The organism is Bradyrhizobium sp. BRP56, from assembly GCF_020194035.1.
Classification (GTDB): domain Bacteria; phylum Pseudomonadota; class Alphaproteobacteria; order Rhizobiales; family Xanthobacteraceae; genus Bradyrhizobium; species Bradyrhizobium australafricanum.
Genome location: NZ_JADYVV010000038.1, coordinates 1 through 57,671, shown reverse-complemented (window position 1 = coordinate 57,671; position 57,671 = coordinate 1). Strand labels below are relative to the sequence as shown.

Genomic DNA, 57,671 nt, shown 5'->3' with positions numbered 1-57,671 from the left:
TTGCCGAGGATACGCTCCAGCGCGAGCGCCACCGGCCGCGCCGCAAGGTCCGCCTGGCCGCCGGCCGGAAACGGCACGATCATCGTGATGTTGCGGTTGGGATAGGCGCCTTGCGCAAACGCGGAGTTGGCGAGCGCAGTCTGCGCAAGCGGCAATGCGGCGACGGCGCGCAGGAGTTCGCGGCGATTCATCGAGAGTTTCTCCCCAGTCATCTTTCTTGGCGATCGCAACCGATCGCGATGCCGCGGTCAGAGCCGCGGTTGGTCGCATGGTGCAGGAGCGGAGCGCTGATCTCAAGCGTCCCGCGCGTCGCATCTGACGCCGACTGACCGATGGGGAAGATCGAGCCTGGTCGGGCCGAGTGCACGCTGAGATTCGATCGAATAACGACGGCGCTGTGCTCCCTCTCCCCGTTCTTACGGGGAGAGGGTTGGGGTGAGGGGCTGCCTCCGCGTAAACGGCGACAGTTGGACTTGTGGAGGCTCCCCCTCACCCGGAACGCATCTAACGATGCGTCATAGCCGAAGCTCCGCTTCGGCGTTCTTGAGAACGGCCGCCAAAGGCGGCCTATACCTCTCCCCGCACGCGGGGCGAGGTAAAGCTGAATCCGCTGCGCGATGTGATGTAAGTCATCTTGCTCTAGCGCTTGCGCGCCGCCTTGCGGCTCTTTCCGACCGACCGCTTGCTGGCCGCGCCGCGCTTGGTCGCGGTCTTCTTGCTGGCCGCCGCGCGGCGAACCGGAACGGCTGCGGCCGGCTGCTTGCGCGCCGGCGCCTTCTTCGGCGCCTTCCTGGCCGTTTCCCTCGCAGCTTTCCTGGCGGCCTTCTTCGCTGCTTGCGGACGCGCGCGTCGCGCGGTTGTCGTGGTGCGGCGCCGCGTGCTGCTTCCTCCGATCGGAACGAGGTGGTCGTCGGCATCCAGTGTGAGCTGCTGGAGCGGAAACGCCGGCAGGAAGCTCGGGTCGTTGTAGAGCTTGCTCAAACTGTCCTGATCGAACTTGCCGCCCTGCCCGCGATCCTCGCCCGCGCCGGCGCGCCAGGCCGCTTCCCAGACCCGGGCCAGGGTCTTGGCACCGTCCTGCATGCAGGCCGCGGTGGCATCCTTCAGCTTCGACCACAGCGCCTCGACCTGGCCGCTGCCCATGTGGGAGTTGAACAGGTTGACGATGGTCATCGGCGGCAGCCGCTTCACGGTCCGCTGCATCAGCGCGACCACGGCAACCGCGGCGTCGCGGCCGGTCGGGGTGCCGCCCGGGACGATCTCCGCGACGTCGCTGGTCCTGGCGTCAGGGATCATCTTGATGAGATCCTTGCCGTGGCGGCCGATCATCGTGGTCTCGTACACGCTGTGCACCTTGGCATGCGCCTTGTCGTTCGGATCGAGGCCATGGTGGAATTGCGAGATATGCAGCGGCTGGCAGGCATCGCCGATGTAATGTGCGACGATGCCCGCGGCGCAGACGAATTCCAACTTCTTGTTGGCGGCGGCATACTCGACCATCTCGTCAAAAATCTGCCAGACCCGGAACGGCAATGCACCGCGCCGGTCCTCGCCGATCCCTTCGTAATAGTCGTTCCAGACCTTCGGATCGACGTTGCGCGTCGACTCCGCGCAAAGATCGAGCAGCGTCTTCCCGTCCCTGCCGGGCTTGTCCATGTCGGCGAAATGGTTGCTTTCGTCGGTGTGCCGGGTGAAGCGCCACACCAGGTCGGCGACATCGGCCAGCGGCGAGAATGTGCCTCGCTGATGCGGCTTGAGGTCGACGAGCAGCTTGTCGTCGAGGCCGATATTGTCGGAATTGGCGTCCATCATGGTGGCGAGCTTGGGCAACTTCGCATCGATCAGACCGGTCGCGTAGGCGCCGATCTTGACGTGGCCCCATTCGCCCCAATACTCGGTGTGACCGGCGTTCCAGTCGCCGATCAACTCGACATCGAGTTCGCGGCACAGCGTCGCCATGCAGATGCCGAGCGCAACCTGCATCGGGACCTTGCCGCTCGATCCGAACAATTCCTGGCCGCCCCATTCGAGCGCCAGGGGACTGAGGATCCGCGCGCCGCTGGCGTTCTTCTTGGCGTCCGGATCGTCGACAAACCAGACCGTGCCGGAGTCGCCCGGATAATTGTTGAGCGGCGTGTCGCCGTCGCGCGGGCCGATCACGAAATCGCTGACATATTCCACGCCGCCGACGGTCTTGTAGCGATAGAACAGGCCGAGGATCTTGCCCTTCATCAATCCGCTGGTCGCACCGAACGCGATCAGCGGCTGGTTGATGATGTCGAGACGGAAGGTGCCGACATTGAGGTCGACGACGTCGCCGACCTGGCCGACGCCGTAAACCTGTGCGGTCCAGCCCTTGACGTCATCGACGCGGATCAGGCCGGCATCGAGATTGGCCACCACGCGCGAGCCGGGCCAGCCGGGATAGACCTCGCTAAAGGCGCGCTTGCCGAGTTGCAGCGCATCGCTGACGCCGAGGCGGCGGTCGGTGTTCTTGAAGCCGGCGAAGATCTCGCGACCGGCGGCGCCGACCACGTGACGGTTGGAGAGCGCAAACACCGTCTCGCCATTGGTGACGAGACAGCCGATCGAGCCGCGGTGGATTTTGCCCTGGATCATGGTCTGCACCGGAAAGCCGCCGCCGACCAGATCGCTCTTGAACACCGGCGGATCGACGGTGCCGGGGCTGCCGTCGTTCGGATCGACCTTGACGACGCAGGTGGGCACGACGCGACCATCCGGCAGATAGAGGAACGGAGGCACCAGCTGGTCCTGCTTCTCGGGGTGGTTCTTCAGCTCGGAGCGCTTCATCCAGTCGCGGACGAAGACGAGGATGCAGGGCCACGACCAGTCCTTGACCGACGAATTGAACAGCGTGCGCGGTCCGAGTGCCTGCGGCTTGGAGTGCGCCTTTCTTTCCGTCGCGTTGCGGTCGTTGTCCCGGATCAGATAGCGGCCGATCGCCGTGGCGTAGACCGATTGCAGATGGGCCAGATGCACGTGATAGGCCTCGCGGGCATCGAGCAGATCCTTCACCGACAATGACGTGAAGTCATGCTTGGTCAGATCAATCATCTGGTTCCTCCGAAAATGCGCTTTGCGGCAACACCGGTGCAGGACGCAGAAATAGACGATCGCGGCAGCCCTCGATCGTGGGTTAGTTCACATAAGCAATACAATTTAAAAGGGATGACACGAATGTGACGGGGCGGGTCGGATGTCCCTCCACCGGTCGCGTGCGGATTTCTATTTCCGCTGCGCGCGCCCTTTGGCGAAATGCTTCGCCAGGAAATCCGCCAGCACCTCGACGCGCGCGGGCCGCGGGCCGCCGGGCGGGGTGACGAGATGCACGGCGCCCTCGGGCTGCTTCCAGCCTTTCAGGATCACCTCGACCTCGCCGCGCGCGATCGCGTCGCCGACGATGAAGTCGGGCAGATCGGCGATGCCGAGACCGGCGAGCAGCGCGGGCATCACAGCCTCGCCATTATTGACCCGGAGCTGGCCGGCGGGACGCACGCTCGCCTGCTCGCCCGACGCGTTGGTGTAGTGCCAGACGCCCTGAGTCGAGAGATAGGCGTAGCCGAAGCATTTGTGCTCGGCGAGATGCATCGGATGGGTCGGCCGGCCGTGGCGCTTCAGATAGGACGGCGCGGCCACCGTGTAGCGCGGCATGCCACACAGCCGCCGCGCGATCAGTGAGGAATCCGGCAGCCGCGCGATGCGCAGGCCAGCATCAAAGCCCTCGCCGATCAGGTCGACCGTGGCATCGCTCAAGTGCAGGTCGATCGAAACCTCCGGATAGGCCTCCATGAATTCCGGCAGCAGCGGCGCCACCGTCTTGATGCCGAAGCTCATCGGCACCGCGAGCCGCACCAGGCCGCGCGGCGTGGTCGATTGCGCCAGCGCCTCGTTCTCGGCGGCCTCGCCGTCGGCGAGCAGCCGCGCGGCGCGCTCCGACAATTTCTGGCCGGCATCGGTCAGCGCCAGCCGCCGCGAGGTGCGGTTGAACAGCCGGGCACCGAGGCGCTCCTCCAGCCGGCTGACCGCCTTGGACACCGTCGCCTTGGACAGCGAGAGCTCGGTCGCGGCCGCCGCAAACGACCGTAATTCCACGACTTTTGCGAAGATCGCGAGCGCCTCGAAGTCCGGCAGTTTCGACATGGGCCGCTGTCCTGATTGCTCAATACTGGAAACAATGAGTTTCAATAGTTTCTATTTCTATACCAAAGCCGGAGGCATATCCAAGTGCCATCCAAATTCAACCGATGGAGAAATCCAATGACAAAGAAGCTCTCAGGCAAGGTTGCCCTCGTCACCGGCGGTTCGCGCGGCATCGGCGCGGCCAGCGCTCGTGCACTCGCCGCGGAAGGTGCGAGCGTCGCGATCAGCTACGTCGCCTCTCCCGAGAAAGCCGAGGCCGTGGTCGCCGAATTGAAGGGCAAGGGCGTCAACGCCCGCGCCTACAAGGCCGACCAGGCCTCGTCATCCGATGTCGATCAGCTGGTGAAGACCGTCGCCGAGGATTTTGGCCGGCTCGACATCCTGGTCAACAACGCCGGTGTCGCATCGGGCGGCGCGGTCGACGATCCCAAGGCCGACACCGCGACGCTCGCTCGCCAGGAGGCGATCAACATCGACGGCGTGATCACCGCGATCCGCGCCGCCTCGAAGCTGATGGGTGAAGGCGGCCGCATCGTCACCGTCGGCTCCATGCTGGCGGACCGCGCCTCGTTCCCGGGCCTTGCCGACTACGTCGCCACCAAGGCGGCCGTCGTCGGCTACACCAAGGGCGCGGCGCGCGACCTCGGACCGCGCGGCATCACGGTGAATGTGGTGCAGCCGGGCTCGATCGACACCGACATGAACCCGAAGGACGGTGGCGAGTTTGCCGAGACGCAACGCCTGCAGCATGCGCTGCAGCGCTTCGGCCGCCCGGAGGAAGTCGCAGCAGGCGTCGTGTTCCTGGCAAGCCCGGAAGCCTCGTTCGTGACCGGCACCGTGCTCAACGTCGACGGCGGCTTCGGCGCCTGATCGCAAAATTTTCTGGAGACGCCGGGCGCGGTGTGCCCGGCCCGCTCCTCAACATCGACATCAAGGGGAATGACCATGATCGAACTCAGACCATTCGCAAAGCTCGGCGGCGCCGACCACGGCTGGCTGAAGGCCAAGCACCACTTCTCGTTCGCGAGCTACTACGATCCCGACAATGTCAGCCACGGCGCGCTGCGCGTCTGGAACGACGACGAGATCGCGCCCAACTCCGGCTTCCCGGCGCATCCGCACGCCAACATGGAGATCATCACCTATGTTCGCGAAGGCGCAATCACGCACCAGGACTCGCTCGGCAACAAGGGACGCACCGAAGCCGGCGACGTGCAGGTGATGAGCGCCGGCAGCGGCATCCGTCACTCCGAGTACAATCTGGAGCCGGCGAAGACCAAGATCTTCCAGATCTGGATCGAGCCGACGACGAAGGGCGGCCACCCGACCTGGGGCTCGAAGCCGTTCCCGAAGGCGGACCGCTCCGGCAAGCTCGTCACCATCGCCTCGGGTATCGACGGCGACGACGACGCGCTGCCGATCCGTGCCGATGCGCGGGTGCTCGCCACCACGCTGAAGGCCGGCGAGAGCGCGGAATACGAGGCCGACAAGGCCCGTCACCTCTATCTGGTGCCGGCGGCCGGCAGCATCGAGGTCAACGGCGTGCGCGTCAATGCCCGCGACGGCGCCGCGATCCGCGACGAGGCCAAGCTGAAGATCACCGCGCTCGAGGATGCCGAGCTCGTGCTCGTCGACGCGGCGTAAGTACCACATCCACACTTCGGCATGCCCGGGTTTGACCCGGGCATCCATCGGGCTTCGCAAGAGTTCTTCGTTTGATGGATTGCCGGGTCAAGCCCGGCAATGACGGGGTTCCTTAACTTCACCCTACTGCCAAACCACAAGGAGGCCATCATGGCCAAGGTTCTCGTTCTCTATTACTCCGCCTACGGTCACATCGAAGCGATGGCGAATGCCGTGGCGGAAGGCGCGCGCGAAGCCGGCGTCACCGTCGACATCAAGCGCGTCCCCGAGCTGGTGCCGGCCGAAGTCGCCAAGGCCTCGTACTACAAGCTCGACCAGGCCGCGCCGATCGCCAAGATCGACGATCTCGCCAACTACGATGCGATCATCGTCGGCACCGGCACCCGGTTCGGCCGCATGGCCTCGCAGATGGCCAACTTCCTCGACCAGGCCGGCGGCCTCTGGGCCAAGGGCGCGCTGCACGGCAAGGTCGGCGGCGCCTTCACCTCGAGCGCGACCCAGCATGGCGGCCAGGAGACCACGCTGTTCTCGATCATCACCAACCTCCTGCATTTCGGCATGACGGTGGTCGGCCTGAACTACGGCTTTGCCGGACAGATGAAGCTCGACGAGGTCACCGGCGGCGCGCCCTACGGCGCAACCACGATCACCGGCGGCGACGGCAGCCGCCGGCCGAGCGAGAACGAACTCGCCGGCGCCCGCTATCAGGGCCGCGCGATCGCGGAGACCGCGAGGAAACTTCACGGCTGATGCGACGGGGGCGGCATTCTCGTTCGCGATTGCCGCCCCTGCCTAAGTCGCGACGTCGTTCCCGGACAACGGCGCAAGAGCGATCGCTCCTCGAACGCCAAGAGACGCCGAGAGACGCCAAGAAAGGCCGATAATCGACGTAATAGGCGTCCATGCCCAAAATAGCCTGACAATTGGCCGCGAATTGAGCTCTTGAGCGGCGACAAGCCACGTGTCATCGTGCCCGTCAATATCCAGGCCGGAGCAACATGACGGTTCCCTGTCGCGTCCTAATGATCTATCCGAAGTTCGTTCAGGACTCCTTCTGGAACTATACGGAAGCTTGTGAACTCGTCGATGCGAAGTATCCGGCGGCGCCGCTCGGACTGATCACCGTTGCCGCCATGCTGCCGAAGCATTGGGATATTCGCCTCATCAACCGTAACACCGAGCCCTTGACGGACGCCGATCTCGACTCGGCCGATCTTGTCATGATCGGCGGCATGCTCAACCAGCAGCCTGATTTTCTCCACCTGATCGATCTCGCACACCGGCACGGCAAGCCGGTATGTGTCGGCGGACCTGACGTCTCCTCCAGCCCGCATCTTTACGCCGACGCGGACTTCCAGGTGATCGGTGAGGCAGAGCAAATCATTCAGCAATTTGTCGCCGCCTGGGAAAGCGGAGAGCGCAAGGGCGTGTTCGTCGCCGAGAAATTCAAGATCGACGTCACGCTAAGCCCGATGCCCCGCTATGACCTGATCAATTTCGACCACTATCTCTTCATTGGCGTGCAATATTCACGTGGCTGCCCGTTCACCTGCGAGTTCTGCGATATTATCGAGCTGTATGGTCGTGTGCCGCGCACCAAGACCCCCGATCAAATTCTCGCTGAGTTGCAAGCGCTCTACGATCACGGTTATCGCGGACATGTCGATTTCGTCGACGACAACTTCATCGGGAACAAGAAAAACCTCCGCATCCTGCTGCCGCAGCTCAAAGCCTGGCTGGAGGAGCGAGACTATCCGTTCGAGTTTTCGACGGAAGCCTCGATCAATATCGCTGACGACAGCGAGCTGTTGCAGGCGATGAAGGACGCGAACTTCTTCGGGATTTTCGTCGGCATTGAGAGCCCGGATCCGGAGACCCTCGTGCAGATGAAGAAGAAGCAGAACACCCGGCGCGACATCGCCGAATGCATTCACAAGATCTATGGCTACGGCATGTTCGTCACCGCGGGTTTCATCGTCGGGTTCGATACCGAGAAAGCCTCGATGGGGCACGCGATGATCGACTTCATCGAGGAGGCGAGCATTCCAGTCTGCATGGTTGGACTGCTCTATGCACTGCCGGGCACACAGCTGACGCGGCGGCTGGCGAAGGAAGGCCGCCTGCACGAAGGCCACGATCTCATGAAAGTCGAGCAGGCGGGCGACCAATGCACGCTCGGCTGCAATTTCGACACCATACGTCCGCTGCGTGACATCCTTGAGGACTACAAGGCCGTGATCGGGCACGTGTTCGACCCGACGGCCTATGCAGGACGGCTGTCGCGGCTCGCCGCCATGCTCGACCGGTCCGACCGGCGCCGCGACCTGCCGGATGGCGACATACGCAAGAGGCTTGGCGGCATCGAGGGCGTGCACACGATCATGCGTGCCCTGCCGGAGGTCCGCGAACCGTTCTGGAAGACCTTCGTCGAGGTCGCCAAGTCCAATCCGGGCGCGCTTCGCTACATCGTGATGCTGATGGCGCTGTATTTGCATTTCGGGCCATTCTCGAAACACGTGATCCGTGAGATTGACCGCCGGATTGCCGCCCTCGACGATATGCCGCCGGTGAGGACCACGGAGCTTGGGCCGCGAACTAACCTACGTGCGGTTTGACGGCAAAGCGCGTTCGTGCGCTTCGCCGACCAGAGCACGTCGCGCGGAACGAGAGGATCGGTTCCCCAAGGTCATCGCGACCAATTCGTAATAGCCGAAACACTGTACGTCGCGCAGCCCAGAGGTTTTGTCATGACCGACACACAGAAGACCCGCTGGCCGGAACTGCCGACCGCGGCGTGGCGCGACAGCTGTGCCACGCTCCAGCTATTCACCCAGATCGCCGGCAAGATGCGGCTGGCGAAGTCGCCCTGGCTCAATCACTCCTGGCACGTCACGCTCTATGTCACGGCGCGCGGGCTGACGACCTCGCCGATCCCCGACGGCGATCGCACGTTCCAGATCGACTTCGATTTCATCGATCACGTGCTCCGCATCTCGACCAGCGACGGCACCGAACGGCAATTCGCGCTGGCCGGTCAATCGGTCGCAAGCTTCTACGCGGCGGTCATGAGCAATCTGAAGGACCTCGGCATCGACGTCGCCATTGACGAGACACCGAACGAAGTCGCCGATCCGATCCGCTTTTCGCAGGATACGCAGCATGCGTCGTACGACGCGGATGCCGTGCGCCGGTTTCACCAGATCCTTGTGAACTGCGATCGCGTGTTCAAGCAATTCCGGACCGGCTTTCTCGGCAAGGCGAGCCCGGTGCATTTCTTCTGGGGCAGCTTCGATCTCGCGGTGACGCGGTTTTCCGGCAGAACCGCGCCGCGGCATCCCGGCGGCGTGCCCCATTTGCCCGACGAGGTGGCACACGAGGCTTATTCGCACGAGGTCAGCAGCGCCGGCTTCTGGCCGGGCGGCGGCGCGATCGATTATCCCGCGTTCTATTCCTACGCCTATCCGGAACCCGCGGGCTATCGCAGCGCGCCGGTACGGCCCGATGCTGCGTTCTTCAGCGAGGCGCTTGGCGAATTCATCCTGCCCTACGACGCCGTGCGGACGGCTGCGGACCCCGACAAGGCGCTGCTCGAATTCCTGCAATCGAGCTATGAGGCCGCGGCCATCAACGCGAACTGGGACCGTGCTGCGCTGGAATGCGCACCGGGCCAGCCGGGCGTGGTCCGAGGGGTCTAGCGGCGCGCTGTGCCGGCGGCTCAATCCTCTTCGCGCGACGGCGTCGCCTTGCCGAGCGCCTGCTTCAGCCGCGCGGAGAATTTCGGATAGTGACGCAGCGCCAGCACGGCGCGGTCGCGACCAAGCGCTTTGCGATTCTCGTGGATAGTCGGCGAAGGCGCATAAGTTAAATTTTCGTGTTACGCCTTTACCGCATCGTTGCATCGCCGAGCTATCTTTCGGACGACGCCCCGCAACCCCGGCCGGCTCGAACACTACAGGCAGTATATTCGTGAGCGCCCCGCAACCCGTCACGATCCCGCGACAACCATCGCACGCTGATCGGTCATGACGCGGCCATCGATCCTTGCCCTCGCGGTCAGCGCGTCGATTCTGCTGTCGGTCGCCGCGCGGGCCTGTCCCGCCTTGATCGACGGCGTCCCGGCCGAACGGCTCAAGGCGCTGTCACGCGGCGTCAATGCCGACGGCTGGATCGCCGATCCGCGGTCGGCGCCGCCCCGCGCCCTGTTGCTTGAACTGCGCAAGGCCGGCATGACCCACATCCGGCTGCCGATGCCCGCCGACTTCGTCATGCCGCGCTTCGCCGCGAAAGCCGAGATCGACGGCCGCCTGCGCACCATCGATGCGGCGCTCAAGACCCTGCTCGCGCTCGGCTATGCGGTGTCGATCGACCTGCATTCCGGCGAGCGCTTCAACGCGCTGCACAAGGACGATCCCACCAGTGCGATGATCGAAATGAAACGCGCCTGGACCGAGCTCGCACGGGTCATGCAGCGCTATCCGTCCGACCGTGTGTTTGCGGAACTGTTGAACGAGCCGGATGTCGAGGCCGCGCAATGGCAGGGCGAAGTCCGGGAGCTGGCCGGCCTCATTCGCGGCCTGCTGCCGCAGACCACGCTGGTCACCGGGCCGGTCAACTGGCAGCGCGCGGATTCGCTGCCGGATTTCATTCCGCTCGACGATCCGAACGTCGTCTATGCCATCCACTTCTACGATCCGATGGTGTTCACCCATCAGGCCCATTGGGATCCGGGTGAGCCGCTGCATGATGTCACCGGATTGCCCTATCCGGTCCGCGCCGACGATCCCGGGGTTCAGCAGCTGCGGGATCAGCTCACCGCGCTGGACAAGCGCAAGGCGCTCGCGATGGTGGACCGCGCCATTCCCGACCGCGGCATCGACAAATGGCTCGAACCGGCGGCCGCCTGGCAACGGCAATATTCGCGGCCGATCATCATCAATGAATTCGGTGTGCTCAAGGCCGGAGCGCCGCGCGACAGCCGGCTGCGCTGGCTCGCCGGCGTGACGGCCTACGCCCGGCAACAATGCTGGGGCTGGACCCATTGGGAGCTGTCGCAAGGCTTCGGCCTCGCCGACCCGGTCACCGGCAAGGTCGACCGCGAGGCGCTGAGGGCCCTGCTCGGGACCCGCTGACCCATCTGGTTAACCGGTTATTACACAATGCGCGGCTAGATCGACGATGCGGTGTGGCACGCCCACACGTCCGGTCACATTAGGTCAGAGCCTGTGCGAGCAGAGATAGCCCCGCGGCCGCTGTTGGCCGGCGATCTGATTCCTGCACTCGGCATCGCCGTGGCATCGATCGCATTCGCACCGATCATGCAGGCGGCAAACGCCGGGCTCGCGATCGTCGTCGAAAGTCTGATCGGCTGCGCCATCGTGCTCGCGGTGCCGGCCTACGCGCCGTCGATCGCCATCTTCATCATCTTCTTCCAGAACCTCTTCGTCTCGATCCTGTCGTCCTACATGACGACCGAGCAGGAGATGGATTTCGTCAAGGGCTACAATTTCCTGGTCATCGCGGTGATGTGGCTGGTCACGCTGGCGCTCTACGCGCTGCACGAGCGCAAACACTCCGCCGAGATCGACCGGATCATGAAATGGGGGTTGATCACGCTCGCAACCGTAACGGCGTATTTCCTGCTCGGCGCCACGCAGGATTCGCACGCGGCCCTCGTCTATCTGCGCAACATTGCGCTGCCGCTGTTTCTGTTTCAGCTATCGCTGCTGACGGCCGCAACCTTCGAGATCCGCATCACGCCGCTCCTGGTGACGGTTGCCGCGCTGCTGATCGTCTGCGGATATGTCGAACTGCTGTTCCGCGATTTCTGGCTCTCCATCACCAACGGCTACACGTTCTGGCATTTCGACGAGCTGAAGGCGACCCGCTCCGGATCCTGGGAAGCCGAGATGCGCGCAACCGGCAGGGTGCCGGTGGATCTGATCGATCGCTTCCGTTTCAGCTTTCTCAACAGCCCGTTGTTCGAGGACCTCGGCCTCTCGTCGTTGTTGCGCATCTTCGGACCGAATATGAGCCCGATCAGCTTCGGTTACGGGATCGCCTTCTCCATCCTGTTCCTGTTCGCGGTCGGATATCGCTGGCTGGCGCTGGCTGCGATTCCGCTGCTGATTTGCTGTAGCGTGAAGGGCGCGCTCATCCTGGTCATCTTCGTCGCCCTGGGCTGGACGGCAACCTGGCTGCTCGGCGCAACCGTCACCCTTGCCGTCGCGCTGGTCGGGCTCGTGCTGTACGCCATCGCCGCGATCTATATCGGACTCCAGATCGGCGACTTCCACGTGATCGGCTTCATGGGCGGATGGGACGGCTTTCGGCAGAATCCGATCGGCCGCGGACTTGGCGTCGGCGGCAATCTCTCCGAAGGCTACTTCTCGATCGATTGGAACGCCGCGCAGGCGGCCGGCACGATGGACGGCGCGGTAGAGAGCGCTGTCGGCGTGTTGCTGTACCAGATGGGGATCGGCTCACTGGTGCCGCTTGGCTACTTCCTGGCGATGGCGCTGAAGGCCTGGCGCCTCTACGCCTCGTCGGGAATCCTCAGCCAGGGGCTCGCCGCTTTCGGCACGATGGTCGTTCTGGTGAACGGCATCTTCCAGGAAGAGGCGCTGTTTGCGCCGCCGGCACTCGGGCTGTTGCTGTGCCTGACCGGGCTCGTGATCGGCCATCATCTGCGCACGCAAGGCGACGATCGGAAGGTCTCTGCGACCGTCAGTGCTCCTCAATGAGGAGGGGCCTCGTCGCAGTGCGACCGAGGCCCCGCTCAACCTGCGCCGTCAGAGCGGCTTGATCTGCACCTTGCGGAACTTGACCACGCCCGAACCATACTGGAGCGCGATATAGCCGTTGGCGTGCTTGGAATCCTGGGCGTCGACGGTCTTCTGGCCGTTCAGCGTCACGACGAAATGCGGCCCCTGCGCCGTGATCTCGTAGACGTTCCATTTGCCGGCCGCCTTCGGCATCGGATCGACCTTGCCGACGTCGACAATCGCGCCGGTGCCGTAGGTCGGGTCCGGCCGCTTGTCGAAGATGTTGACCTCGTAGCAGACCTTGGAGTCGATCACCTTGTTGCTTTCGCAGCGGATGAAGATGCCGCTGTTGGCATCCTCGTCGGTCCAGAACTCCGCCCTGATCTGGAAATCCTTGTATTGGTTTTTGCTGACGAGATAGGAGAGATCCTTGCCGTCGAGCTTGTCGGCGACCAGCGCGCCGTCCTTCATCGCCCAATTGGCCTTGCCGACCTCGTCCCAGTCACCCTTCTTGGAGCTGTCGAGCAGCGTGACCCAGCCGTCGTCCCCCGAGGCGGCGGTGGAAAATTGCAGCGCGGCCGCACCGATCACAAATCCCGCCGCCAGTATCGACAGATGCTTCTTCAAGGTTATCCTCCCGTCTTTTGGTTGGCGCGCAACCTATCATCGTCTGCGGCGGCGTAAATGCTTTTTCATATTGCAACTGCGTTGTGTCACGGATCGTTGCCGCAATCCTGAGATCAGACATGCACGGCGGCGTCTTGCCGGGCGGAAGCGAGGACGACTAGCATCGCGCGACGTACGGGCGCGGCAGTCGCCCGAGTAATCCGATCTGGGAGCATACCGATGACGGCGTCGAACCGACCTTGGCGATATCTGATGATGCCGTTGGCTTTTGCCGCGACGCTGAGCGTCAGCTCCGCAGCCGAGCTCAATCCGGCTGCCGTGACCTACAAGCTGCCGGATCAGATTCCCTGGAGCCCGGTCGATGCGCGCGGCGCGCAGAATGCGGTCGTGGTCGGCGATCCCGCGAAGCCCGGCTTCTACATGGTCTACACCAAATGGACCAAGGGCAATCACTTCAGCCGTCCGCATTTCCATCCCAACGACCGCTACATCGTGGTGCTCAAGGGCACCTGGTGGGTGGGCTCGGGTCCGAAATTCGATCCCGATCACGGCACCGTGGCGATGCCGGCCGGCAGCTTCGTCACCCATTTCGGCAAGCAGGTGCACTGGGACGGCGCCAAGGACGAGGACGCCGTGCTGCTGATCATGGGCGAAGGCCCGGCCACCGCGACCGAGGTCGAACAGAAGTAGCCGGAACCGGCTAGCAACCTTTGCATCCAGACGGCGTTTCATCCCCTCATCATCATGACGAGGAAATGACGCATGGCAAACGCCGCTGATATTCGGGAACATATGGATGTGATCTCGTCGGACAAGAAAACGGTCGGCAAGGTCGACCACATGGAAGGCACCGACCAGATCAAGCTGACCAAGCAAAGCTCGCCTGACGGTCAGCACCATCACTTCATTCCGCTGTCCTGGGTCGACCATGTCGACCAGCACGTCCACCTCAACAAATCGGGCTCCGACGTGACGGCGCATTGGCAGCACGGCCGTCAATAGCCGCGTTGCGCGGGGTGGGAGCGATGCTATCATCCCGGCCCAAGGAAGGGCCTTCGATGCATCCCGCCGCCAAGCTGCAATTTGCCCGCATCGTCGACGAGTTCGCGCGCTGGCGCGTCATTCCGGAACCGGAACGGCCGCCCGCGCCGGCCTGGTGGTGGGGGCCGGCATTCGAGATGCGCGATGCCGCCGAACCGCTGCCATCCGCCTGGAGCCGCCAGCTCCGCCTGCCCGACGGCGCGAGTTTTGCGGAAGCTGCCCTTGTGTTGCGCCAGACCTTGGCCGGCCAGGACATCCTGCCGTGGCCCTATGATTTCTCGCGCAAGGTCGCATCAACCGATTCCGATGTTCGCGACCTGCCCGTGCAGCCGTCAGACGACAGCGCGTTTCCGCCCTAGATCCGGCCCGGCCTCGCTGGTCGCCTCGCCATCCAGCGACGGCTGCAACGGCGGCGACGCCTCTGCCTGCGACGGCTTCAACAATTCGGCGAGATCGCGCGGCGGCAGCGGCCGGCTGAACAGGAAGCCCTGCATCTCGTCGCAGGCATGGGCGCGCAGGAATTCCTGCTGCTCGGAGGTCTCGACGCCCTCGGCGACGATGGTCATGCCAAGCGCCTTGCCCATCGAGATGATCGCCTGCGCGATCGCGACGTCCTCGGAATCATTGGGCAGGTCGCGCACGAAAGAGCGGTCGATCTTGATGGTGTCGATCGGGAACTGCTTCATCAGCGACATCGATGAATAGCCGGTGCCGAAATCGTCGATCGCCAGCCGAATGCCGCGATTCTGGATCGCGTCGAGCACGCGCACCGCACGCGTCACGTTGCGCATCACCATGCTCTCGGTGACCTCGAGCTGGAGCAACGCCGGCGACATGCCGCTCTCCTCCAGCGCCGCGTCGATGTCGTCGAGCAAGTTCGGATCGCCGAACTGCCGCGGTGAAAGGTTGACCGCCATCGTCACGGCCCTGAGGCCGCGGCGCTGCCACGCCATGTTCTGCCCGCAGGCTTCCTTCAGCACCCAGCGGCCGATCGGCACGATCAGGCCGGTTTCCTCGGCAAGCGGAATGAACTGCCCCGGCGATACCTTGCCAAGCTCGGGATGGGTCCAGCGCAGCAGCGCCTCGACACCGCTGATCTGCCCGCTCGCCATATCCACCTTGGGCTGATAGTCGAGCGAGAATTGCTTGCGCTCCAGCGCGCGGCGCAATGCGCTCTCCATCGTCAGGCGCTCGATCGACTGCGCCCTGATCTCGTTGGAGAAGAAGCGGAAGCCGTTCTTGCCGTCTTCCTTGGCGAGATACATCGCCATGTCGGCATTCTTGGTCAGCGTCTGCACGTCCGAGCCATCGGCCGGATACATCGCGATGCCGATCGAGGCCGTGGTGTGGCACTCATGCCCACTGAGCTGCAGCGGCTGGCTGAGCGAAACCAGAAGATTGCCGGCAATGCGCTCGACGTCGTCGCGTTCGGCGGTTTCCTCGAGGATGACCACGAACTCGTCGCCGCCGAGCCGCGCCACCACGTCGCTCGCGCGCAACGATCCACGCAGCCGATCGGCGATCGCCACCAGCAGCATGTCGCCTGCGTCGTGGCCGAGCGAATCGTTGATCACCTTGAAGCGGTCGAGATCGATGAACAGCACCGCGAGCTGCCGGCGATGGCGATCCGCCGCCGAGATCGCGTGATGCAGCATCTCGTTGAACGTCTCGCGGTTGGGCAGATTGGTCAGGCTGTCGTGCGAGGCAAGATATTCGATGCGCTCGTCGGCCTTGTGTTTCTCATCGGCGCGATCGAAGCTCTCGAGCGCGAACGCCAGATTGTCGGCAAGGCGCTGCAGCAATTCGGCGAACTCCGGCGTGAACGTGTCCTTGTCGATCGCGACGAAGATCATGACCCCGACCACCTGCCCGCTGACAACAAGCGGAAACGAGGCGCTGGACTGCGTTCCATCGAGCCGCGCGCGCTCATGGAAAGCGGCGGTCTCGGGATCGGCAAAATAGTCGTTGATGATGCACGCCTTGCCGGAGCGGAACGCCCGACCGCAGGCGCCGCGCCCCTCGGGGTGCGCCTCGCTGGTCGAGAGCGTCACCTGGCGCGCGCCCTCCGCCGCCGGCCCCGCAATCGCGACGATCCGCAGATAGTCGCTTCCGGTCTGCGCCAGCGCGATCGTAGTCGAGGTGAACTTGCCGCCGGTCGCCGCCGCCGCGCAGACCAGTCGATACAATTCTGCGCGGGACTTCGCCCGCATGATCGCCTCATTGGTCGCGCTCAGCGCCGCGAACATCCGCGACAGCCGCTCCTTCTGCTCGTCGTCCCGCGCCTTCTCGTCGGCGCGATCGAAATTGGCAAGCGCGAACGACACGTTCTCGGCAAGCCGCTGCAACAGCGCCATCATCTCCGGGCTGAAGGTGCCGAACTCGCTGGAGAGAAACACTAGCGCGCCGATCGCCTCGCCGTTCTTGAGCAGCGGCAGGGCTGCGCCCGATTTGCTGCCGCTGTCGCGCACGGCCGGATAGACGTGCGATTCGGGGCCGAAATCGCTGAGATAGTCGTTGCTGATGCAGGGCCTGCGCGTGCGGATCGCAACGCCGGTCAGCGTCTGTCCCTCCGGACGCGTCGCGTCGGCCGACAGCTGAACCTCTCGGGCCCGCACCCGGTCGGGGCCCGAGGCGGCCACATTGTCCAGGAAGACCTCGCCCGGGCGCACCAGCCTGATCGTGGCCGAGACGAACTGGCCGCCGACCGCCGCGGCATCGCAGACCAGATCGAACAGTTCGCTGCGGGATTTCGCCCGCATGATCGCCTCGTTGGTCGCGCTCAGCGCCGCGAACATCCGCCGCAGCCGCTCCTTCTGCTCCTCGGTCCGCGCCTTCTCGTCGGCACGGTCGAAGCTGCCGAGCGCATAGGAGACGTTGTCGGCGAGCCGCTGCAGCAGCTCGGCGAATTCAGCCGAGAAGGTGTTGCGCTTGGCGGAGATGAACAGCATCACGCCGACCGGCTCGTCGTCGACGATCAACGGGAACGCCGCGCCCGATCGCGCATCCTCGCGGTCGATGACGTCCCGGAACGGATTGTTGGCGACGTCGCCCAGAAAATCGTTGTTGATGCAGGCGCGCCGCGAGCGGAACGCCCGGCCGCAGACGCCGCGCCCTTCGGGGCGAGCCTCGCTGCGCGAGACGTTGAGGCGGCGCGCATTTGCCGCGGTAGGCCCCGCGACCGCCATCATCTCCAGGAAATCGTCGCCGGGCTTCGCGATCAGGATGCTGGTGGAGTTGAACCCGCCGCCATGCGCCGCCGCCGCGCAGACCAGCTCGAACATCTCGAGCCGCGACCTCGCGCGCATGATCGCCTCGTTGGTCGCGCTCAGCGCCGCGAACATCCGCGACAGCCGCTCGCGCTCGGCGTCGGCCTTGGCCTTTTCGGTGGCACGGCCGAAATTGTCGAGCGCGACCGAGACATTCTCGGCGATCCCCGCGAGCAGCGCGATGATCTCCTGGTCACGCGCCCAGGAATTGCCGGTGAAGAAGATCAGGACGCCGACGCTCTTGCCGAACCGGGTGAGCGGCAGCGCCACGCAGGCCATCAGGCCGCTGCCGCCGATCGGCATATGCGACGGGCTCATCGATATCGGGATGTCGTGCTCGACGCAGGGCCGCTGGGTCCGGAACGCCTCGCCGCAAATCCCCTTGCCGTAGACGTTGTCCGGATCGGTCGAGAAGCGCGTCTGGGTGATCAGGTCGAGCGCCTCGCCGGTGCCGGCGACAGGCTCGAACCAGTGCGTGTCGGGTTCGGCCAGCAGCACCACCGTGGCGAAGGACTTTCCGCTGAAAACCGCGGCATCGCAGACCCGCTGATAGAGATCATGCTCGGTCTTGGCGCGAAGGATCGCCTCGTTGGTTGCGCTGATCGCGCCGAACATGCGGTTGAGCCGGCGCATGGCCCGCTCGCCGCTCTTGCGCGAGGCTTCGTGGTCGAAATTATCGAGCGCGAAGGACACGTTCGCGGCCATGCGCTCCAGCAGCGAAACGGCCTCGTCGCTGAGCGAATTGATCTCGCGCCGCGTCACCATGAAGACGCCGACGCTGCGCCGGTTGCAAACCAGCGGCACCGCGGCGGCCGCCCCGACGCCGGCCGCTGCCGCGCCGCTGCGCCAGGCCGCAGAAACAGCGTCGTTGACATAGTCGTTGCGGACGCAGGCCTTCTGGTCGCGGAACGCGCGGCCGGCCACGCCTTCGCCCTCCGGGGTGTTGGCGATCGCGGAAATGGTGATGCTGCGTAGTCGCGCGACATCGTCGCCGTAGCCAGCCGCGAACCTCAAGAGACCGGTATCCGGCTCCAGCAAAAACACGGTCGCGGCCAGGAAGCTCCCGCTCGAGAACGCGGCTTCGCAGACCTTGCCGTACAATTCTTCTGGTGATTTCGCGTACAGGATCGCTTCGTTGGTGGCACTCAACGCCGCGAAGGTACGCCCGATGCTCGACTGCACGATTCCTGAAGGCCGCGGGGCCAACCCCTCCAATCTGGCGGGGAACATTGCCCGCGAGAGGCCTAAGTGGTGGTTAGCGTATCCGGCAAGTTGCACGACAAAGTAAACGGCTGACGAACGCCGGTTGCGGTTTTCCGGGATATTACGGACACCGGTGTGCCAGCCTGAGGCGGAGGGTGGCGAGGCGCGGATGGACGTCCTGCTCGCGCCGCCCGAGCAGCCAAATTCCGCATCGCGACCGCGCCCGTTCCACTCGGTGAAATCGCGGCGGCGAGCACCCTGCTGGCGGTATGGCCGCTCGGATTTTTCTGCCCTTGCTCGCCCCTCGGCGCTTTGAGAGCATGACGTCGACAACAGCAAGCACGACCCGCGCATCACGCGGGCAGACCGCGAGGAAAATCCCATGCCGATCGTCCAGGCCGACCGTCTCACGCGCATCGGCGCGGCGCTCCTCAAGGGCGCGGGCGCATCGGAGGAGGAGGCCAGCGCAGTCGCCTCCGGCTGCGTCAACGCCAACCTCGCCGGCCACGACTCCCACGGCGTGATCGCAATCCCGACCTATATCGACCGCATCAAGGCCGGCCACATCGTGCCCGGCGCGAAATGGACCATCGTGCAGGAGACCCCGACCACGACCGTGATCGACGGTCATTGGGGCTTCGGCTTCCACGTCAACGCCAAGGCGATGGAGATGACCATCAACAAGGCGAAGACCGCCAATGTCGCGGCCTGCACCGTGTTCCGCCAAAGCCACGTCGGACGGCTGGCGCACTACCCGATGATGGCGATGCGCGAGGGCATGATCGGGATTGCGGCCGCCGATTCCGGCCGCTCGCCGAAGCACGTGGCGCCGTTCGGCGGCCGCGAGGCCCGGCTCGGCACCAACCCGCTCTCGATCGCGGTGCCCTCCGACCTCGAGGCGCCATTCTACCTGGATATGGCGACCTCGGCGGTCGCCGCCGGCAAGATCCAGCTCGCGGTGGCGCGCGGCGAGAGCATCCCGAAGGGCTGGATCATCGATGCCGAGGGGCGCGACACCACTGACCCGAAAGACTACCGCAAGGGCGGCGCGCTGCTGCCGCTCGGCGGCAGCGAAGGCTACAAGGGCTCGGGCCTTGCCGCGATGGTCGAGGTGCTGTGCGGCCTCCTGACCGGGCTCGGCTTCGGCGTCGAGCCGACCGGCCGACACAACGACGGCTGCTTCATGGCGGTGTTCAACGTCGCCGCATTCCGTCCGCTCAAGGACTTCAGGAAGGAAGTCGCCGACTTCGCCCGCTATTTGAAATCGACGCCGCCCTCGGAAGGGAGCCGCGGCGTGTTCTATCCGGGCGAGATCGAATATCTGCGCGAGCAGCAGCGGCGCAAGGACGGCATCGAGATCGAGGATGCGACCTGGGACAAGCTCAAGGCGCTCGCCGCCGATTACAAGCTCACCGATGAGCTCGACCTTCGCTGATAGTTGCGGACACAGGAGAACGACATGACACGGCAAATGGCGCTGGTTGGCTTTTTGCAGGCGCAGAACTGCACCAATCTGCCGAGCTCCTGGCGCCATCCGGAATCGCGCGACGATTCGATGTCGGCGGACTACTATCAGGAGATCGCGCGCATCCTGGAGCGCGGCAAGTTCCACATGGCGTTCTTCGACGATCGCCTCGCAATGCCCGATCGCTACGGCAACGATCACGCCCACACCGTCGAATACGGCATCCGCTGCGTGAAGATGGACCCGATCGTGGTGCTGACCACGATGGGCATGGTCACCACCAAGCTCGGCCTCGCCTCGACCGCCTCCACCACCTATTTCGAGCCGTTCGACGTCGCCCGCCGCTTCGCCACGCTCGACCTGATGACGGGTGGCCGCGCCGCCTGGAACGTGGTGACGTCGGTCAATGACGGCGAAGCGCTCAATATGGGCCGCGAGCAGCATCTCGAGCACGATCACCGCTATGACCGCGCCGACGAGTTCATGGAGGTGGTGCTCGGCCACTGGGATGCCTGGGAAGACGGTTCGCTGCTGATCGACAAGACAAGCGGCCGTTTCGCCGATCCGACCAAGGTGAAGCGGCTCGACCACAAGGGCCCGTTCTTCACCTCGCGCGGCCCGTTCACGGTGCCGCGCTCGGCGCAGGGCCATCCCGTCGTGATCCAGGCCGGCGCCTCCGGCCGCGGCCAGCGCTTTGCCGGGCGCTGGGGCGAGGTGATCTTCACCGCGGCGCGCAACCTCGCCAATGCCAAGCAGGGCTATGACGCGATCCGCGGCGAAGCCGCCAAGGCCGGGCGCGATCCCGACCAGATGTTCCTCTGCAATCTGATCACCCCGGTCACCGGCGCGACCAAGGCCGAGGCCGAGGACCGGATGGCGGTGATCCAGAAGCTGCCGCTCGAGATCGACGCGTTGTCGCTGCTCGCCGAAGGCCTCAATTTCGATTTCGGCGCCAAACCGATCGACGAGCCGCTAACCACCGAGGAGTTGCAGGGCATGCAAGGCATGCTCGGCATCCGCGACGGCGTGCTGCGTACCTCCGGCAAGAGCAATCCCTCGACCCGCGACTTCATCACTTTCTCCGGCCGCGGCCAAGTGCAGGACGCGATGGTCGGCGGCCCGAAGGAGATCGCCGACCGGCTGGAGGAGATGTTTGTCAATCGCGGCTGCGACGGCTTCGTCGTCGCGGCGAGCTACGTGCCGGGCTCCTATGCCGACTTCGTCAACCACGTGGTGCCCGAACTGCAGAAGCGCGGGCTGTTCCACGAGGATTACGCCGGCACGACGCTGCGCGAGAATCTCGGGCTGAAGCGCCCGGCCGCGGGCGCCTGGAAGACCCGCGCGCAGGCCGCGGAATAGAGGGACATCATCATGCGCTGGCTGAAATTCACCGCCGCAGGCACGACTTCCTGGGGCCTCGTCGAGGGCGACACCGTCACGGCCGTCAACGGCGATCCGTTCGGCGAATGGAGCAAGACGTCGAAGACGCATGCGTTGAAGGACGTCAAGATCGAGCTGCCGCTGATCCCGCGCACCTTCTACTGCGTCGGGCTGAATTATTTGAAACACCTCAAGGAAGCCGCCGACAAGGCCGGCATCGTGCCGAACGTTCCCGATCGTCCCGAGATCGGCTACCGCGCGCAGAACGCGCTGATCGCCCATGACGAGAACGTCGTGATCCCCGCGAGCGCGACCGAGAAGATCCATTACGAGGGCGAGCTCGTCGTCGTGATCGGCAAGAAAGCCAAACATCTGACCGAAGCCAACGCGATGGACTGCGTGTTCGGCTACACCATCGGCAACGACGTCTCGGAACGCAGCTGGCAGAAGGCGGATCGCGGACTGTGGCGTGCCAAGAATGCCGACACCTTCAAGCCGATGGGCCCGTGGATCGAGACCGATGTCGACCTCGACCGCATGGAGACCGCGATCCGCGTCAACGGCAAGGAGACCGGCCGCTTCCACACCAACGAGATGATCTTCGGCATCGTCCCGTTCCTCGTCGAGCTGACCAAATACTTCACGCACGTGATCACACAGCCGTTCGCATCGTGACAACACAGGGCGAAGCGCAATAAGGTCCGCGCGCACTCATCAGACAAGTCAGCCATGCCACTTTCACGCCGAACGTTGCTTCAGGGCTCCCTGCTATCGGCCGCAGGGATCGTTTGCGGGCCGTCGACCGCCCTTGCCGAGCTGCCCGCGGAGCTTCCGACGTCGGAGCAACGCAAGCAGATGGCTGACCTGGCCGCCGACTTCATGAAGGACTACGATGTACCGGGTCTTTCGATCGCGATCGCAATCAAGGGAAAGCCGGCTTATGTCGAGGCGTTCGGGGTTGCGGATCGGGAGACCGGCGAAGCATTGACCCCGCAACACCGCTTCCGGATCGCGAGCATATCGAAGCCTGTGACCTCGACCGGGATCTTCACCCTGATCGAGGCCGGCAAATTGCGGCTCGGCGACTATGTGTTCGGCGCAAGCTCCATTCTCGGCAAGGACTATCCGACGACACCCACGCTGCCAAGCTTGATGCCACCCGGCTCGTCTCGCTCCCATGTCGAGCAGATCACGGTCGAGCATCTCTTGACCCACACCACCGGGACCTGGGGAAACCAGTCTCGCGATCCGATGTTCATGAACCAGAACCTGAAGCATCGCGAACTGATCGGCTGGACGCTGGAGCATATGCCGCTCACCAGTCCGCCAGGCGAAGCCTATGCCTATTCGAACTTCGGCTATTGCATCCTCGGCCGCGTGATCGAAAAGCTGAGCGGCCAGAGCTACGAGCAATACATCAAGGACGCCGTCCTGAAGCGATGCGGCATCACCGACATGCAGATTGCCGGCAATACGCTGAGCGAGCGCGCAAGCAACGAAGTGAAATACTACAGCCAGACCGGCGATCCGTACCGGATGAACGTCGCCCGGATGGATTCGCACGGCGGCTGGATTGCGACGCCGGGCGATTTGACGACGCTGTTCGTCCATATCGACGGCTTCAAGGACACTGAGCAGCTGCTGACCGACGACAGCCTCCGCGTCATGAGCACCCCCAGCGCCATCAACCCCCGCTACGCCAAGGGCCTGTTCGTCACCGCGAACAACAATTGGTGGCACAGCGGCCTGCTGGACGGAACGACAACGATCTCGGTGCGAACCAGCGGCGACTTCTGCTGGTCGGCGTTCACCAACACCAGATCGCGGGAAGGCATGACCCGCGCCCTCGACCTGCTGGTCTGGCACATGGTCAAGACGGTGCCTGACTGGCATCCTCAGAAGCGCGCCTAGACCCTCCCGTCATTTCGAGATGACCTGAACGAGCAATGCAAATCCGGGCTCTCCTCACCGTCCAGCCCGCGGCCTGCTCTTCACGTGATCGATGAAGGCGCGCAGCTTCGGCATGATCTGGCGGTGGCCGGGATAGTAGAGGAACACGCCCGGCGTCGTCGGCGCAAATGGCTCCAGCACGCGGACAAGCTTCTTCTCCTTCACCGCGCCTGATATCAGCGGCGCGGGGACTTGCGCGAGGCCCACGCCTTCGATGGCGGCGCCGACCAGCGTCGGAAAATCATGGCCGATGAAGGATCCCGACACGGCAAGCTCGATCGAACGGCCATTGTCGTTCAGCGACCACGGCGCGAGCCCTCCGTTCGACCGCCGGAGCCGCAGGCACGCGTGCGCGCGCAGATCGTCCGGACGCTTGGGGCGGCCGCGGCGCGCGAGATAGTCCGGACTGCCGACGATGGCGAACGGGAACGGCTTGGTCAGTCGTACCGCGACCATGTCCGGATTGATGAACTGGCCCATCCGGATGCCGGCATCGAAGCCGCCGGCGGCGAGGTCGACCAGTTCCTCGCTGGCGGCGAGCTCGACCTCGATCTCGGGATAGGCCTTGCAGAACGAGGCGATCAGCGGCTCCAGCAGGATCGGCACCACCGAGCGCGGCACGGTGAGACGCAACAGCCCCGCAGGCTTCTGCCCGAGCTCGCGCGCCGCCCCGCTCGCCGCGACCAGCTCCTCGAATGCCGGTCTTGCGCGCGCCAGAAACCGTTCGCCGGCATCGGTCAGCCCGACGCTGCGGGTGGTGCGGATGAACAGCACCGCGCCGAGGCGCGCCTCGAGGGCGCGCACCGCCTGGCTGATCGCTGACGGCGTGACGCCGAGCTCGGCCGCCGCGCGGCGAAAACTGCGGTGCTGGGCGACGGCCAGGAATGCCTCGACGCCGTCGAGCGCGCCCTGCCGGACTGTGAAGTTCTGCTTCATGGCCCGTGAACATTATCGCGAATAGTCGCTCGCGGAAAGCCGTCTTACATCGGAGCCACAAGCAGCGGCAACGCGACGCGCGCTGCTCCACGCAACATCACGACACCCGTCGTGAGCGGAGACCTGCGACCGATGCGAACAATCCGTCACACAATCCTGGCTCTCACCCTCACTCTGACAGGCACCACTTCCATGACCGCTCCCTCCTTTGCCCAAGCTCAAGCACAAGCCCAAGCCACCTCCACCGTCACCACCGGCGTGATGGTCATCCTCACTGCGAAAGCCGGCGTCACCCGCGATCAGGTGATGGCCGTGATGCCGGACGAAATCCGGCAGACCGTGCAGCTCTATCTCAACGGCAAGATTCGCGAATGGTATTCGCGCTCCGACGGGCGCGGCGTGGTCTTCCTGCTCGACACCAAGGATGCATCCGAGGCGCACGCGATCATGGAGGGCCTGCCGCTGTCCAAGCTCGATCTGATGGATCACGAGTACATCGGGGTCGGCCCGCTGCTGCCGCTCCGCCTGCTCGTCGCCAAGCCCTGAGCGTCAGGGTCCTGAACGCAAGCCAGCCGAACCGACCGACAACAAGGGAATCCGCCGATGCCCCCGGGCTTCAATCTTCCATTCGTCCTCAGCGTCGCCGGCGCGTTTCTGACAAGTGCTGTCGTCGCCGTCACCTATGTCTGGCCGGCGCTCCGCGCGATGCCGCGTGACAACGCGCTCCGGCTGCTCGCAGCGTTCCATGCGTTCAGGTTCCTGGGCATGAACTTCATGGTGGCCGGGTTCGTGTCGCCGCAGTTGAGCGCGGATTTCGCAAGCGAGGTCGGATGGGGCGATCTCGTCGCCGCCGTTCTCGCTCTGCTTGCGATGGCGGCGCTGTCCTGGCGGTGGGCGATCGCGATTCCGATCGTCTGGCTGTTCAACATCTGGGGCACGCTGGACCTTCTCAACGCCTATTACAACGGCGTGAAGATCGGCGATCCCGGCCTGTTCGGCGCCGGCATCTACATCCCGGCGCTCTATGTGCCGCTGCTGCTGGTCAGCCATGTCATGGTGTTCATGATTCTGTTGAAGACCAAGTCGACAGAACAGGCAGCATGACCCGTATCCTCGTAGGATGGGTAGAGCGCAGCGAAACCCATCAAGTCCAACCCGCGGAACCATGATGGGTTTCGCTTCGCTCTACCCATCCTACCGACTACTTCGACCGTCATCCCCGCGCAAAGGCTTCGCCTTTGTCGCTGGAGGCGCGAGCCTTGCGGCGCACTTGCGCCGCTGGGCGAGCCTCGAAGGATACACGGCCCGGCTGGTGGCCGTTCGCCCTTCGAGACGGCCGCTACGCGGCCTCCTCAGGGTGACGGGACAAAATTGAGCGCGCGGCCCCATCATCGTCGTCAGACCACATCACTTCAAAACGGCAACGCAACGCCGGTCTTGATTTCCTTCAGGATCACGTTGGTGCGGACGTGGCGGATGCCGGGGATCCGGAACATGAACTCGTCCAAGAATCTATTGTAGGCGTCCATGTCGCGCACCACGACGCGCAGGTGATAATCGGCGTCGCCGGTGGTCGCGAAGCATTCCAGCACTTCGCGGCGCTTCATCACCCGCGCGACGAACTCGTCGACGAACTTCACGTCGTGCCGCTCGAGCGAGACGTGCAGGATCGCCGAGGTCGCAAAGCCGGCGCGCTCGCGCGCCACCAGCGCCGAATAGCCCGAGATGACCCCGGACTCTTCCAGCGCACGGACCCGGCGCCAGCACGCCGAGGTCGACATCCCGACGGTTTCCGCAAGCTGCTGGTTGGTGGCGCGGCCGTCCTTCTGCAGTTCGGCGAGGATTTTCTCGTCCTGTTCTTCGACCATTGCGAGGCCCTCGATTTGGTAGATTCTACCGAATGACATCACCTACAGCAATATCCTGCCGATTTTTCACTGATGAATGAATGGATAGGTAAGACCTACCAGGCCCACAGGCATAGCCTAGTCGGATCAGACATCGCGATTCCCGGAGGGGGCAGTCATGGGCCAGATGCCGTTGCTCGACGCCTACCAGCTGTCCGAGCGCTACAGCCGCGACCGCGGCCGCGTCTTCCTCACCGGTACGCAGGCGATCGTCCGCATCGTGCTCGACCGGGCGCGACGCGACCGCGCGGCCGGGCTCAACACCGCGGGCTTCATCTCCGGCTATCGCGGCTCGCCGCTCGGCGGCGTCGATCTCGAACTCTGGAAGATCGGCGAGCAGCTCAAGGACAGCCGCATCGAATTCCTGCCCGCGGTCAATGAGGACCTCGCGGCGACCGCGGTGCTCGGCTCGCAGCAGGTCGAGACGCAGAGGGATCGCGAGGTCGATGGCGTGTTCGCCCTGTGGTACGGCAAGGGCCCCGGCGTCGACCGCTCCGGCGATGCGCTGAAGCATGGCAATGCCTACGGCTCCTCGCCGCATGGCGGCGTGCTGGTCGTCGCCGGCGACGATCATGGCTGCGTGTCGTCCTCGATGCCGCACCAGTCCGACGTCGCCTTCATGAGCTGGTTCATGCCGACGCTGCATCCGGCCGATGTCGGCGAATATCTCGCCTTCGGCGAATATGGCTACGCGCTGAGCCGGTTCTCCGGCATGTGGGTCGGCTTCAAGGCCATCTCGGAGATCGTGGAATCCGGCGCCTCGGTCGAGCTGCGGCCGCCGCGCCGTTTCGTGCAGCCGGATTTCGTGCCGCCGGCCGGCGGCCTGCATTATCGCTGGCCGGATCTGCCGGGCCCGCAGATCGAGGAACGGCTGGAGGCGAAGAAGCACGCGGTCTACGCCTTTGCGAAAGCCAATCCGATCGACCGCCACATCTACGACATCAAGGGAGCGAGCTACGGCATCGTCACCACGGGCAAGGCGCATCTCGATTTGATGGAGGCGCTGCGGCTGGTCGGGCTGGATGAAGCCGCCTGCCGCCGCTTCGGCATCGACATCTACAAGGTCGGCATGGTGTGGCCGCTGGCGCTGCACGATGCGATGGAATTCGTGAAGGGCAAGCGCGAGATCCTCGTGGTCGAGGAGAAACGCGGCATCATCGAGAGCCAGTTCAAGGAGTATTTCTACGACTATCCCGGCGCCAAGCCGGAGCGGATGGTCGGCAAGCATGACGAGAGCGGCGCGCGGCTGATCTCCTGGACCGGCGAATTGTCGCCGCGCATGCTCGCCGACGTGCTGGCGCGCCGGCTCGACCCGATGTTTCCGGAGCTGCAACTCGCCCGCCGCGTCGCCGCGCTGGTGCCCGAACAGGACCGCATGATCGCGGTGCCGGGCGCGACGCGCACGCCGTATTTCTGCTCGGGCTGCCCGCATAACACCTCGACGAAAGTGCCCGAGGGCTCCAAGGCACTGGCCGGCATCGGCTGCCACTTCATGGCAAGCTGGATGGACCGCGAGACCTCGTCGCTGATCCAGATGGGCGGCGAAGGCGTCAACTGGGCGGCGTCGTCGAAATTCACCGGCAACAGCCACGTGTTCCAGAATCTCGGCGAAGGCACCTATTATCACTCCGGCTCGATGGCGATCCGGCAGGCGATCGCCGCGAAAGCCAACATCACCTACAAGATCCTGTTCAACGATGCGGTGGCGATGACCGGCGGCCAACCGGTCGACGGCCCGGTTAGCGTGCAGGCGATCGCGCACTCCGTCCGCGCCGAGGGCGTCGCGCGGATCGCGCTGGTCTCCGACGATCCTGCGCATTTCTCGCCGGCCGATCTGCCCGTGGGCGTCACCATCCATCCGCGCGAGGCGATGGACACCGTGCAGCGCGAGCTGCGCGCAATTCCCGGCGTCACCGTGCTGATCTATCAGCAGACCTGCGCCACCGAGAAGCGGCGGCGGCGCAAGCGCGGCACGATCGAGGATCCCGCGCGCTTCGCCTTCATCAACGACCTCGTCTGCGAGGGTTGCGGCGACTGCTCGGTGGAATCCAACTGCCTCAGCGTCGAGCCGAAGGAGACGCCGTTCGGCCGCAAGCGCCGGATCAACCTCTCGACCTGCAACAAGGATTTCTCCTGCCTCAACGGCTTCTGCCCGAGCTTCGTCACCATCGAGGGCGGCAAGCGGCGGGCGAAGAGCGCGAGCGCAATCGATCCGCTGACGCGTGCAGCCGCGCTGCCGGCGCCGGAGCTTGCGGGACTGGAGCGGCCCTATGATCTCCTTGTCACCGGCGTCGGCGGCACCGGCGTCATCACGGTCGGCGCATTGATCGCAATGGCCGCGCATCTCGAGGGCCACGGGGTCTCTGTGCTCGACTTCACCGGTTTTGCGCAGAAGTTCGGCCCCGTGCTGAGCTATCTGCGGCTGGCGGTTACGCCCGACGCGCTGCATCAGGTGCGGATCGACCAGGGCGCGGCTGACGCGCTGATCGGTTGCGACCTCGTGGTGAGCTCGTCGGCAAAAGCATCCGGCACCTATCGCAAGGGAATGCGCGCCGCGGTCAATATCGCCGAGATGCCGACCGGCGACGTAGTGCGCTTTCGCGATGCCGACCTCGCCTCGCCGGTTCGCTTGCGCGCGATCGAGCGGGTGATCGGGTCGGGCAACCTCACCATGATCGACGCCAACGCGCTGGCCGAGCGGCTACTCGGCGACAGCGTCTTTGCCAACATCATGATGCTCGGCTTCGCCTGGCAGCAGGGCCTGGTGCCGGTCTCGCTGGAGGCGCTGACGCGCGCGATCGAATTGAACGCCGTCGCCATCGAGCGCAACAGGCAGGCGCTGGCCTGGGGCCGGATCGCCTTCGCCGATCCGGAGTTCTTGCCGAAGGCCGACGGCGCTGCGGCCGATGTGCCCGAAACGCTGGAGCAGATGATCGCGCGGCGCGCCGATTTCCTCAGGGCGTATCAGGACGAGGCCTATGCCGCGCGCTATCGGGCGACAATCGACCGCGTGCGTCGCGCCGAAGTGGCGCTCGGCAGCGAGACCTTGACCGACGCCGTGGCCCGGTCGCTGTTCAAGCTGATGGCCTACAAGGACGAATATGAGGTGGCGCGGCTGCATATGCAGTCGGGCTTCCTCGACGAGCTCAGCCAAGAATTCGACGGCGACTTCACGGTGCAATATCACCTTGCGCCGCCATTCCTCCCAGCGCGACGCGATGCACGGGGACGGCCGAGGAAGCGCGCATTCGGGCAGTGGATCCAGACGCCGCTGCGGTTGCTCGCCGGCCTGAGAGGGCTGCGCGGCACGCCCTTCGACCTGTTCGGTTACACCGCGGAGCGCCGCACCGAGCGCGCGTTGATCACCTGGTATGAGGCGCTGATCGAGACCATGCTCGGCAAGCTCGACAAGGCACGGCTGCCCGATCTCGTCGCGCTGGCAAAGGCGCCGATGGAGATCCGCGGCTATGGGCCGGTGAAGGACGCCGCGATCGAAAAGACCAGGGCGGAGGTCGCGCGGCTCACCGCACGACTTGCCTCCGCGCCGTCAGACCAAGGCGACGGCTCAGGCCGCCGCGCGGCGCTTGGCGGGTGATATCAGGCCGACTACGACGGTCGCGAGCACCGCCACGACGATGTTGAGCAGCAGCGCACCGAGGCCGACATAGAAGCTGTAGCTGGCATCGCCGAGCGAGATGCTGGCGAGCGGCTTCAGCCCGTTGCTCCACGCGGTATATGTGCCCCAGCCGATGCCGACCGCCCAGCCGAGCAGCAGCCCTTCGGCACGGAACCAAACGGTGAACAGCCCGAACACCAGCGCCGGCAGGGTCTGCACGATCCAGAGGCCGCCGAGCAGTTGCAGGTCGAGCGCATATTGCGTCGGCAGGAACAGGATGAAGGCGAGCGCACCGACCTTGACCACCAGCGATGTGATCTTCGCCACCGACGCCTCACCGGCGTGCGAGATGTCCGGATTGACGTAGGACTTCCAGACATTACGGGTGAACAGATTGGCGGCACCGATGCTCATCACCGCCGCCGGCACCAGCGCGCCGATCGCGATCGCCGAAAACGCAAAGCCCGCGAACCATTCCGGGAACAGCGTCTTGAACAGCATCGGCACCACGTCGTTCGGCGAAGTCACCTTGATGCCGGCGGCATAGGCCATGTAGCCGAGCAGCGCGATCAGGCCGAGCAGCAGCGTATAGGCCGGCAGCAGGATCGCATTCTTGCGGATGGTATCCGCCGACTTCGAGGCGAAGATGCCGGTCAGCGTGTGCGGATACATGAAGGCGGCGAGCGCCGAGCCCAGCGCCAGCGTTGCATAGGGCAGATACTGTCCGGGCTTCAACGTTAGGCCGGTGGCGCCGCCCTTCGCCGTGAAGGCGTCGTTGGCGGCCGAGAACACCGCGCCGTAGCCGCCGAGCTTCGCGGGCACCACGACCACGGCGGCCAGCACCACGATGTAGATCATGATGTCCTTGACGAAGGCGATCAGCGCCGGCGCGCGCAGGCCGGAGCTATAGGTATAGAGCGCGAGGATCACGAAGGCGGCGATGATCGGCAGTTCGCCGGATAGCCCCATCGCCTTGATCACGACCTCCATGCCGATCAGCTGCAACGCGATGTAGGGCATGGTCGCGACCAGGCCGGTCAGCGCCACCGCGAGCTCGAGCGCGCGCGAGCCATAGGCGCCGTGGACGACATCGGCGGCGGTGACGTAGCCGTTCGCATGCGCCTTCTTCCACAGCACCGGCATGACCGCGAACACGAAGGGATAGACGATGATGGTGTAGGGCAGCGCGAAGAAGCCATAGGCGCCGACCGCATAGACCAGCGCCGGCACCGCGATCACGGTGTAGGCGGTGTAGAAATCGCCGCCGACCAGGAACCAGGTGATCCAGGTGCCGAACTGGCGGCCGCCGAGGCCCCATTCGTCGAGATGCTCGCTGACCGGGCCGGATTTCCAGCGCGCCGCGAAGAAGCCCATCACGGTGACGAGCGCGAAGAAGAAGATGAAGACGCAGAGCGCCACCCAGGCGATGTGATCGGTCATGGTGTCTCCCCTCACCGCGGCTCGTCGGCATCGGGCCGGCGACTGCGATAGACCAGCCAGATCAAGAGCGAGGAGATCGGCACCCAGGCGAGTTGGTACCAGTAGAAGAAGGGAAAGCCGAACAGGGAAGGCTCGACGAAATTATAGAACGGCACCCACAGCAAGCCGATGAACGGCAGCAGCAACAGAATCCACATGGCCTACTCTTCAACACAAGACACAGCTCAAGGCGGGAGGTTCCGCTGATCATGGCAACGATCCAGGAACCGGTCCGTTGCGTCTAGAATCACGGTTACGGCAATGCGACGCAAAAAGATGTGATCGTCACCTGGCGCATGCCGCCTATTCGGCCTTGATGCCCGCGTCCTTTATCACCTTGCGCCAGCGCACCTCCTCGCCGGCAAAGTAGCGGTCGAGCTCGGCCGGAGGAGAGGCCACCATCACGAGGCCCTCATTGACGCTGAGCTTCTTGAAGGCCTCCGCCTGCACGGCCTTGGCCGCCGACCTGTTGAGGCGGTCGATGATGTCGGGCGGCGTATTCGCCGGCGCGTAAAGGCCGTACCAGGATTCGGCGACATAGCCGGAGGCGCCAGCTTCCGACACCGTCGGCAATTGCGGGAACGCGGGCGAGCGTTCGGCTGACGTCACTCCGATCGCGCGCAGCTGCCCGGCCTCGACCAGCGAGGCGCAGCTTGCCACCGTGGTGAACATCACCTGAATCTGGCCGCCCATCAGGTCGGTGATGGCAGGCGCCGCGCCCTTGTAGGGAACGGTGGTGAGATTGACCCCGGCCATGTGCTTGAACAGTTCGCCGGCGAGATGCGCCGAGGTGCCGGTGCCATAGGTGCCGTAGGACAGCTTCTGCGGATCGGCCTTCGCGGCCGCGATCAGATCGGCAATCGACTTGATCGGCGAAGCGGGATTGACCACGACGACGTTGAACGAGCGCGCCACCAGCGCCACGGGCGCGAAATCCTTGTGCGCGTCATAAGGCAGCTTGCTGTAGAGGCTCGGATTGACCGCGTTGGCGAAGGTCGCCATCAGCAGCGTGTAGCCGTCGGCTGGACTCGTCGCGACGCTCTGCGTGCCGATGATGGTGCCGGCGCCCGGCTTGTTCTCGATGATCACGGTGACGCCGAGATCCTTTTGCATCTCCTGCGCCAGCGTCCGCGCCACGACATCGGTGCCGCCGCCGGGCGCGAACGGCACCACGATCTTGACGATGTGGTCGGGATAGGCGGCGCGCGCAGGCAGTTGCAGCAGCAGGTTTGCTGCGATCGCGAACAGGAGTGATGCGAGAAGACGAAGCGGCATGACGGACCCCGGCAGTGAGGCGATCTTCATACACGCAACGGCTATGCAACGGCTGCCGGGTGGTCATGACGCGGAAGGAACGTCGCACTATTAGTCCCGTCATCCCCGCGCAAAGGCTTCGCCTTTGCGCGGGGATGACGGTGATAAAGGGCGCACGCGTGCCATCATCGCAAGCGCCCGCGCCGCTCACGAGTACGGATTGATCAGCTTCTGCTGCTCGGTGGCGTGACGGACCAGCAGGTCGATGAAGGTGCGGACCTTCGCCGAGAGATGATGGCGGTGCGGATAGACCGCGTTCATGGTGAGCTCGACCGGCCGGTATTCGGGCAGCAGGCGCACCAGTTGTCCCGACTCCAGCTCGTCGCGGACCAGGAAGCCGGCCGCGAGGAAGACGCCGACGCCGGCCAGTGCCGCGAGCTTCAGGGTTTCGCCGCTGTTGGAAATCAAATTTCCGGAGACTCGCACTGCGGCCGGCGTGCCCTTGCGGTCGGCGAAGCGCCACTCGTCGCCATAGGGATAGTTGGCGTGGCGCATGCAGTTGCGCGCGGAGAGATCGGCCAGCAGCGTTGGCTTGCCGTGCTGTTCGATATAGCCGTGCGAGCAGCACAGCACGTGGCGCCAGGTCGCGATGGTGCGCACGATCAGGCTGGAGTCCGGCGGCGGCACCATGCGCACCGCGAGATCGTAATTCTCGTCGATCAGATCGGCATTGCGCTCGCCGATCGTGAGATCGACCTTGACCTCGGGATAGGTGGCGAGGAACTCGGCCACCGCGGGCGACAGGAACTGGACGAGATGGGTGTTGGTGAAGATGCGCAGCGTGCCGCGCGGCACCGATTGCTGCGCGCCCGCGATGTCGTCGGCCTGCTCGATGTCGGCGAGGATCTGGACGCAGCGGTCGTAATAGGCTTGGCCGACCTCGGTGAGGCTGACCTTGCGCGTGGTGCGGTTGAGCAGCCGGGCGCCGAGCCGGTCCTCCAGCGACTGCACGTGGTTGCTCACCATGGTGGTGGACATGTTGAGCTTGCGGCCGGCCGCGGAGAAGCCGCCGGTGTCCACGACCCGGACGAAGGCGGTCAGGCTGGTCAGGCGATCCATGCGGCAAGGTCCGGATTATCAGCGCTGGCTTGATAATGCTTCCAGTTTTATCGGGATTATCACAGCGGGAAGGACATTGCATCTAAGGGGCCGCACTGGGCGCCCTTTCTGGAAGGACGCAATGTTCGACCCGGAGGATGTCATGTCGACCACCACTTATGTCCCTGAAGAATCGGCCAAAATCGGTCTCCGCCCGTCGCGGAAAACGGTCAAGCGGGTGGCGCTCGGGCTCGCCGCGATCATCGGCGCCGCCGTGGCAGCCGACTTTGGTTACGACTACGTCACCACCGGCCGCTACCTCGAAACCACCGACGACGCCTATGTGAAGGCGGACTCCACGATCATCGCCCCGAAGGTCTCGGGCTACATCGCCAAGGTGCTGGTCACCGACAACCAGCCGGTGAAGGCCGGCCAGCTGCTGGCCGAGATCGACGACCGCGATTACCGCACCGCGCTCGGTCAGGCCAAGGCGGATGTCGACGCCGCCACAGCCTCGGTGCGCAACCTCGATGCCCAGCTCGAACTGCAGCAGCCGATCATCGACCAGAGCACGGCCGACGTCACCGCCGCCGAGGCCAACCTGAAATTCGCGCAGGAGGAGCAGACCCGCTACGACGGGCTGATGAAGTCCGGCTCCGGGACCATTCAGCGCGCGCAACAGACCGACGCGGCGCTGCGCGCCAACACCGCGCAATTGCAGCATGCGAAGTCGGCGCTGTCGGCGGCGCAGCGCAAGGTCGACGTGCTGACCACGCAGCGCGCCCAGGCCGCAGCGCAGGTGGACCGCGCTCGCGCGGTCGAGCACCAGGCCGAGCTCAATCTGTTCTACGCCCGGATCACCGCGCCGGTCGACGGCACGGTCGGCGCCCGCACGCTGCGCGTCGGGCAATATGTGCAGGCCGGCACCCAGCTGATGGCGGTGGTGCCGCTGGACGCGGTCTATGTGGTCGCCAATTTCAAGGAGACGCAGCTGACCCATGTGCGCAACGGCCAGCCGGTCGAGCTCACGGTCGACAGTTTTCGCGGCACCACGCTGAAGGGTCATGTCGACAGCCTGTCGCCGGCCAGCGGCCTCGAATTCGCGCTGCTGCCGCCCGACAACGCCACCGGCAATTTCATCAAGATCGTGCAGCGCGTGCCGGTGAAGATCGTGCTCGACGATCACAGCCTAACCGGCCTCTTGCGCCCCGGCATGTCGGCGATCCCGACCGTCAACACCAAGGCGACGGTGCTGGCCGAGCGCGAGGAGAAGCGGCGGCTGGCATCGGCGACGCGGCAGCACGGCGGATAGGACCAAACGCTTCTTCGGCTGGCTCCGCGCGATCGATCACCCATCGGTGGTCGATCGCGTTTTGCTGTCTACGCCCTCTTCGCCTCTCCCGCTTGCGGGTGGGGGCTCTCTCCGCGAGTCATCTTGTGGAGAGAGCCCCCACCCCACCCTCCCCCGCAAGCGGGAGAGGGAGCTTGAGAGGCGTGCTCACCTCACTAGTCGACAGCACGCAGGCCAAACGCAGCCGTCGTGCCGTGGTCATAACCGCAGTCGCTCTCTCAGCCGCAGCCGTTGATTATCAACCTCTACCGGACAATCCTTCCAGTCTTTCTCGGATTATCGAAACCGGCCGCCTAATACATCTTGTGTGGGTAGCAAGGACGACCTCGATGACCGCACTTCAGCCCACAGCCGACGCAGCGAACGCTGCCGCGCTCCCCGCCCCCGCAACGCCGGCGATCCCCACGAAAACCTGGATCGCGGTGATCGGGGCGACGCTCGGCGCGTTCATGGCGGTGCTGAACATCCAGATCGTCAACGCCTCGCTCGCCGATGTGCAGGGCGCGATCGGCGCCGGGATCGACGACGGCGGCTGGATCTCGACCTCCTATCTGATCGCCGAGATCGTGGTGATCCCCCTCTCCGGCTGGCTCGCGCAGGTGTTCTCGGTGCGCATCTATCTGCTCACCAATGCGTTCCTGTTCCTGGTGTTCTCGGCTGCATGCGCGCTGGCGCAGGACCTGCCCCAGATGATCGCGCTGCGCGCCGTGCAGGGTTTCACCGGCGGCGTGCTGATCCCGATGGCGTTCACGCTGATCATCACGCTGCTGCCGAAGGCCAAGCAGCCGATCGGGCTCGCGCTGTTCGCGCTGTCGGCGACGTTCGCGCCCGCGATCGGCCCGACCATCGGCGGCTACCTCACCGAGAACTGGGGCTGGCAGTACATCTTCTATGTCAATCTGGTGCCGGGCGCCGTGATGATCGCGATGCTCTACGTCTCGCTTGACCCGAGCCCGATGAAGCTGTCGTTGATCCGCCAGGGCGACTGGCTCGGCATCATCACCATGGCGATCGGCCTCGCCGCGCTGCAGACCGTGCTGGAGGAAGGCAACAAGGACGACTGGTTCGGCTCGCCCTTCATCGTCCGCCTGTCGGTGATCGCGGCGGTCGCGCTGGCCGCCTTCCTGATCGTCGAATTCACCGTGGAGAAGCCGCTGCTCAATCTGCGCCTGCTCGCCCGCCGCAATTTCGGCTTCGGCATGCTGGCCAACTTCCTGCTCGGCATCGCGCTGTACGGCTCGGTGTTCATCCTGCCGCAGTACCTCGCGCGCATCCAGGGCTACAATGCCGAGCAGATCGGCATGGTGCTGGCCTGGACCGGGCTGCCGCAGCTCGCGCTGATCCCGCTGGTGCCGCGGCTGATGCAGCGCTTCGACCCGCGCCTCATCATCGGCGTCGGCTTCGCGCTGTTCGCCGGCTCCAACTTCATGAACATCTTCATGACCAACGACTACGCCACCGACCAGCTGTTCTGGCCCAACATCGTCCGCGCCATCGGCCAGGCGCTGGTGATGGCGCCGCTGTCTGCGGTTGCGACCGCGGGCATCGAGCTGGAGAATGCGGGCTCGGCCTCCGCGCTGTTCAACATGATGCGCAACCTCGGCGGTGCGGTCGGCATCGCCGTGCTGCAGACGCTGCTGACCAAGCGCGAGCAATATCACTCCAACGTGCTGATGCAGTCGGTCTCGCTGCTGGAACAGGCCACGCGCAACCGGATTGAGCAGCTGACGCAGTATTTCATGAACCACGGCGTCGCCGACCAGGCCGCGGCCGCCCACCGCGCAATCGCGGCGATCGGCAAGGTCGTGCAGAAGCAGGCCTACATCCTCGCCTTCAGTGATACCTTCTACCTGCTCGGTGTCGCGCTGATCATAGCACTCGCGGCGACACTCTTCCTGAAGAAGCCGGGCCACCTCACTCGCGGCGGTGCGCACTAACCCAAACCACAACCACGGAGAACGACCATGAAACCCCGTATGAACTTCTACCAGGCCGCACCCGAGACCATCAAAGCGCTGGTCGCGGTCGAAAACCAGATCGCTGCGAGCGGCCTCGAGCAATCGCTGATCGAGCTGGTCAAGACCCGCGCCTCGCAGATCAACGGCTGTGCCTACTGCATCAACATGCACACCGAGGATGCCCGCAAGCACGGCGAGACCGAGCAGCGGCTCTATTTGCTCAACGCCTGGCGCGAATCCCCGCTCTACAGCGAGCGCGAGCGCGCGGCACTGGCCTGGACCGAAGCGTTGACGCTGGTGTCAGAGACGCATGCGCCGGACGCCGACTATGAAGCCGTGCGCGCCCAATTCTCGGACAGCGAGCTGGTCAACCTGACCACGCTGATCGGCGCGATCAACGCCTGGAATCGGATCGCCATCGGCTTCCGCGCGGTGCATCCGGTGAAGGCGAAGGCGGCGGCGTGAGCAGCGCGGACGATCCATCCCCGTCATCCTGAGGAGCCTGCGCAGCAGGCGTCTCGAAGGATGCACGGCCACAGACGGGCCGTCGACCCTTCGAGGGCCGCTGAAGAAGCGGCCACCTCAGGGTGACGGTGCCAAGGCGATGCGCAGACCGTAGGGTGGGTTAGCCGAAGGCGTAACCCATCATTCTCTCCGCGGTGAGCAAAGTCGGTGGGTTACGCTGCGCTAACCCACCCCACCCAGTGTCAAACCGCCGTGGCCTTCGCGAACTCGACGTAGATCTCGCGCAGGCGGTCGGTGATCGGGCCGACCTTGCCGCCTCCGACCTTCTTGCCGTCGATCGCGACCACGCCCTGCACGAAGACGGAGGCGCTGGTGATGAAGGCTTCCTTGGCGGCGAGCGCTTCCTCGATCGTGAAGGCGCGCTCCTCGATGCGCAGTTGGCGTTCCTCGGCGAGCTTGACCACCGCCTTGCGGGTGCAGCCGGGCAGGATCTCGTTGCCGTTCTGCCGGGTCACGATGACATCGTCCTGGGTGACGATGAAGGACGAGGACGAGCCGCCCTCGGTGACCTTGCCGTCCTCGATCATCCAGGCTTCGCCGGCGCCGGCCGCGGCCGCGGCCTGCTTGGCCAGCACCTGCGCCAGCAGCGCTACGCTCTTGATGTCGCGCCGTTCCCAGCGGATGTCGGGCACCGTGATGACGTTGATGCCGGTCTTGGCCGAGGGCGCGTTGATGATGTCCTTTTCCGAGGTGAACATCACGAGCGTCGGCTTGACGTCGGCCTTCGGGAAGGCGAAGTCGCGGCCCTTGTCGGCGCCGCGGGTGACCTCGAGATAGACCATGCCGTTGACGAGGTCGTTGCGCGCAACCAGCTCCTTCTGGATCTCCTCGATCCGCTCCAGCGTCTCCGGCAGCGCGAGCTGGATCTCGCCGACCGAACGCTTGAGCCGCGCCAGATGCGAGGCGTTGTCGATCAGCTTGCCCTCGAGCACCGCCGCCACCTCGTAGATGCCGTCGGCGAACAGGAATCCGCGGTCGAAGACCGAGACCTTGGCCTCCGAATGCGGCACGAACGAGCCGTTGACGTAAGCGATCTTTTCCACGCGAGTTCTCCTGCGGACGAAGGTGGTTTCAGGCCTTCGTATACGCAAATTGTTAACGGGGGAAAACCCTGTAGCCGCCGTCATTCCGGGGCGATGCGCAGCACCGAACCCGGAATCTCGAGATTCCCCGTACGCAATTGCGCACCTGCGGTCTGGTCCCTCGGACCATCCCGGAATGACAGCCAGGCCCTCCACGTCATTGCGAGCGAAGCGAAGCAATCCATAGCGCCGGCTACGCGGATGGATGGATTGCTTCGTCGCTTCAGCGCAAATTGCCTTGCAATTTGTCGCGAGCTCCTCGCAATGACGGAGGGGCGTCCGGCGCTCCCCAGCCTCAGTGCTGCAGGATCTTCGACAGGAACTTCTGCGCGCGGTCGCTGCGCGGCGTGCCGAAGAAGTCGGCCTTCTTGGCGTCCTCGACGATCTCGCCGCGGTCCATGAAGATGACGCGGTCGGCGACCTTGTTGGCAAAGCCCATTTCATGGGTCACGACCATCATGGTCATGCCCTCGCGGGCGAGGTCGACCATGACGTCGAGCACCTCGCTGATCATCTCCGGATCGAGCGCCGAGGTCGGCTCGTCGAACAGCATCGCGATCGGGTCCATCGCCAGCGCGCGGGCGATCGCGACGCGCTGCTGCTGGCCGCCGGACAACTCCGCCGGAAACTTCTTGGCATGATCCTTCAGCCCGACGCGCTCCAGAAGCTTCATGCCCTTGGCGGTGGCGTCCTCAGACTTGCGGCCGAGCACCTTCTCCTGCGCGAGGCGGAGATTGTCGATGATCCGTAAGTGCGGAAACAGTTCGAAATGCTGGAACACCATGCCGACGCGCGAACGCAGCTTCGGCAGGTCGGTCTTGGGATCATTGACCTTGACGCCGTCGAGCGTGATGTCGCCACCCTGGATCGGCTCCAGCGCGTTGACGCATTTGATCAGGGTCGACTTGCCCGAGCCGGACGGGCCGCAGACCACCACCACCTCGCCCTTGGCGACGCTGGTGGTGCAGTCCTTCAGCACCTGGAAGCTCGGCCCGTACCATTTGTTGACGTGGTTGATCTCGATCATGATGGCTCAGCTTTTTTGTTTAGGCATGACCTTGTCGGAAAACCGGTTCCCACTTTTCCGGGTCATGCCTCAGCGAACGATGGCAATGCGCGCCTGCAGGCGGCGAACGCCGTAGGACGCGATACAGGAAATGACGAAGTAGACCAGCGCGGCGAACAGATACATTTCGACCAGGCGGCCGTCGCGCTGAGCGACCTTGCTGGCGGCGCCGAGGAAATCCGGGATCGACAGCACGTAGACCAGCGAGGTGTCCTGGAACAGCACGATGGTCTGTGTCAGCAGCACCGGCAGCATGTTGCGAAACGCCTGCGGCAGCACGACGTAGCGCATCGACTGCGCATAGGTCAGGCCGAGCGCGCTGGCCGCAGCCGGCTGGCCCTTCGAGATCGACTGGATGCCGGCGCGCATGATCTCGGAGAAATACGCCGCCTCGAACGCAATAAAGGTGATCAGCGAGGAAGCGAAGGCGCCGACCGTGATCGGCCGCGACGCGCCGGTCAGCCACTGCCCGATATACGGCACCAGGAAGTAGAACCAGAAAATCACCAGCACCAGCGGCAGCGAGCGGATGAAGTCGACATAGAAGCCCGCGATGCGCCCGAGCACCTTGTAGCTCGACAGCCGCATCAGGGCGATCAGCGTGCCGAACACCAGGCCGCCGAACGCGGCGAGCGCGGTCAAGGTCAGCGTGAAGCGCATGCCCTCTAGGAACAGGTAGGGCAGCGAGCGGCGGATGACGTCGAAATCGAAACTGCCGATCATCGTCATTTGCCCGTGATGTAGCCGGGGATCGCGACATAGCGCTCGAGGAAGCGCATCGCGGTCACCACGACGAAATTGAGGAGCAGGTAGAGCACCGTTGCCGCCGTGAACGCCTCGAACACCTGGAACGAGAATTCCTGCATCGAGCGGGCCTGGCCGGTCAGTTCGATCAGGCCGATGGTGATGGCGACCGCGCTGTTCTTGATGGTGTTGAGGAATTCGGAGGTCAGCGGCGGCAGGATGATGCGGAACGCCATCGGCAGCAGCACGTAGCGATAGGTCTGCAGCGTGGTGAGGCCGAGCGCGGTCGAGGCCTGCTTCTGCCCGCGCGGCAGCGAGGTGATGCCGGCCTGCAATTGCACGGCGACGCGCGCCGACATGAAGAAGCCGACGCCGATCGCGGCGGTCCAGAACGGCGCATTCGGCAGTTGCTTCAGCCACAGCCCGGCCGACCGCGGCAACAGTTCGGGCAGCACGAAGAACCACAGGAACAGCTGCACCAAGAGCGGCATGTTGCGGAAGAACTCGACCCAGCAGAAGCCGATCCACGACGCGGCCCGCGACGGCAGCGTGCGCAGCACGCCGATCACCGAGCCGGACACCAGCGCGATGATCCAGGCCAGCACCGACACCTTGACGGTGACCACCAGCCCCGACAGCAACAGGTCGAGATAGGTGCCGGTCCCCATCGGGTTCGGCTCAAGGAAGATGTGCCAGTTCCAATTGTAGTTCACAGGTCCCCCACGCGGCCGTGCCGGTCACGGCATTACGCCGGCATCGCGCGCGGCGTCTATGCAAATGTCCGGCCATTCTCCTCCAAAAATGGCCGGACATGCTAACTTTCAGGACCCGCTCCCAAAAGGAGGCGACGGGTCATACGCAGCGGTCAGTTGACCAGATAGGCATCCGGATCCGGAGAGTCCGACGGCTTCGCAAACTGCTTCTTCATCTCCGGTCCAGCCGGCGAGTTGAGATTCAGGCCCTTCGGCGGGATCTTTTGGGTGAACCACTTGTCATAGATCTTCTGGCCCTCGCCGCTGGTGTAAAGCGCGGCGGTTGCGGCGTCGACGACCTTCTTGAACGGCGCGTCGTCCTTGCGCAGCATGATGCCGTAGGGCTCGGGCTTGGAGAACGCGTCCTTGGAGATCACGTAGTCATCCGGCGACTTCGAGCCGGCGACGAGGCTCGCGAGCAGGATGTCGTCCATCACGAAGGCGACCGCGCGATCGGTCTCGACCATCAGGAAGGCCTCGGCATGATCCTTGGCCGGGATGATATTGACGCTCAGCCCGCGCGCGAGGTTGGCCTCGGTGAGCTGCTTGATGTTGGTGGTGCCGGCGGTCGAGACCACCGTCTTGCCCTTCAGATCGTCGATCGAATTGATCTTGCTCGCCTTCTTGGTGACGTAGCGGCTGGCGGTCAGGAAGTGGCTGTTGGTGAAGGAGACCTGCTTCTGGCGCTCGGCATTGTTGGTGGTCGAGCCGCATTCGAGGTCGACGGTGCCGTTGGCCATCAGCGGAATACGGGTCGCCGAGGTCACCGGGTTGAGCTTGACCTCGAGCTTGTCGAGCTTCAGCTCCTTCTTCACGGCATCGACGATCTTGTAGCAGATGTCCATGGCGTAGCCGACCGGCTTCTGGTTGTCGTCGAGATAGGAGAACGGGATCGAGGAGTCGCGGTAGCCGAGCGTGATCGCGCCGGTGTCCTTGATGTTCTTCAGCGTGCCGGTCAGCTCCTGGGCTTGCGCCTGGCTCGCGCCCAGCGCGGCGGCGAGCGCGAAGCCGATCAGATAGTTGCGTGTCATACGTCTACTCCTTGCGTGGAAACGGTCGTTCTAGTGCGTGAGAATATCAGCGAGGACGGGTGCGATATAGCGGCGAAACTGTTCCGGATTCTCGCTCATCGGAAAATGACCGAGCTGCTCCATGATCGTGACGCTGGCGCCCCCTATTGCCGCTGCGGTCCGCCTCGTATCCTCGGGCGTGCAGGAGAAATCATACTCGCCCGTAAGCAGATAGAGGTTGCATACTTTAGTCTCGATTGACGCGACCCGGCCGCGCAGGTCGCCGTCGACACGGTAGAAATACAGGTCGCCCTTGAACACGCCGGGACCGCCCTGCTTGTAGGCCCATAGCGTTTCCATCCGCGCAGGCTCAGGGCTTTGCGGGGCGATCAGCCCGGACACCAGCGCGGCGCAGACTTCGCCGCCGTGAACGTCCGGCCGGTTCAGCCAGCTGGTGTCATACCACGGCGTCTGGAAATCGGCAGCCTCGAGCCCGATCAGCGCGCGGAACTCGGCGGCATATTCGATCGCAAGGTTAAGCACGATGCGGCCGCCGATCGAGCAGCCCATCACGACAGGCTTCTCCAGCCCCAGCGCCCGACAGAAGGCGCGGATGGTCTCGGTGTAGCGCGCAGTGGTGAGTTGGTATTCATCGCCGGTCCAGCTCATCGGCGGATTCGACTTGCCATGCCAGGGCATATCGAAGGCAATGATGCGGAAATTTTCGGCAAACTGCGTATCCGCGAGCAGATGGCGCCACTGCCGCGCATCTGATCCCGCGGTGTGCAGGCAGACCAGCGGAATGCCCGTGCCGTTCTCCTCGAAATAGATGCGGTGCAGCTCGCCGCCGATCTCGACGTGAACGTAGCGGCCGACCATCGGCTCGATGTGACCGTTCGTGATCTTGCCGCTCATGATACGGCCGCCGCGAAATGTTGCCGCGGCAGCGCCAGCAGGTCCTTGAAGTATTGCAGATGCGCCATGAAGGGATGCAGGTCGCCTTCCGGCACGGCCTCGCCGCGCTTGGTCAGCGCCAGCAGATCGTGCCAGCCGGGCTTCGGCTCGGCCTGCCAATAGGCGGCCCAGGCCTGCGGCGTCGCGCGATAGGAAAAGCGCCAGGAGCGCATCAGGACCGGTGACGGCGCAAGCTCGACGATGCGCCCGCTGCGGATCGCGGCATGAAACGGCCGCGCCATCGGGCCGATCAGGCAGTCGCAATCGAGCAGCCGCCCGCGCGCAACCAGCCGAGGGGCCTCGTCGAGCAATGCGGGAAGGCCGGCAAACGCCCTCGTCACAGCGTCGTCGGTGGCGTCAGGCGATGGCGTCATCTGTCGGGCGGCGTTCCTGCAGCGGGCGGCGCCATGATGACGGCAAGCGCGCAATCCCGCAAGGCGCCGATGCCTTTGGGTTCCCTTGATTATTCGCTTGACCAAACCCGGCTTGCCGGTCAGGCGCGCACACCCCGCGCCCTCCCGGCACAGTGCCAGGAACGGCCAATCCGTCCGACCAAAGGCCGATTGAATTCCGCGGCTCGGCAGGTCGCGCCAAATCGCGGCAGACCAATTGTCGCAGCCGGCGCTTCGAGCGCAATTCGCGCTTCCGTTGCCCGCCCCGTTCTGTCCAATGCGCTCGGTCCCAGCATGACAGGGACGATCATTGCCAACACCGAACAAGACGCGGCCGCGATCGAACGCGGTCATAAGGGAGAGATCGAGATGTCGCACCGCAATCGCTTGATGGTCCTGGTCGCCGCCGCCGGCATGCTGGTGTCAACAGCGGCGCTCGCGCAGGATTATCCGACCAAGCCGATCACGCTGATCGTGCCATGGCCGGCGGGCGGCTCGACCGATATCTCGATGCGCGCGATCGCCGAGAGCGCCTCCAAGGTGCTGGGCCAGCCAATCGCGGTCGACAACAAGGCGGGCGGCGGCGGCACCGTGGGCCCCGCGACGATGGCCGCCGGCGCCAAGCCCGACGGCTACACCATCGCCCAGATCCCGATCACCGTGTTCCGCCTGCCCTTGATGCAGGAAGTGTCGTGGGATCCGGCGAAGGATTTCTCCTACATCATCCACCTCACCGGCTACACCTTCGGCGTCACCACCAACGCCGAGTCGCAGTTCAAGACCTGGCAGGACGTCGTCGATTTCGCCAAGAAGAACCCGGGCAAGGTGACCTATGCGACGCCCGGCACCGGCACCTCGCTGCATGTCGGCATGGAGCAGATCGCCCTGATGGCCGGGATCAAGCTGACCCAGGTGCCGTTCAAAGGCGGCGCCGAGACCAATGCGGCCGTGCTCGGCCAGCACACCATGCTGCAGGCGGATTCCACCGGCTGGCGGCCGCTGGTCGATGCCGGCAAGCTCCGCCTGTTGATGGTGTGGACCGGCGCGCGCTCGCCGAACTATCCCGACGTGCCGACGCTGAAGGAGCTCGGCTACCCCATGGTCTATGACTCGCCGTTCGGCATCGCCGGCCCCAAGGGCATGGACCCCAAGATCGTCGCCAAGCTGCACGATGCCTTCAAGAAGGCGATCGAGGACCCGGCGGTGATCGCGACGCTCGCCAAATACGACATGGTGCCGAACTACAAGAACACCGAGGACTACAAGAAGTTCGTGGGCGAGGTCACCGAGTCCGAGCGCAAGGTGATCGACACGCTCGGGCTGGCGAAGAAGTAAGGACCGGCCGCGAAGCCTCCGCCCGTCATTGCGAGGAGCGAAGCGACGAAGCAATCCATCCTTCCGCACATGCGGTGAAATGGATTGCTTCGCTTCGCTCGCAATGACGGGGATAGGTCGATGCCCCACCTCGCGACTTGACGAGAGCACTTCCCATGACAGACCAAACCAACGTCAAATTCCGCCTCAACAACTCCGAGCTCTGGGGCGGGCTGATCGGACTCGGGCTCGGCGCCTTCGTGATCTGGTCGGGCCTCAAGCTGAAGCTCGGCACCATCAACGATCCCGGCTCCGGCTACGTGCTGTTCTACACCGGCATCCTGATGTGCGTGTTCGCGGCCTCGATCATGATCGCGGCGGTCACCGAGGGCGGGCCGACCTTCGCCTCGCGCTGGGAGAATGCGCGCTGGGGCAAGCCGGTGCTGGTCATCGTCTGCCTCACCGCGTTCGCCTTTGCGCTGGAGCCGCTCGGCTTCCTGCTGTCGGCGATCCCGCTGATGCTGTTGCTGCTCCGCGTGATCGATCCGGTGCGCTGGTCGCTGGCGATCCCGCTGTCCATCCTTGCCCCGCTCGGGATGTGGTGGGTGCTGAAGCATCTGCTCGCGATCCAGCTGCCGAGCGGCATCTTCGAGATCGGTTGAGCGCCCATGGATACTCTCGTCAACGTCGCCCACGGCCTCGGCGTCGCGCTGCTGCCGATCAACCTGCTCTACTGCTTCATCGGCGTGTTCATCGGCACGCTGGTCGGCGTGCTGCCCGGCATCGGCCCGATCTCGGCGATGTCGCTGCTGCTGCCGGTGACGCTGTCCGGCACGCCGGAATCCGGCATCATCATGATGGCCGGCATCTATTACGGCTCGATGTATGGCGGCTCGACCACCTCGATCCTGGTCAACATCCCCGGCGAAGCGGCCTCCGTCGTCACCTGCATCGACGGCCATCAGATGGCGAAGCAGGGCCGCGCCGGCCCCGCGCTCGGCATCTCCGCCTTCGGCTCGTTCATCGCCGGCACGTTCGCGCTGATCGCCCTGATGCTGGTGGCGCCCTCACTCGCCAGCGTCGCGATCGCGTTCGGGCCGGCCGAATATTTCAGCCTGATGGTGCTCGGCCTCGTGGTGCTGACATTCCTCACCCAGGGCTCGATGGCCAAGGCGCTGTTGATGGCCTGCATCGGCGTCGTGCTCGGCCTGGTCGGGCTCGACAGCATCACGGCGCAGCCGCGGCTGACCTTCGGCCGCCTCGAGCTGATCGACGGCATCGGCCTGGTGCCGGTCGTGATGGGCCTGTTCGGCGTCGCCGAGGTGCTGCTCAACACCGAGCAGGCGATCAAGCGCGACATCATCAAGACCAGGATCAACCAATTGCTGCCGAGCAAGGAGGACTGGAAGGCCAGCGCCGGACCGGTGGCGCGCGGCACGGTGCTCGGCTTCTTCCTCGGCATCCTGCCCGGTGGCGGCGCCGTGGTGGCGTCGTTCGCCTCCTACGCGCTGGAGAAGCGGCTCTCGAAGCATCCGGAGCGCTTCGGCCACGGCGCTATCGAGGGCGTCGCGGGGCCGGAATCGGCGAACAATTCCGCGGCCGGCGGCGCCTTCATTCCGCTGATGACGCTCGGCATCCCGCCGAATGTGGTGATGGCGCTGCTGCTCGGCGCTTTCGTGATCCACGGCCTGCAGCCGGGACCGCTGATGATCTCGCAGAACCCGACGCTGTTCTGGGGCATCGTTGCCAGCATGTATATCGGCAACCTGATGCTCTTGGTGCTCAACCTGCCGATGATCGGCATGTGGGTGCAGCTGCTGCGGCTGCCCTACAACGTGCTGTTCCCGCTGATCATCCTGTTCACGATCATCGGCGTCTACTGCTCCAGCAACAACGTGTTCGACGTCCACGTCATGATCGCGTTCGGTGTGATCGGCTATTTCATGCGCAAGCTCGGCTACGAGCCGGCGCCGCTGGTGCTGGCCTTCGTGCTCGGGCCGATGCTGGAGAACAACCTGCGCAAATCGCTGATCCTCTCGCAGGGCGATCTCATGACCTTCGTGGAGCGGCCGATCTCGGCGATCTGCCTCGCCTTCGCGCTGGTGCTGCTGGTCGGCCCGCTGCTGCCCTCACTGCGCAAGAAGCGCGAGCTGGTGGCGCTGGATGAGGGGGCGTAGGAGAGCGAGGCTGGATCGGGTTGAGAAGCAGCCGCATCGGCACTGCGCTCCCTCGCCCCGTTCTTACGGGGTCGAGACGAGCGGAGCTCGCTCTTGGAGGGTTGGGGTGAGGGGCTGCCTCCGCAAGCACGGTCATAGCAGTATCCGCGGAGGCTCCCCCTCACCCGCACGCGAGGAGAGGCGACGGATAGCGCGGGACCATTCAACTCGCCTTCACGCCCCGCCCATTCTTCGGCGCCTGGGCCAGTGCGCGGGCCAGCACCTGGGCTTCCCTCTTCAGCATGTCGGCGAGCTCGCCTTCGCGGCGGCGGATGCGGTCGGACGCGGCGCCGATCGAGAGCGCGGCGACCACCTCGCCGGCATCGTCACGGACCGGCACGCCGACGCCGCCCATGCCGGGGAACGCGGCGTCGATCAGCACGGTGTGGCCGGCCTTGCGCGCCATGGCGATCCGCTCGCGCAGGAACTTCGGCGTGATGCGCGGCGATTTCGCCAGCCGCGGCACGATCACCTCGATCACAGCCTCGATCTCGGCATCCGGCAGCCAGACCAGCAGCGCCAGCGCGCCGGCGCCGACACCGAGCGGACGGCGGCTGCCGATCTGCAGATAGTTCGGTTGCAGCGGATGGTTGCCGACCGAGCGCGCCAGATAGAGCGCCTCGACGCCGGAGCGCACCGACAGCAGCGCCGTATCGGCCGAGCGCTCCGACAGCCGCAGCAGGCTCGGCTGCGCCAGCTCGGCGATGTCGACCGAACGGCGCGCGCCGACCGCCATCACCCGCGCCTCCTGGCCGAGCTCATAGGTCTTGGCGCCGGCGACGCGGCTGACGAAGCCTTCCTCGATCAGCGAGTTGAGGATGCGCAGCGCCGTCGCCTTGTTCAGCGAGGTGGTGTCGGCGATGTCGGTGAGCCGCAGCGGCGAACGCTGCGCCAGCACGCGCAGGATGGCGCAGACCTTCTGGATCGCGTTGAACTTGTCGGGTTGGCCCGGCGCCGGCAGTGGCCTCTTGCGGCTGGTCCGTGCGGTCGCAGTCGTTGAGGCGTTCATGCCCTGGCCTTCCTTGCCGTCAATTCCAAATCCTGAACCGGGCACGACGTTTAGACGCGCCCGGCGGACATCATCCTAGGACGGATGACGTGCGCCGGACACCGTATACTTTCGTCAGATGAAACTTTGATTTCGACTATCTACGCTGCTGTGCAACAATAAGGATATTTGAATTTCGCATCACGAAATCTGATGCGGTTAGCATGATCCTTTCGAAAAAGCCGCTTCGCACTTTTTCGGATCATGCGCTACGCCAGCCGCAGCCTGCGGATCGTGAACAGCGCGCAGAGGCTGAGGATGCAGACCGCGGTGAGATAATAGCCCGGCGCGACCTCGCCGATCGGCGCGAAGCCGCCCAGCCAGGTCATGATCGCCGGCCCCATGCCGCCGAACAATGTGACGCCGATATTGTAGCTGAGACCGAGCCCGGTCGCACGCGTCGCCGCCGGAAACAGTTCCGACATCAGCGCGGCCAGCGGCCCGTAGTACAGCGACTTCAGGACGCCGAGCCAGAGCACGCCGATCAGGATGATCATCGGCGTCGGCTTGCCGGTGAGCAGGAGGAAGGCCGGGAAGATCGACACCAGCAGCAGCAGCGCGAACAGGATCATGTGGGTGGTGCGTCCGATCTTGTCGGAGACCATGCCTGCGATCGGCGCCAGCAGCGCAACCGCGGTCTGCGCGGCGAACGAGGCGATGAAGCCGACCGACGGCGCGAGGTTGAGCGTCTTCACCACATAGGTCGGCATGTAGACGATCAAATAGTTGACCGCGGTCGACACCGCGAGCGCGCCGATCGCGAGCATCGTGGCGAGCTTCTGCCGCGCGAACACTTCCCTGACCGGCGATTCCTGCTTCGCCGCCGGCGGCGGGATCGCATCGTCGACATGGTTGCGGATGTAGATGCCGACCGGGCCGATCAGGACGCCGAACAGGAACGGCAGCCGCCAGCCCCAGGACTGCAGATCCTCCGGGCTCATCAGCGAGGTCAGGAGCGCACCGAAGCCCGCGCCCAACAGACCGCTGACGCCCTGGCTCGCGAACTGCCAGCTCGCCACGAAGCCGCGCCGCTCCGGCATGTGCTCGACCAGGAACGCGGTCGAGGAGCCGAACTCGCCGCCGGCGGAAAACCCCTGCACCAGCCGCGCCAGCAGCACCGCGATCGGCGCCAGGATGCCGATGGTCTGATAGGTCGGCATCAGCGCCAGCACCAGCGTTCCGAACGTCATCAGCACGATCGACAGCATCAGCGAGGCCTTGCGGCCGTGCCGGTCGGCATAGGCACCGAGCACGACGCCGCCGATCGGGCGGATCAGAAACGACAAGCCGAAGCTGCCGAAGGTCAACAGCAGCGAGGTGGTCGGATCATTGGCCGGGAAGAACGCCTTGGAGAGATACACCGCGAAATAGGCATAGACCGAGATGTCGTACCATTCGAGCGCATTGCCGACCGAAGTCGCGACGATCAGGCGGGTGATGTTTTTCTTGGTCGTAACGTCGGCTTCGGAGTTAATCGGCGTCGATGTCGATAGTGTCATCAAATTTCCTTGGCCGTGTCGGCACTCTTCTCTCAACGCGTTGTACCCGGGCTTATCGTTCGAAGAACGGCGTTGCGTCCGCTCGCCTAAGCCCGGCCATTCACATCTTCCCCGTCATCCTGAGGAGCGGCGTCAGCCGCGTCTCGAAGGATCGACGGCCACCGGCGGGGCCGTGCATCCTTCGAGGCTCGCTCCGCTCGCACCTCCAGCGACAAAGGCGAAGCCTTTGCGCGGGGATGACGGAGAAAAAGCGCGCCCGTCCTTCGACCTTAACGCGCGGCCTCGCCGAGGTCCCAGAACAGGCCGGCCATGATGGTCAGCGCCTCCTCGGTCACCGGCAGCAGGATGTGCTCGTCGGGGGCGTGCTGCGAGCAGCCCGGATAGGAATGCGGCACCCAGATCGTCGGCAGGCCGAGGCCTTCGGAGAACACGTCGTTCGGCAGCGAGCCGCCGAAATTCGGCAGCACCGCCGGCGCCTTGCCGGTGGTGGCGCGGATCGAGTTCGCCGCCCAGTCGATCCACGGGCTGTCCATGTCGGTGCGCGAGGCGGCAAAGCGCTGCGTGCCGGAGACCTCGACCATCGGAAAGCCGTTGTTGTGCAGATGATCCCGCACTGCGTCGATCACCTCGAGATGCCGGGTGCCGACGACGAAGCGGAGCTGCAGCACGGCGTTGGCCTTGCCGGGAATCGCGTTGGCGGGCTTTTCGATATTGCCCGACGACATCGCCAGCACTTCGAGCGTGTTCCAGGCGTAGAGCCGCTCAGCCGCGGTCAGGCCCTCCTCGCCCCAATCTTCCGCCAGCGCCGGTTCGTCCGCCGTCGGCTTGACCTCGACGTCGGCGAGCGCGGCGCGGACGCGGTTCGAGATCGGCGAGGGTTTCAGGATCTCGAGCTTCATGCGGCCCTTGCCGTCGACCAGGCTTGCGATCGCGCTCGCCAGGATCGTGGCGGGGTTGGCGAGCACGCCGCCCCAATTGCCGGAATGGTTGCCGCCCTCGCGCAGATTGACGTCGAGATGGATGCGGTTGCCGCCGCGGCAGCCGAGGAAGATGGTCGGCCGCTCCGCCGACAGCCGCGGCCCGTCCGAGGCAATGAACAGGTCGGCCTTCAGCTCCTCGCGATGCGCCTCGCAGACCTCGCGCAGATCGGGCGAGCCGATCTCCTCGCCGGTCTCAATGATGAATTTGGCATTGAAGCCGAGCTTGCCGCCGCGCGCCTGCTTCACCGCGCGCAGCGCCGCCATGTTGATCGAATGCTGGCCCTTGTTGTCGGCGGTGCCGCGGCCATAGACGCGCTCGCCCTTGACCGTGGTCTGCCACGGATTGAGCCCGTCGCGCCATTCGCCGACCATGCCGTCGACGACGTCGCCATGGCCGTAGGTCAGCACGGTCGGCCGCGAAGCGTCTTCCTGATAGTCGGCAATCAGATAGGGCCCGCGGCCGGTCGGCGACTCGATCAGGTGGGTCTTGAAATCGAGCTCGGCGAAGGCCGGCTGCAGATTCTCCACCAGATAAGCGCGCAGCGCATCGGCCTTGTCGGCATTCAGGCTCTCGGTCTGGTAGCCGACCCTGCGGTCCAGTTCCTTCAAGAACTCTCCCGATTGAAAATGCTCTCGCACCTTTGCGATTGCGTCGGCCCGTGTCGCCATGATTGTTCCTTCGTCCGGTCGCGTCTTGGCATGATCCCGCCGGAAAGCTGCGCTTTGCGTCCCGATCATGCTTCTGGAGGGGCGCAACCTATCGGGATCGGCTCGCGACCGGAAGGGCGCGAAATGCGAATGGGCCTTGCCAAAACGTGGGAAGTCGCAACAAGTTGAAGCGGGACGCCCGGCATCGACCGGGCAGCATTCGAAGCGGCGCGCAAGGTTTCGACCAAGGTTTCGACAATGACAAAACAAATCCGGCTCAACGCCTTTGCCATGAACTGCGTGGCGCATCAGTCGCCGGGGCTGTGGACCCATCCGCGCGACCGCACCAAGGACTACAACAAGCTGTCCTACTGGATCGATCTGGCGAAGACGCTGGAGCGCGGCCGGTTCGACGGCCTGTTCCTCGCCGATGTGCTCGGCGTCTACGACGTCTATGCCGGCAATCCGGATGCGGCGCTGCGCAACGCGGCGCAGACCCCGGCCAACGAACCGTTGATGCTGATCCCGGCGATGGCCGCGGTGACCGAAAATCTCGGCTTCGGCGTCACCAGCAATCTCTCCTTCGAGCCGCCCTACCCGTTCGCGCGGCGGATGTCGACGCTCGATCACCTCACCGGCGGCCGGGTCGGCTGGAACGTGGTCACCGGCTATCTCGATTCCGCCGCGCGCGGCGCCGGCAAGGACAAGCAGACCGCGCATGACGACCGCTACGAGCTCGCCGACGAATATATGGAGCTGGTCTACAAGCTCTGGGAAGGCAGCTGGGAGGACGACGCCGCGATCCGCGACATCGCGCGCGGCATCTTCACCGATCCGAGCAAGGTGCATCCGGTACGCCATGACGGCAACAACTACCGGCTCAACGCGATCCACCTGTCGGAGCCGTCGCCGCAGCGCACGCCCGTGCTCTACCAGGCCGGCACTTCGCCGCGCGGCCGGCAGTTCGCCGCCGAGCATGCCGAATGCGTGTTCATGTCGGGACCGTCGGCGAAGGTGATCGGCCCACGCGTCTCGGCGATCCGCGAGCTCGCCGCCGCGAAGGGTCGCAACCCGGCCGAGATCCTGATGTTCTCGATGATGTGCGTTGTGGTGGCGCCGACCGAGGCGGAGGCGAAGGCGAAGTACGCCGAGTATCGCCGCCATATCAGCCATGAGGGCGCGCTGGCGCTGATGTCGGGCTGGACCGGCGTCGACTTCTCGACCTATTCGCTCGACCAGGAGGTCCGGCACGTGCAGAACGACGCTGGCCGCTCCGCGATGGACAACGTCACCCGCGCCGATCCCGAGCGGATCTGGACCGTGCGCGAGGTCGCCGAGCATGTCGGCATCGGCGGCGCCGGCCCCGTGGTGGTCGGCTCGCCGGAGCAGGTCGCCGACAAGATCGAGCAATGGTTCGAGGACACCGACGTCGACGGCCTCAATGTCGCGTTTGCGATCTCGCCCGGCGATTTCGAGGACATCGCCGACATGCTGGTGCCGGAGCTCGTCAAGCGCGGCCGCTACAAGCGCGAGTATGCCAAGGGCACCTTGCGCGAGAAGCTGTTCGGCGAAGGGCGTGCGAGGCTGGACGCGACGCATCCGGCGACCCGGTATCGGGTGAAGAAGACGACGACGTAGCCACACCCGTCATTGCGAGCCACCCGGTCGGCGCAAAGCGCCGCCGGATGACAGGCTCCGCGAAGCAATCCATCCTTCCGCATATGCGGGATCATGGATTGCTTCGTCGCTTCGCGCCTCGCAATGACGCGGCACACACATCTGCCGTCCCGTCATCCTGAGGAGCGCGCTCTTGCGCGCGTCTCGAAGGATCGACGGCCACCGGCCGGGCCGTGCACCCTTCGAGACGCGCTTCGCGCTCCTCAGGGTGACGGGGATGGATTGAGCACGCAGCGAAATCTCAATTCACCGCATTGCTCACCACCACCTCGATCAGCTTCGCGCCCGGACGGCTGAACGCCGACTTCATCACACCCTTCAGCTCCTTTGGGTCGGTGACCTTGATCGCCTCGAGCCCAAGCGAGCGTGCGACGCCGGTGAAATCGACCGGCGGGTCGATGAAATCCATGCCGACATAGTTGTCGTCGCCGTGGAAGGCGAGCAGGCGCTGCTTGATGATGCGGTAGCCGCCATTGTTGACGATGACGAAGTTGAGCGGCAGCTTGTGATTGGCCGCGGTCCACAGCGACTGGATCGAATACATCGACGAGCCGTCGCCGGAATAGCACACCACCGGCCGCTCTGGATTGGCGAGGCTGACGCCGACCGCGGCCGGCAGGCCCCAGCCGATGCCGCCGGAGGCGAGCGCGTGATAGCCGTAGCGGTCGCGATGCGGCCGCAAGCCGATGATCTGGCGCGACGAGGTCAGGCCCTCGTCGACCAGGATCGCGTTGTCGGGCATCGCCTCCACGACCTGCAACGCGAGCCAGTCCGGATCGATCGGCGAGGTCTGACTCGCCTTCGAGATCTGTTCGACCAGCGCCTTGCGCTTCGCCGCCCAGTTCTTGGTCGACAAGGCCGCGAGTCCCTGCCTGGCACGCGTCTCCAGCGCGCCGCCGCCGGCCTCCTTCAACGCCGGCACCAGCGCGCGCAGCGTTTCCTTGACGTCCGCCTTCACCGCGATCTCGGCGCCATAGTTCCTGGCAAGGTCGCTGTCGACCAGCCCGACCTGCACGATCGAGAGCCCGTCCGGCAGCGGATCGACCTCGCTGTAAACGGACATCCGCAGCGGATCGCCGCCGAGCGCGATCAACAGATCATGCGGTGCCAGCACGTCGCGCGCGACCTTCTGCAGCCGCGCGATCGCGCCCATGAAGCTCGGGCTTTCGGAGAGGAAGTGCGAACCATAAGGAGTCGGCGATTGCCAGGCCGGGCAGCCCAGCGTCTCGGCGAGATCGGCCGCCTCGCGCAGCGCATCGCTTTTCACGATCTCGTCGCCGACGACGATCACCGGTCGCTCCGCTTTCAGGATGCGCGCGGCCAGCGCCTTGAGCGAATCCTCCGACGGCCTCACCCGCGTGTCGATCCGGGTGGAGCGGCCGAGCTCAATGCCGGCTTCGGAATTGAGGATGTCGCCGGGCAGCGAGATGAACACTGGCCCGGTCGGCGGCGTGGTCGCGATCTTGGCGGCGCGGCGCACGATGCGCGGCAGGTCTTCGAGCCGCGTCACCTCGACCGCCCATTTCACCAGCGGCGTCGCCATCTGCACCAGCGGACCGTAGAGCACCGGTTCGGTCAGACCATGGCCCTGTTCCTGCTGACCGGCGGTCAGGATCAACGGCGTGCCGGTGAAGCTCGCATTGTAGAGCGAGCCCATCGCGTTGCCGAGGCCCGGCGCGACATGGACGTTGCAGGCGACGAGCTTGCCGGAGGCGCGGCTGAAGCCATCGGCCATCGCGACCACCAGGCTCTCCTGCATCGCCATCACATAGGTGAGATCGGGATGGTCCTTCAGCGCGTGCATGATCGGCAGTTCGGTGGTGCCGGGATTGCCGAACAGATGGGTGACGCCCTCATCCTTCAGCAGCGCCAAAAATGCCGAGCGGCCGGTAATGCGATTTTTCATGTTCCCTCCAGGCCTGTCGGCGCGTTGGCCGACGGGGATCGAGGGAGATGACCAAACTTGCGCGCGAGGGGCAATCGAGCGGGCGGTCATGGCCGCATTCCGCAGGCGCGCGCCTGAGGCGAAGCACTCGCTAGAACATCCCCTCACGCTCGCTGCGCTTCTTCTTTTTCGAGCGCTGCCAGACCACGCCGGGATAGCCCTTCAGCGGCACCAGCGGCTCGCCCGTGTAGGCCCATTCCTGCAGTTCCTCGATCGCGATGTGATAGAGCGGCTGCCGGCCGGTGCGCCCGGAGAACAGCGCGCGCGGGATGTTGACCATGTGCGGCGACCGCGCGCGCTCGTAGATGATGGGCGTGCCGCAATTGGCGCAGAAGCTGCGCGCGGTCTTGCTTTTCGCGTCCTCGTAGCGCGACAGCTCGCTTTCGCCTTGCGTGATGCGGAAGCGCTTCTTCCAGCTGCCGACATAGGTCGCGTAAACCGCGCCGTGCGCACGACGGCTGGCGGCGCTGTGATCATGCCAGGCCCAGCGCGCCGGCACATCGATCTCGAACCGCACCTTGCCGCACAGGCATTGGCCGGCCGCGGGCTTCGCCAGCGCCACCGGCTTTGGCTTCTTGGTCGGCTCGAACTCGTCGTCCGGAAACATCGCGGTCTCCCATCAAGGCGTTGTTGCCCGGACGAGCGAAGCGATATCCGGGCTACGAAGAGTTACGCCTGCGCCAATTCGTCGTGCACCGGATAATCCGTGTAGCCCTTCTCCTCGCCGGCATAGAAGGTGGCGCGGTTGTACTTGGTCAGCGGATAGCCGCGCTGCAGCCGGCGCGGCAGATCCGGGTTGGAGATGAAGTAGCGGCCGAACGCGATCGCATCGGCATGACCTTCGGCGACCGCGCTCTGCGCGGATTCGCTGACGAAATTGCCGGCCGTGATCAGCACGCCGCTCCACATCGGGCGGTACAGCACCATCGCGGACGGCACGTTCTGCCAATCGACCTCGGCGCGGCCGGTGCCCGAGGCGCGCGGCTCGATGAAATGCAGATAGGCGAGCCCGAGCTTGTCCAGCGCCGTGATGGCGTGGCTGTAGAGCGGCATCGGGTCGGCCTCGCCGCTGCCATTGGCGATGCCGTAGGGCGAGAGCCGGACGCCGACGCGGCTGGCGCCCCAGACCTCGGTCACCGCCTGCGTCACCTCCATCAGGAAGCGGACGCGGTTCTCGATCGAGCCGCCATACCGGTCGGTGCGCAGGTTGCTGCGCGACTGCAGGAACTGCTCGATCAGATAGCCATTGGCGCCGTGAACCTCGACGCCGTCGAAGCCGGCGGCGAGCGCGTTCTTCGCGCCCTGCCGGTAGGCCTCGACCATCAGGGCGACCTCGTCGGTGTCGAGCGCGCGCGGCGTCTCGTAATCGACCACCTTGCCGTCCGCCGTCATGCACTTGAACTCGGAGGGGATCGCCACCGCCGACGGCGCCACCGGCAGCGCGCCGCCCGGCTGGAACGAGGAATGCGAGACGCGGCCGACGTGCCAGAGCTGCAGGAAGATCAAGCCGCCCTTGGCGTGCACGGCATCCACCACCTCGCGCCAGCCCGCGATCTGGGCCTCGCTATAGATGCCGGGAACACCGGGATTGCCGAAGCCGGTCGCAACCACCGGCGAGGCCTCCGCGATCAGCAAGCCGCCGGGCGTGGCGCGCTGCGCGTAATATTCCGCGTTGATCGGCCGTGGCGCGAGGCTCGGCCGCGCCGCCCGCATCCGCGTCAGCGGCGCCATCACGACGCGATGTTCGAGCTGGTAGGGACCGATCTTGAGCGGAGAAAACAGCGACGGAGGATTCATGCCTGCCCCAATTAATCTTGTGTCATTTCCCGTTGTAGTCTGGGCATGATCCGCCCCGAAAACCGGTACCCACTTTTCCGGATCATGCCCGTTATCTAACGGGTTCATCTTGTTCATGAAAGCGGGTAGTGGCAATCTGTTGCCACGAGAACAGGTCTCCCATGTCGAAATCGAGCGCCTCATCGCTCCCCTCCCTCAGCGTCCGCATCGACCTCGATGCCGAGGACCGGATCGGGCCGGGCAAGATCCTGCTGCTTGAGCGGATCAAGGAATGCGGCTCGATCTCCGCCGCCGGCCGCGCCATGGACATGAGCTACAAGCGCGCCTGGGACCTGGTCGACGAGATCAACCGCATCTGCCGGCAGGCGGCGGTGGAGCGGCAGACCGGTGGCAAGAATGGCGGCGGTGCGGTGCTGACCCCGTTCGGCCTCTCTTTGGTGGCGCGCTACCGCAAGATCGAGCGCGACGCGGCAAGCGCCGTGCGCAAGGACCTCGAGGCGCTGCGCAGCGACATCGGCAAGCCGAAGAAGGCCGCCGGGCGGTAAACGCAGGAACCGGCGGCCGCGGCAAGGGCGCTTACGAAAATATCGAAAACAACCCCATGCAAAGGAGCCGGCGGCGGCCGGCGTTCGACAACCCAACTTGACGCGTCGGGCAAATCAGGGGTATTATTCTAATATTCCGAAATCATGCGGGCGTTGGAGCGGAGGGCTCCCCTCGGCGAACACGCCGAGCGTTGAGACCTGTACCCCCTCACCCGGATTGCATCTGGCGATGCAATCCGACCTCTCCCCGCAGGCGGCTCTCGTATGCACACATCTTGCTAGGCGATTTGATTGCTGATTCCGTGGGTTGAGTGATGATTCACGGAGCGTTTGATGTTGGGACTGGAATTTGGCCTGGGGCGGTTCGGCGACCTGCGGCT

At 64.9% G+C, this 57,671-nt stretch carries 49 protein-coding genes (1 of these 49 running past the window's edge); 25 read left to right on the top strand and 24 right to left on the bottom strand.

All coding sequences use genetic code 11. The features are described from left to right. The 3 genes from I6F38_RS25180 to I6F38_RS25170 all read right to left on the bottom strand — a co-directional run. Positions 1-191 carry the start of a tripartite tricarboxylate transporter substrate binding protein gene (locus tag I6F38_RS25180; RefSeq protein ID WP_225162230.1) on the bottom strand. The gene continues 799 nt to the left of window position 1, outside the view, so the window shows 191 of its 990 coding nt (coding positions 1-191); it begins with the start codon at positions 189-191; the stop codon falls past the left edge of the window. A 448-nt stretch (positions 192-639) separates the two neighbouring features. Next, positions 640-3,075, bottom strand: coding sequence for a hypothetical protein (locus I6F38_RS25175; protein ID WP_225162229.1), 2,436 nt, complete (start codon positions 3,073-3,075; stop codon positions 640-642). Between the two features lie 171 nt (positions 3,076-3,246). Beyond that, entirely contained in the window at positions 3,247-4,161 is a 915-nt protein-coding gene (locus I6F38_RS25170; RefSeq protein WP_016846155.1) for a LysR family transcriptional regulator, read from the bottom strand. Between the two features lie 117 nt (positions 4,162-4,278). On the opposite strand from I6F38_RS25170, the gene I6F38_RS25165 reads away from it, so the two are divergent. From I6F38_RS25165 to I6F38_RS25135, 7 genes are all read left to right on the top strand, one after another. Then, a complete protein-coding gene (locus I6F38_RS25165) occupies positions 4,279-5,031 on the top strand; it encodes an SDR family oxidoreductase (RefSeq protein ID WP_225162228.1) in 753 nt (250 codons plus the stop codon). 75 nt (positions 5,032-5,106) lie between these two features. Next, a complete protein-coding gene (locus tag I6F38_RS25160) occupies positions 5,107-5,805 on the top strand; it encodes a pirin family protein (RefSeq protein WP_225162227.1) in 699 nt (232 codons plus the stop codon). Between the two features lie 150 nt (positions 5,806-5,955). Then, on the top strand, positions 5,956-6,555 hold the full coding sequence (wrbA, locus tag I6F38_RS25155; protein ID WP_225162226.1) for an NAD(P)H:quinone oxidoreductase: 600 nt from the start codon (positions 5,956-5,958) through the stop codon (positions 6,553-6,555). Positions 6,556-6,803: 248 nt separating this feature from the next. Next, complete coding sequence (locus I6F38_RS25150; protein ID WP_225162225.1) at positions 6,804-8,420, top strand: B12-binding domain-containing radical SAM protein; 1,617 nt, start codon at positions 6,804-6,806, stop codon at positions 8,418-8,420. Between the two features lie 132 nt (positions 8,421-8,552). Next, on the top strand, positions 8,553-9,500 hold the full coding sequence (locus I6F38_RS25145; RefSeq protein ID WP_225162224.1) for a DUF5996 family protein: 948 nt from the start codon (positions 8,553-8,555) through the stop codon (positions 9,498-9,500). Between the two features lie 327 nt (positions 9,501-9,827). Next, a complete protein-coding gene (locus tag I6F38_RS25140) occupies positions 9,828-10,934 on the top strand; it encodes a cellulase family glycosylhydrolase (RefSeq protein WP_225162223.1) in 1,107 nt (368 codons plus the stop codon). A 51-nt stretch (positions 10,935-10,985) separates the two neighbouring features. Continuing rightward, entirely contained in the window at positions 10,986-12,545 is a 1,560-nt protein-coding gene (locus I6F38_RS25135; RefSeq protein WP_225162222.1) for a hypothetical protein, read from the top strand. 48 nt (positions 12,546-12,593) lie between these two features. Here the strand turns inward: I6F38_RS25135 and I6F38_RS25130 are convergent, their stop codons facing one another. Then, positions 12,594-13,193, bottom strand: a complete 600-nt coding sequence (locus I6F38_RS25130; RefSeq protein WP_225162221.1) for a DUF1080 domain-containing protein — start codon at positions 13,191-13,193, stop codon at positions 12,594-12,596. Between the two features lie 252 nt (positions 13,194-13,445). Here I6F38_RS25130 and I6F38_RS25125 point away from each other — a divergent pair, with 252 nt between their 5' ends. The 3 genes from I6F38_RS25125 to I6F38_RS25115 all read left to right on the top strand — a co-directional run bounded on the left by I6F38_RS25125 (position 13,446) and on the right by I6F38_RS25115 (position 14,593). Continuing rightward, positions 13,446-13,883, top strand: a complete 438-nt coding sequence (locus tag I6F38_RS25125; protein ID WP_225162220.1) for a cupin domain-containing protein — start codon at positions 13,446-13,448, stop codon at positions 13,881-13,883. 72 nt (positions 13,884-13,955) lie between these two features. After that, a complete protein-coding gene (locus I6F38_RS25120) occupies positions 13,956-14,195 on the top strand; it encodes a DUF2171 domain-containing protein (protein WP_057015458.1) in 240 nt (79 codons plus the stop codon). Positions 14,196-14,251: 56 nt separating this feature from the next. Beyond that, positions 14,252-14,593, top strand: a complete 342-nt coding sequence (locus tag I6F38_RS25115) for a hypothetical protein (protein ID WP_225162219.1) — start codon at positions 14,252-14,254, stop codon at positions 14,591-14,593. On the opposite strand, the gene I6F38_RS25110 is transcribed toward I6F38_RS25115, so the two are convergent. Beyond that, a complete protein-coding gene (locus tag I6F38_RS25110; protein WP_225162218.1) occupies positions 14,567-18,682 on the bottom strand; it encodes a GAF domain-containing protein in 4,116 nt (1,371 codons plus the stop codon). The two genes, I6F38_RS25115 and I6F38_RS25110, sit on opposite strands and share 27 nt — an antisense overlap. Before the next feature lie 403 nt (positions 18,683-19,085). On the opposite strand from I6F38_RS25110, the gene I6F38_RS25105 reads away from it, so the two are divergent. The 4 genes from I6F38_RS25105 (at position 19,086) to I6F38_RS25090 (ending at position 23,459) form a co-directional block, all read left to right on the top strand. Then, positions 19,086-20,138, top strand: a complete 1,053-nt coding sequence (locus I6F38_RS25105; protein WP_225162217.1) for an Ldh family oxidoreductase — start codon at positions 19,086-19,088, stop codon at positions 20,136-20,138. A 24-nt stretch (positions 20,139-20,162) separates the two neighbouring features. Beyond that, the gene (locus I6F38_RS25100) at positions 20,163-21,527 is read left to right on the top strand and encodes an LLM class flavin-dependent oxidoreductase (protein WP_225162216.1); all 1,365 of its coding nucleotides are present in this window, start codon (positions 20,163-20,165) and stop codon (positions 21,525-21,527) included. A gap of 12 nt (positions 21,528-21,539) precedes the next feature. Next, the gene (locus tag I6F38_RS25095) at positions 21,540-22,223 is read left to right on the top strand and encodes a fumarylacetoacetate hydrolase family protein (protein WP_225162215.1); all 684 of its coding nucleotides are present in this window, start codon (positions 21,540-21,542) and stop codon (positions 22,221-22,223) included. Between the two features lie 180 nt (positions 22,224-22,403). After that, entirely contained in the window at positions 22,404-23,459 is a 1,056-nt protein-coding gene (locus I6F38_RS25090) for a serine hydrolase domain-containing protein (protein WP_225162214.1), read from the top strand. Positions 23,460-23,513: 54 nt separating this feature from the next. Here I6F38_RS25090 and I6F38_RS25085 read toward each other — a convergent pair whose 3' ends face one another. Then, on the bottom strand, positions 23,514-24,434 hold the full coding sequence (locus I6F38_RS25085) for a LysR family transcriptional regulator (protein ID WP_225162213.1): 921 nt from the start codon (positions 24,432-24,434) through the stop codon (positions 23,514-23,516). Positions 24,435-24,626: 192 nt separating this feature from the next. On the opposite strand from I6F38_RS25085, the gene I6F38_RS25080 reads away from it, so the two are divergent. Together I6F38_RS25080 and I6F38_RS25075 are read left to right on the top strand one after the other, a co-directional pair. After that, positions 24,627-24,980: a hypothetical protein gene (locus tag I6F38_RS25080; RefSeq protein ID WP_225162212.1), complete on the top strand. Its 354-nt coding sequence runs from the start codon at positions 24,627-24,629 to the stop codon at positions 24,978-24,980. Between the two features lie 57 nt (positions 24,981-25,037). Further along, positions 25,038-25,538, top strand: a complete 501-nt coding sequence (locus tag I6F38_RS25075) for a hypothetical protein (RefSeq protein WP_225162211.1) — start codon at positions 25,038-25,040, stop codon at positions 25,536-25,538. 308 nt (positions 25,539-25,846) lie between these two features. On the opposite strand, the gene I6F38_RS25070 is transcribed toward I6F38_RS25075, so the two are convergent. After that, positions 25,847-26,302 (bottom strand): Lrp/AsnC family transcriptional regulator, encoded by a 456-nt coding sequence (locus I6F38_RS25070; RefSeq protein WP_028341140.1) that lies wholly within the window; start codon positions 26,300-26,302, stop codon positions 25,847-25,849. Positions 26,303-26,459: 157 nt separating this feature from the next. On the opposite strand from I6F38_RS25070, the gene I6F38_RS25065 reads away from it, so the two are divergent. Then, positions 26,460-29,936, top strand: a complete 3,477-nt coding sequence (locus tag I6F38_RS25065; protein ID WP_225162210.1) for an indolepyruvate ferredoxin oxidoreductase family protein — start codon at positions 26,460-26,462, stop codon at positions 29,934-29,936. Here the strand turns inward: I6F38_RS25065 and I6F38_RS25060 are convergent. From I6F38_RS25060 to I6F38_RS25045, 4 genes are all read right to left on the bottom strand, one after another. Further along, positions 29,907-31,397: a sodium:solute symporter family protein gene (locus I6F38_RS25060; RefSeq protein ID WP_225162209.1), complete on the bottom strand. Its 1,491-nt coding sequence runs from the start codon at positions 31,395-31,397 to the stop codon at positions 29,907-29,909. The two genes, I6F38_RS25065 and I6F38_RS25060, sit on opposite strands and share 30 nt — an antisense overlap. An 11-nt stretch (positions 31,398-31,408) precedes the next feature. Beyond that, a complete protein-coding gene (locus tag I6F38_RS25055) occupies positions 31,409-31,594 on the bottom strand; it encodes a DUF3311 domain-containing protein (RefSeq protein WP_038384255.1) in 186 nt (61 codons plus the stop codon). A gap of 145 nt (positions 31,595-31,739) precedes the next feature. Beyond that, positions 31,740-32,711, bottom strand: coding sequence for a tripartite tricarboxylate transporter substrate binding protein (locus I6F38_RS25050; protein ID WP_225162208.1), 972 nt, complete (start codon positions 32,709-32,711; stop codon positions 31,740-31,742). A 186-nt stretch (positions 32,712-32,897) separates the two neighbouring features. After that, a complete protein-coding gene (locus tag I6F38_RS25045) occupies positions 32,898-33,809 on the bottom strand; it encodes a LysR family transcriptional regulator (RefSeq protein ID WP_050385174.1) in 912 nt (303 codons plus the stop codon). 142 nt (positions 33,810-33,951) lie between these two features. On the opposite strand from I6F38_RS25045, the gene I6F38_RS25040 reads away from it, so the two are divergent. The 3 genes from I6F38_RS25040 (at position 33,952) to I6F38_RS25030 (ending at position 37,562) form a co-directional block, all read left to right on the top strand. Beyond that, positions 33,952-35,100, top strand: coding sequence for an HlyD family secretion protein (locus I6F38_RS25040; protein ID WP_225162207.1), 1,149 nt, complete (start codon positions 33,952-33,954; stop codon positions 35,098-35,100). A gap of 368 nt (positions 35,101-35,468) precedes the next feature. Beyond that, positions 35,469-37,076, top strand: coding sequence for an MDR family MFS transporter (locus I6F38_RS25035; RefSeq protein ID WP_225162206.1), 1,608 nt, complete (start codon positions 35,469-35,471; stop codon positions 37,074-37,076). Between the two features lie 27 nt (positions 37,077-37,103). Beyond that, a complete protein-coding gene (locus I6F38_RS25030) occupies positions 37,104-37,562 on the top strand; it encodes a carboxymuconolactone decarboxylase family protein (RefSeq protein ID WP_057015474.1) in 459 nt (152 codons plus the stop codon). A gap of 242 nt (positions 37,563-37,804) precedes the next feature. Here the strand turns inward: I6F38_RS25030 and I6F38_RS25025 are convergent, their stop codons facing one another. The 7 genes from I6F38_RS25025 to I6F38_RS24995 form a co-directional block, all read right to left on the bottom strand. Next, complete coding sequence (locus I6F38_RS25025) at positions 37,805-38,665, bottom strand: D-amino-acid transaminase (RefSeq protein ID WP_057015475.1); 861 nt, start codon at positions 38,663-38,665, stop codon at positions 37,805-37,807. A gap of 334 nt (positions 38,666-38,999) precedes the next feature. Then, the gene (locus I6F38_RS25020) at positions 39,000-39,731 is read right to left on the bottom strand and encodes an amino acid ABC transporter ATP-binding protein (protein ID WP_057015476.1); all 732 of its coding nucleotides are present in this window, start codon (positions 39,729-39,731) and stop codon (positions 39,000-39,002) included. 69 nt (positions 39,732-39,800) lie between these two features. After that, a complete protein-coding gene (locus I6F38_RS25015) occupies positions 39,801-40,493 on the bottom strand; it encodes an ABC transporter permease subunit (protein WP_225162205.1) in 693 nt (230 codons plus the stop codon). Between the two features lie 2 nt (positions 40,494-40,495). Next, entirely contained in the window at positions 40,496-41,227 is a 732-nt protein-coding gene (locus tag I6F38_RS25010) for an amino acid ABC transporter permease (protein ID WP_225162204.1), read from the bottom strand. A 152-nt stretch (positions 41,228-41,379) separates the two neighbouring features. Continuing rightward, positions 41,380-42,297, bottom strand: a complete 918-nt coding sequence (locus I6F38_RS25005; protein WP_225162203.1) for an amino acid ABC transporter substrate-binding protein — start codon at positions 42,295-42,297, stop codon at positions 41,380-41,382. Between the two features lie 30 nt (positions 42,298-42,327). Next, a complete protein-coding gene (locus tag I6F38_RS25000) occupies positions 42,328-43,191 on the bottom strand; it encodes an alpha/beta hydrolase (protein WP_225162202.1) in 864 nt (287 codons plus the stop codon). Continuing rightward, positions 43,188-43,604, bottom strand: a complete 417-nt coding sequence (locus I6F38_RS24995; RefSeq protein ID WP_225162201.1) for a hypothetical protein — start codon at positions 43,602-43,604, stop codon at positions 43,188-43,190. Before I6F38_RS24995 ends, I6F38_RS25000 begins: the two co-directional genes overlap by 4 nt. Positions 43,605-43,991: 387 nt before the next feature. Between I6F38_RS24995 and I6F38_RS24990 the strand changes: the two genes are divergently transcribed. The 3 genes from I6F38_RS24990 (at position 43,992) to I6F38_RS24980 (ending at position 47,113) form a co-directional block, all read left to right on the top strand. After that, positions 43,992-44,957 (top strand): tripartite tricarboxylate transporter substrate binding protein, encoded by a 966-nt coding sequence (locus I6F38_RS24990; RefSeq protein ID WP_225162200.1) that lies wholly within the window; start codon positions 43,992-43,994, stop codon positions 44,955-44,957. 155 nt (positions 44,958-45,112) lie between these two features. Next, on the top strand, positions 45,113-45,598 hold the full coding sequence (locus tag I6F38_RS24985; protein ID WP_016845625.1) for a tripartite tricarboxylate transporter TctB family protein: 486 nt from the start codon (positions 45,113-45,115) through the stop codon (positions 45,596-45,598). A gap of 6 nt (positions 45,599-45,604) precedes the next feature. Further along, a complete protein-coding gene (locus I6F38_RS24980) occupies positions 45,605-47,113 on the top strand; it encodes a tripartite tricarboxylate transporter permease (RefSeq protein ID WP_028341157.1) in 1,509 nt (502 codons plus the stop codon). A gap of 202 nt (positions 47,114-47,315) precedes the next feature. On the opposite strand, the gene I6F38_RS24975 is transcribed toward I6F38_RS24980, so the two are convergent. From I6F38_RS24975 to I6F38_RS24965, 3 genes are all read right to left on the bottom strand, one after another. Continuing rightward, on the bottom strand, positions 47,316-48,161 hold the full coding sequence (locus I6F38_RS24975) for an IclR family transcriptional regulator (protein WP_225162199.1): 846 nt from the start codon (positions 48,159-48,161) through the stop codon (positions 47,316-47,318). A 248-nt stretch (positions 48,162-48,409) separates the two neighbouring features. Then, the gene (locus tag I6F38_RS24970; protein WP_225162198.1) at positions 48,410-49,699 is read right to left on the bottom strand and encodes an MFS transporter; all 1,290 of its coding nucleotides are present in this window, start codon (positions 49,697-49,699) and stop codon (positions 48,410-48,412) included. Between the two features lie 269 nt (positions 49,700-49,968). Further along, a complete protein-coding gene (locus I6F38_RS24965; RefSeq protein WP_225162197.1) occupies positions 49,969-51,348 on the bottom strand; it encodes a M20 family metallopeptidase in 1,380 nt (459 codons plus the stop codon). A gap of 237 nt (positions 51,349-51,585) precedes the next feature. On the opposite strand from I6F38_RS24965, the gene I6F38_RS24960 reads away from it, so the two are divergent. Further along, positions 51,586-52,965, top strand: a complete 1,380-nt coding sequence (locus I6F38_RS24960; protein WP_225162196.1) for an LLM class flavin-dependent oxidoreductase — start codon at positions 51,586-51,588, stop codon at positions 52,963-52,965. 280 nt (positions 52,966-53,245) lie between these two features. On the opposite strand, the gene I6F38_RS24955 is transcribed toward I6F38_RS24960, so the two are convergent. The 3 genes from I6F38_RS24955 to I6F38_RS24945 form a co-directional block, all read right to left on the bottom strand. After that, a complete protein-coding gene (locus I6F38_RS24955; RefSeq protein WP_225162195.1) occupies positions 53,246-54,910 on the bottom strand; it encodes a thiamine pyrophosphate-binding protein in 1,665 nt (554 codons plus the stop codon). A gap of 130 nt (positions 54,911-55,040) precedes the next feature. Then, positions 55,041-55,556, bottom strand: a complete 516-nt coding sequence (locus I6F38_RS24950; RefSeq protein ID WP_225162194.1) for a GFA family protein — start codon at positions 55,554-55,556, stop codon at positions 55,041-55,043. 62 nt (positions 55,557-55,618) lie between these two features. After that, positions 55,619-56,746: an alkene reductase gene (locus I6F38_RS24945; RefSeq protein WP_225162193.1), complete on the bottom strand. Its 1,128-nt coding sequence runs from the start codon at positions 56,744-56,746 to the stop codon at positions 55,619-55,621. A gap of 161 nt (positions 56,747-56,907) precedes the next feature. Between I6F38_RS24945 and I6F38_RS24940 the strand changes: the two genes are divergently transcribed. Further along, positions 56,908-57,291 (top strand): winged helix-turn-helix domain-containing protein, encoded by a 384-nt coding sequence (locus I6F38_RS24940; protein ID WP_016846469.1) that lies wholly within the window; start codon positions 56,908-56,910, stop codon positions 57,289-57,291. Positions 57,292-57,671: the final 380 nt, after the last annotated feature.

What these genes read in the sequence shown, in the direction of transcription:
- I6F38_RS25175 (WP_225162229.1), bottom strand. Translation starts at nt 3,075, where the DNA reads ATGATTGATCTGACCAAGCATGACTTCACGTCATTGTCGGTGAAGGAT.
- I6F38_RS25170 (WP_016846155.1), bottom strand. Translation starts at nt 4,161, where the DNA reads ATGTCGAAACTGCCGGACTTCGAGGCGCTCGCGATCTTCGCAAAAGTC.
- I6F38_RS25165 (WP_225162228.1), top strand. Translation starts at nt 4,279, where the DNA reads ATGACAAAGAAGCTCTCAGGCAAGGTTGCCCTCGTCACCGGCGGTTCG.
- I6F38_RS25160 (WP_225162227.1), top strand. Translation starts at nt 5,107, where the DNA reads ATGATCGAACTCAGACCATTCGCAAAGCTCGGCGGCGCCGACCACGGC.
- wrbA (WP_225162226.1), top strand. Translation starts at nt 5,956, where the DNA reads ATGGCCAAGGTTCTCGTTCTCTATTACTCCGCCTACGGTCACATCGAA.
- I6F38_RS25150 (WP_225162225.1), top strand. Translation starts at nt 6,804, where the DNA reads ATGACGGTTCCCTGTCGCGTCCTAATGATCTATCCGAAGTTCGTTCAG.
- I6F38_RS25145 (WP_225162224.1), top strand. Translation starts at nt 8,553, where the DNA reads ATGACCGACACACAGAAGACCCGCTGGCCGGAACTGCCGACCGCGGCG.
- I6F38_RS25140 (WP_225162223.1), top strand. Translation starts at nt 9,828, where the DNA reads ATGACGCGGCCATCGATCCTTGCCCTCGCGGTCAGCGCGTCGATTCTG.
- I6F38_RS25125 (WP_225162220.1), top strand. Translation starts at nt 13,446, where the DNA reads ATGATGCCGTTGGCTTTTGCCGCGACGCTGAGCGTCAGCTCCGCAGCC.
- I6F38_RS25120 (WP_057015458.1), top strand. Translation starts at nt 13,956, where the DNA reads ATGGCAAACGCCGCTGATATTCGGGAACATATGGATGTGATCTCGTCG.
- I6F38_RS25115 (WP_225162219.1), top strand. Translation starts at nt 14,252, where the DNA reads ATGCATCCCGCCGCCAAGCTGCAATTTGCCCGCATCGTCGACGAGTTC.
- I6F38_RS25105 (WP_225162217.1), top strand. Translation starts at nt 19,086, where the DNA reads ATGCCGATCGTCCAGGCCGACCGTCTCACGCGCATCGGCGCGGCGCTC.
- I6F38_RS25100 (WP_225162216.1), top strand. Translation starts at nt 20,163, where the DNA reads ATGACACGGCAAATGGCGCTGGTTGGCTTTTTGCAGGCGCAGAACTGC.
- I6F38_RS25095 (WP_225162215.1), top strand. Translation starts at nt 21,540, where the DNA reads ATGCGCTGGCTGAAATTCACCGCCGCAGGCACGACTTCCTGGGGCCTC.
- I6F38_RS25090 (WP_225162214.1), top strand. Translation starts at nt 22,404, where the DNA reads ATGGCTGACCTGGCCGCCGACTTCATGAAGGACTACGATGTACCGGGT.
- I6F38_RS25085 (WP_225162213.1), bottom strand. Translation starts at nt 24,434, where the DNA reads ATGAAGCAGAACTTCACAGTCCGGCAGGGCGCGCTCGACGGCGTCGAG.
- I6F38_RS25080 (WP_225162212.1), top strand. Translation starts at nt 24,627, where the DNA reads ATGACCGCTCCCTCCTTTGCCCAAGCTCAAGCACAAGCCCAAGCCACC.
- I6F38_RS25075 (WP_225162211.1), top strand. Translation starts at nt 25,038, where the DNA reads ATGCCCCCGGGCTTCAATCTTCCATTCGTCCTCAGCGTCGCCGGCGCG.
- I6F38_RS25070 (WP_028341140.1), bottom strand. Translation starts at nt 26,302, where the DNA reads ATGGTCGAAGAACAGGACGAGAAAATCCTCGCCGAACTGCAGAAGGAC.
- I6F38_RS25065 (WP_225162210.1), top strand. Translation starts at nt 26,460, where the DNA reads ATGGGCCAGATGCCGTTGCTCGACGCCTACCAGCTGTCCGAGCGCTAC.
- I6F38_RS25060 (WP_225162209.1), bottom strand. Translation starts at nt 31,397, where the DNA reads ATGACCGATCACATCGCCTGGGTGGCGCTCTGCGTCTTCATCTTCTTC.
- I6F38_RS25055 (WP_038384255.1), bottom strand. Translation starts at nt 31,594, where the DNA reads ATGTGGATTCTGTTGCTGCTGCCGTTCATCGGCTTGCTGTGGGTGCCG.
- I6F38_RS25050 (WP_225162208.1), bottom strand. Translation starts at nt 32,711, where the DNA reads ATGCCGCTTCGTCTTCTCGCATCACTCCTGTTCGCGATCGCAGCAAAC.
- I6F38_RS25045 (WP_050385174.1), bottom strand. Translation starts at nt 33,809, where the DNA reads ATGGATCGCCTGACCAGCCTGACCGCCTTCGTCCGGGTCGTGGACACC.
- I6F38_RS25040 (WP_225162207.1), top strand. Translation starts at nt 33,952, where the DNA reads ATGTCGACCACCACTTATGTCCCTGAAGAATCGGCCAAAATCGGTCTC.
- I6F38_RS25035 (WP_225162206.1), top strand. Translation starts at nt 35,469, where the DNA reads ATGACCGCACTTCAGCCCACAGCCGACGCAGCGAACGCTGCCGCGCTC.
- I6F38_RS25030 (WP_057015474.1), top strand. Translation starts at nt 37,104, where the DNA reads ATGAAACCCCGTATGAACTTCTACCAGGCCGCACCCGAGACCATCAAA.
- I6F38_RS25020 (WP_057015476.1), bottom strand. Translation starts at nt 39,731, where the DNA reads ATGATCGAGATCAACCACGTCAACAAATGGTACGGGCCGAGCTTCCAG.
- I6F38_RS25015 (WP_225162205.1), bottom strand. Translation starts at nt 40,493, where the DNA reads ATGATCGGCAGTTTCGATTTCGACGTCATCCGCCGCTCGCTGCCCTAC.
- I6F38_RS25005 (WP_225162203.1), bottom strand. Translation starts at nt 42,297, where the DNA reads ATGACACGCAACTATCTGATCGGCTTCGCGCTCGCCGCCGCGCTGGGC.
- I6F38_RS25000 (WP_225162202.1), bottom strand. Translation starts at nt 43,191, where the DNA reads ATGAGCGGCAAGATCACGAACGGTCACATCGAGCCGATGGTCGGCCGC.
- I6F38_RS24995 (WP_225162201.1), bottom strand. Translation starts at nt 43,604, where the DNA reads ATGACGCCATCGCCTGACGCCACCGACGACGCTGTGACGAGGGCGTTT.
- I6F38_RS24990 (WP_225162200.1), top strand. Translation starts at nt 43,992, where the DNA reads ATGTCGCACCGCAATCGCTTGATGGTCCTGGTCGCCGCCGCCGGCATG.
- I6F38_RS24985 (WP_016845625.1), top strand. Translation starts at nt 45,113, where the DNA reads ATGACAGACCAAACCAACGTCAAATTCCGCCTCAACAACTCCGAGCTC.
- I6F38_RS24980 (WP_028341157.1), top strand. Translation starts at nt 45,605, where the DNA reads ATGGATACTCTCGTCAACGTCGCCCACGGCCTCGGCGTCGCGCTGCTG.
- I6F38_RS24975 (WP_225162199.1), bottom strand. Translation starts at nt 48,161, where the DNA reads ATGAACGCCTCAACGACTGCGACCGCACGGACCAGCCGCAAGAGGCCA.
- I6F38_RS24970 (WP_225162198.1), bottom strand. Translation starts at nt 49,699, where the DNA reads ATGACACTATCGACATCGACGCCGATTAACTCCGAAGCCGACGTTACG.
- I6F38_RS24965 (WP_225162197.1), bottom strand. Translation starts at nt 51,348, where the DNA reads ATGGCGACACGGGCCGACGCAATCGCAAAGGTGCGAGAGCATTTTCAA.
- I6F38_RS24960 (WP_225162196.1), top strand. Translation starts at nt 51,586, where the DNA reads ATGACAAAACAAATCCGGCTCAACGCCTTTGCCATGAACTGCGTGGCG.
- I6F38_RS24955 (WP_225162195.1), bottom strand. Translation starts at nt 54,910, where the DNA reads ATGAAAAATCGCATTACCGGCCGCTCGGCATTTTTGGCGCTGCTGAAG.
- I6F38_RS24950 (WP_225162194.1), bottom strand. Translation starts at nt 55,556, where the DNA reads ATGTTTCCGGACGACGAGTTCGAGCCGACCAAGAAGCCAAAGCCGGTG.
- I6F38_RS24945 (WP_225162193.1), bottom strand. Translation starts at nt 56,746, where the DNA reads ATGAATCCTCCGTCGCTGTTTTCTCCGCTCAAGATCGGTCCCTACCAG.
- I6F38_RS24940 (WP_016846469.1), top strand. Translation starts at nt 56,908, where the DNA reads ATGTCGAAATCGAGCGCCTCATCGCTCCCCTCCCTCAGCGTCCGCATC.